Below are 55,315 nucleotides of genomic sequence, written 5' to 3'. Positions count from 1 at the left end.
ACGGGCGAGATCACCCGCGCCATGCAGACCGGCCGGCCCACCTTCCAGTCACCCGGGGCCGAACAGCGGCGCAGCTATCGCGCGCTCGCCCTGCGCAGCGGTCTACCCGAGGGCGAGACCGTGAACTTCAACGCGACCGCGATCACGCTGGAGACAGAGGCCTTGCGCGACTCCACCGCACCGCTCTACGTGCGGGGCGACGAGCCGTTCGTGCGCTGGAGCCACAGCCTCGGCGGCGAGATGAGCATGCCGCTCGACGCGTACCTGCGACATCGCGTCGAGCTGCTCACCCATCCGCCGGAAGGCGCGTGATTCAGTACTCGTTGGCGATGAACAGCTCCTGCGCGGGGAAGCGAGTGAGGATCTCGGTGCCGTACTCGGTCACCACGACCTCCTCCTCGATGCGCGCAGCAGACACGCCATCGGATGCCGGACAGTAGGTTTCCATCGCGAAGACCATGCCTGGCCGGATCTCCACCGGGTCCTTCATCGAGTTGAGCCGCGAGATGATCGGCCGCTCGTGCAGGCCAAGACCGAGGCCGTGCGCGAACTGCAGCCCGAATGCGGCCAGCTCGTTCTCGAAGCCGAACTCCTCCGCCTTCGGAAGCACGGCCGCCACCTGGTCGGACCCGACGCCCGGCTTGATCGCATCGAGCGCCGAGTCCATCCACTCGCGCGCCTGCTTGTAGGCATCGCGCTGCGGCTCGGTCGCCCAGCCGACCCCGAAGGTGCGGTAATAGCAGGTGCGGTAGCCGTTGAACGAATGGATGATGTCGAAGAACGCCTGGTCGCCGGGCCTGATGATGCGGTCGGTGAAGTTGTGCGGATGCGGGTTGCACCGCTCACCCGAGATCGAGTTGATCGCCTCGACCTGGTCGCTTCCGTACTCGTAGAGGCGAGCGTTCGCGAGCGCGACGATCTCGTTCTCCCGCACGCCGGGCTTCAACGCGTCGACGATGTCCTGGTAGACACCGTCCACCATGGCCGCGGCCTGATTGAGCAGCATGATCTCGTCCTGGTTCTTGATGACGCGGGCATCCAGCATCGCCTGCTGGGCGTCCGCGATCTTGAGACCCTGGCGCTCCATCTCGAACAGAAAGGGCGGTTCGATGATGTCGAGACCGACGGGCGAGTGGGCGAGGCCGTGCTCCATGAGCAGCGACTTGATCTCCTTGACCGCATCGACCATGAGGTCGGCACCGCCGGTGGGGTTCACCGCGCCCTTGAAGCCCAGGAAGCCCGCGCGATAGTTCTCCTCGGGAGTCCAGTCGGAGTAGAGCTTGTGGTGTTTCACCGCCGAGCCGAAGTCCCAGAGGATCGGCTCCTGCCCTCGCATGATCAGGGCGTAGCGGATCATCTTGTCGCCGAGCGCTCCGCCGATCCACGTCTGCGTCGCATACCGGATGTTGTAGAAGTCGAAGAGCAGGAACGCCCCGCACTCGCTCGCCTCGAGTGCCGCCTGCGCGCGCCCGAGCCGGTATTCGCGCAGCCTGTCGAAGTTGACGCGGTGCTCGTAGTCCACGGCCATCTGCCCGGGTGCCCCCAGGGGACGCACGTCTGTCGGGCGCTGCGATGGCCTCTCGAAGAGGCGGCTCGGCTTGTAGCCGTGCTCGTGATTGCCGCTCATCAGTCCTCCGGGTCGAGGCCGTCGTCGAACGGCACGTTCTCAGGCTCGAGCTCCATGCCGGAGTGCTTCGCCCAACTCATGATGAGTGAAGCGAAGTCCTGCTGGGTGTTGCCGCCGCCTACCTCGCTCGCCACGATCATCCGGGTGAGGCCCGCGATCGGCATGACCACACCGAGTTCGTGTGCGGCCTCGAGGCCGAGGTCGAGGTCCTTCTGCAGCAGCACCGGCGTGAAGGTCGGCGTGAAGTCGAGGTTCACGAGGGCCGGCGATTTGTACTTCGTGTACGGCGAGCCCATGACGGAGTCGTTGAGGAACGCGAGGAAGTCGCTGCGCTTGACGCCCGACTTCTCGGCCAGCAGCGTGATCTCCACCACCGACTGGATGACGACCCCCAGGAACACGTTGTGCGCGATCTTCACGATGCGGGCCAGTTCGCCGTCGCCGACATAGGTGACGCCGCGGCCCCAGGTCTGCAGCAGCGGCAGTGCGGTTTCGTAGACATCCTGCGGGCCAGACACGGCCACAGTGAGCTTGCCCGCGGCGATGACCTTGGGGTTTCCGGAGACCGGGGTGGCGAGAAAGCCGATGCCGCGTTCTTCAGCCGCCGCGCGCATCCGCTTGCTGGTGTCGGTGTCGACGGTCGAGGAATCCGCGATGATTCCGGGCTGGGCCGAGGTGTGGGTCAGCAGCCCCCCGTCACCGAGCATGACCTCCTCGAGGTCCTTGCCCGTGGAGACCATGCTGAACACGATGTCGCGGCTCGCGAGCTCGACCGGGGAGTCGACGATCGTGGCGCCGAACTCTGCGAGCGGCTCGGCCTTCGCCTTCGTGCGGTTGTAGACGGCGACGTCGTAACCGGCACGCAGCAGCCGCTTGGCGAGCTGGAAGCCCATCCGTCCTGTGCCGATCCAGCCGACGGTGGGAAGTGAGGTGTCTGGCATGCTGTGTCCTTTCGCAAGACGTGCAATCGATTGTAGTCGGCGGCGCACGGAAGGGGTCGTGCGCCGTGATGGTTAGGCTGCGGGAACCGCCGCGATCACTTGGATCTCGAGCCGCAGGCGCGGATCGGTGGCCAGGCGCTTGATCTCAACGGTGGTGCTGGTGGGGATGTGGCCGCCGAACCAGGCGCCCTGCACCCGGTTGACGACATCCTGGTCTTCCTCGATGTTGGTGAAGAAGCGCACCATGCTCACGACGTCTGAACGCTGTGCGCCCGCGGCCGTGAGCGCGTGATCGAGGTTCTCGAACAGGTTCTTCACCTGTCCGTCGATCTCGCGGGGCACGGCATCGAACACGGCCGGCACGTGTGGATGATCGTGATAGACGGGAGCGCCCGTCACGCCGCTGATGAACACCAGCCTCGCGTTCGACACCGAACGGATCACCGGCACGAACGGGCTCACGATCTCGGCGTCGTAGCCCTCGTGATGGATGACCTCCGAGGCGCCGCTCGCGACCGGTCGCGGCGGTGGAATCTGCGCGTTCATTCTGATACTCCATTCGTGAAGGGGGCGCTTGCCCAGGTGACTCGACCGCCCATGATGGTCAGTTCGCTGCGGATGTCTGCGAGCTCGTCGTCCGAGCAGGTCAGCGGGTCGAGCGTGGGCACCGTGAGGTCGGCGTCGAAGCCGGGAAGCAGCGTGCCGCGGTGGTCATCCTCACCCGTGAACCAGGCGGCGTCCGCGCTGTATGCACGCAGCGCCTCCTCGCGGCTCATGAGATGCTGCGGCGCGCGCAGGCCGGTGCCGTCGACGGACCTACCGGTGACGAACCACGCGATCGAGGCCCACGGGGAGTACCAGTTCGCCCGGGTCGCGTCGGTGCCCGCACCGATCGGGATGCCCCTTTGGCGCAGTGCGGCAATGGGCTGGGCGTGCGCGGCCTCGTCGGCACCCCAGTGCTCGACGTAGTCGCCGCCCTTCAGCACGTGCCTGTTCTGCACCAGCACACCGAGGCCTAGGGCGGCCATCCGGTCGAGGTTCGCGTCGCTTGCGGCATCGGCGTGCACGATCGACCAGCGATTGCCCGTCACGCCGGCGGTCTCTGACTGCACCTTCTCCCACGCGTCGAGCACGCGCCCGAGCGTGTCGTCGAGGACGGCGTGCATCGACATCCGCCAGCCGCGGGCCGCGCACATCCGGCTGATCTCGAGCAAGCCATCGGCCGCCTCGTCGGCGACCTGGAAGTCCTCCATGCCCTCGAGGTCGTGGCAGCCCAGGTGCACTACCTCACCCACGCCGGAGACCTTGACGATGCCGTCGCCGAAATCGTGCTGCTGGATGCCGGTGTAGCTCGTGTAGTTCGCGAGCTCAGAGCCGCGCTCCCAGGCCGAGATGAACAGGCGGAACCGCAGCGAAAGCCCGTTCTCGCGCCAGAGGTCGAACAGCGCGTCGTAGTCGGAGGGCTGGAGCAGGAGGCCACCGCCGTCGTTGACGCCGGTGAGACCGTGCGAGGCGAACTCGCGACTCATGGCGGCCGTGCCGAGCTTTGCCTGCTCGTGGTCCACCGTCAGTGCGAGCAGGGTCGGCACGGTGAACGCTCCCATGCCGAAAATCACTCCCGTGGGAGCACCGGCCGCGTCGCGCTCGAGCGAGCCGCGTGCCGGGTTCTCAGCCGCGGCATCCGCCCAACCGCACGCCGCCATGCCTGCGGCATTCAGCACGCCGATGTCGTAGGTCTCCTGGATGTACACCGGATGCTGCGGAGCGGCCTGGGTGAGTTCGGCCGGCGTCGGAATCCGGCCCTCGACGAACTGTCGCCGGTGCCATCCACCGATCACCGGGATCCACTCCCCTGCCGGAATCTCTGCCGCGCGTTCGCGGATCATGCCGAGCGCATCCGCGATCGAGCGGATGCCATCCCAGTGCACCGAGACCAGCCAGCTGACGCCCCCGCGCACGGCGTGGATGTGGGAATCGATGAGTCCCGGAATCACCCTGCGACCGCCGAGGTCTATGACCCGGCGCGCCTGGGGAGCGTATGCGGCGAGCTCCTCATCAGTCCCGACCGCGAGCACCCGACCACCGGCGATCGCGAGACTCTGCGCCTCGCCAGGGCCCTCGCCCTCTGGCGCGAGGGTCGTGATCCGGCCACCGGTCAACAGCAGGTCGACGGGCGCCGCTGCGTGCGGGGCAGTCATGATGTGGCTCCGTTCCGGAATCGTTGAGGCGTGAGACTAGCGAGGTTTAGACGCCGAGGTAGCGCTCGAGGGTCTGCACGTCGCTACGGAGTTCGGCTGGAGTCCCGGTCCACGGGTTCTCCCCGTCATCGATGATCACGACGCGATCCGCCATGTCGAGCGCGAGGTCCACGTTCTGCTCCGCGATGAGAACCGAGAGGCCCGTGCCGCGAAGTCCCTCGATGCGATCCTGGATGACGTCGAGCACCGTGGGAGCCAGGCCTTCACTCGGCTCGTCCATCACAAGCAACGACGGGTTGGTCATCAGAGCTCGGCCGATCGCGAGCATCTGCTGCTCACCGCCGGACAGCGACTTCGCGAGCGACTTCTGCCGCGTGGAGAGTCTGGGGAAGAAGTCGAAGACGCGCTCCGCCGTCCACGCTTCGCCACTCGACGGCTTGCGCTTGCGCACGACGGAGAGGTGCTCGAGCACGGTGAGTGACCCGAAGATGTGGCGCCCCTGTGGCACGATCGCGATGCCGGCACGGTTGATCTGAAAGCTCGTGCGCTTGGTGATGTCCGCGCCGTCGTAGACGATGCTTCCCGCCGTCGTGGTGGGCGGCCGCAGCCCGCAGATGGCACGCACCAGCGTGGTCTTGCCCATGCCGTTGCGCCCGAGCAGCGCGACGGTCTCGTCGGCGGCGACCGTGAGGTTGATTCCCCGCAGGACCTCGGCGCCCGCATAGCCGACGTGCAGTCCGGTCACTTCGAGGCTCACTGTTTGTCCCGCCTTCCCAGGTAGATCTCGCGCACCGTCTCATCGCTGCGCACTTCCTCCGGTGTGCCCGTGATGACGTGCTTGCCGTTCTCCATGCACATGACGCGGTCGGTGAGACCGAGTGCCAGCGACATGTCATGTTCGATGAGGAGGATGGGGAGCGTGCGTGGCAGGTCCTCGATGAGGTGCTTGAGGACGCTGCGCTCGCCCGGCGAGAGGCCCGCGGCCGGCTCGTCGAGGAGAAGGATGTTGGGATCGCCGACGAGAGCCATGGCGATCTCGAGCTGGCGCTGCTCGCCGTGCGAAAGGTCGGTGACGACATCCGCCGCACGATCGTCGAGGCCGACACTGTTGAGGGCGTCCATCGCGCGATCGGTCGCGTCATCCTTGCTGCGCTGAGGCCACCAGAAGACGCGAGCACTGCTCTCGCCACCGCGGGCCGCGACACGCACGTTGTCGAGAACGCTCATATCCCGGAAGAGATTCGAGATCTGGAAGGTGCGTCCAACGCCCATGCGTGCACGCCGTGCCGCACCGACCCTGGTGACATCCCTGCCGAACAACTCGATCGAACCAGACGTGGGCAGCACATCTCCCGCGATCATCTTGAACAGCGTCGTCTTGCCCGCACCGTTCGGTCCGATGACGCCGATCCGCTCGCCCGCGTGGAGAGTGAGCGAGATCGTGTCGACCGCCTGGATGCCGCCGTAGCGCTTGCCGACGCCCTCGATGGTGAGCACGGGGGCTCCGGCCCCGGACCCGTGAGGGTCCGGAGCCGTCGCCGTTGCCGTGATGTTCGTCATCAGCCTTGGAACGCGTTGGTGTACGGCTTGCTCTTGTCCTGCTCGATCATCGCCTTCTCGTCCTTGCCGAGGTACTGCGAGACGCTGTCGTACTCTTCGAGCACGTCGTTGTAGAGCTTGCCATCGGAGTGACGCTTGACCTCGCGCACGTAGACCGGGGCGACCATGTTGTTGCCCTTCTCCCACGAGACCTTGCCGAAGATGCTGTCATCGAACTTGAACTTGGTGATGCTCGACACGAGGTCAGCACCGACAACCAGGCCCTGCTTCTTGAGCACCTGCGAGACGAGGTCTGCCGTCATGTACCCACCGGCGATGTACGCACCGGGAATCGTGCCAGTCGCCTCGGTGTACTTCTTGACGAAGGCCTGAGTCGCCTTGTGCTCGGCACCCTCGGCCCAGTAGCTGACCGACTTGACGCCGACAATCTTGTCGCCGTTGCCCGCCTTGTCGAGCGACACCAGGGTGCCCTGGTCGAGCGCGCAGCAGTTGAGCAGGAGCTTGTCCATGTCGCCGCCCGCGCCCGAGTAGGCGTTGAGGAAGGCCGGACCAGGAGCTCCACCAGCGGTGGCGACATAGATCATGTCGGCATTCAGCGACTGCAGCTGGGAGACGTAGGACGAGAAGTCCGTCGTGCCGTTCGGCGCCCAGAGCTGCTTGACGATCTTGCCGCCCTCAGCCTCGAAGCCCTGCTTGAATCCCGCACAGGATTCCCAGCCGAACGAGTAGTCGGAGCAGAGGGTGACCGCCGTCTTGGCGTTGCCCTTCGTTGCCGCCCACTGGCCGCCGGGGTAGTTCGCCTGCGTGCCACCCATGGAGCTCGTGCGCACGGTGAGGTCGTTCGCGCCGCTGAGCGTCAGGTTGTTCGACGCTGCCACCGGCTCGAGGTTCGGAATACCCTGGCTGAACGTGTAGGCCGCGACCGCGGATGCGGTGTTCGCGATGAGGGGGCCGACGACCACGTCGACGCCGTCCTGCTCGACCAGTTGCTTCGCCTTCGCGAGCGACTGGTTGACGTCGCCGGCGTCGTCTTCGTAGGTGGTCTCTACCGTGATGTCGCCGGCCTTGTTCTTGGCCTGGTCCCAAAAGAACTTCCAGCCGTCTTCCATCTGCTGGCCGGCGATGGCGAAGACACCACTCGTCGGAGAGATGAAGCCGACCTTGAGGGTGCCCGACTTCGCGGTGGTCTCACTCTTCGGCGCTGCTCCGGGAGGAGCACACGCAGCGAGGGTGAGCGCGGTGGCGACGGCTAGTCCGGCAACCGCGAAAGCGCGGGTGCGGACTGACATCTTCCTTGACATCATGCTGTTTCCTTTCATCAGGTGTGACTGACATTCGACGCGGATGCGCCGGCCTCTGGGACGTCTCCGGCCGCGGCACGCTGCGCACGCCGCTTACGGATCCGGTTGGTGAGCTTCCCAATGCTTCCGACGACGCCCTCCCTGGCCAGCAGGATGACGACGATGAAGACGATTCCGAGCAGGGTCTGCCAGCGGTCCACGTAGCTCGACACGGTGAACTTGACCAGGATGACGATGGTCGCGCCGACGAGCGGCCCGAGTAGCGTGCCGACTCCACCGAGGATCACCATGACGATCAGCAGGATGGAGGTCTCGACGTTGACGCTTTCCGGGCTCACCGACTGGGTGTTCCACGCTCCGAGCACTCCGGAGATGCCCGCAACGAAACCGGAGATCATGAAGGCGGCGACCTTGTAGCCCGCCACCGAGTATCCGAGGCTGCGCATCCGGCTTTCGTTGTCGCGCACGCCGCGAAGGCTGGCGCCGAATGGCGAACGCGCGACGACCCAGAGCACGAGCGTCGTGACGATGAGGAGGGCGAGAACGAGGTAGTAGAAGATCCACCAGTTCTCTCGCGCGTTGATCCACTCGGGTCGCTGGAGCAGCAGCCCGTTGTCGCCGCCGGTGACGCTCGACATGCGGAAGGCGAGACCGTAGATGAGCATTCCAATGGCGAGCGTCACCATGAGGAAGTAGATGCCGGAGGTGCGCATCGTGAGGAGGCCGTAGATGAGCGAGACCGCGAGGGTGAGCGCGATGGCGAGCACGATCGACAGCGTCGGGTCCCAGCCCTGGTGGAAGGCCCAGGCCATGCCGTAGCTCGCGGTTCCGGCGATGGCGCCGTGGCCGAGCGATGCGAGTCCGGCTTCTCCGACGAGGAAGCTGACGCTGGCGGCGGCCATGGCCGCGATGAGGATCGTCGTCGTCTGACCGACCTGGAACTTGGTGACTCCCAGGTACGGCAGCGCGACGAGGAAGACGACCACCGCGGCGACGATCAGGTACTGCACGAGGTGCGTGCCGCGACCTCCCCCGCGACCGGAGATCGTGGGAATCAGGCCCGTGGCCGATCGAACGACGGGAGTGGCGCGGGTCAGCGGGTTGCTCATGATTTCTTCCCGAAGAGTCCAGTGGGCTTGATGACGAGAACGAGGGCCATCGGCAGGAAGATCGTGAAGTACGACAGCTCGGGGATCCACACCTTCGCGAAGACGTCGATGAGACCGATGAGCACGGCTCCCACCGCGGCGCCCGACACGCTGCCGAGCCCGCCAACGATGATCACCACGAGCGCCTTCAGCAACACCTCGTTGCCGCCGGAGGGCAGGATGCTCGCGATTCCCGAGTCCAGCACACCGCCGATCGCCGCGAGGGATGCACCGACAATGAACATGCCCGTGAAGACCCAGCGGATGTTGATCCCCATCGCCGAGATCGTCTCGCGGTCGTCGACGCCGGCCCTGACGATCGCTCCGATGCGGGTCTTGTTCTGCACGATGGCCAGCGCAATGCCGATCACGAGCGCGATGGCCATGACAAGCACCTTGTACCAGGGGAACGATGCCGATCCGATGGCGAAGCCGCCGGAGGGCATCGCCCTGCTCGACAGGTTCTCGGGGTTGCCGCCGAAGATCCAGAGGCACACGTCTCCGACGACGAAGGCGATGCCGAGGGTGAGCAGAACCTCGGGAAGCTCCTGGCCGCGCACGGCGCGCAGCAGGCCGAACTCGGTGATCAGGGCGATCACCGCAACCACGACGACCGCCGAGATGAGGGCGAGGAAGAGATTGCCCGTGAGCGCCGAAATGGCGATGCCCACGTAGGCACCGATGATGTAGAAGGCGCCATGGGCCATGTTCACAATGCGCATGAGGCCGAAGACGAGAGTCAAGCCGCTCGCGAGCAGGAAGAACACCGCGGCTTCACTGAGACCGTTCAGTGCCTGCTGCGCGATGAACACGGGATCTAACACGTGGGTTTCAGAGCCTTCCGCGACGTTGTGGATGAGCTGGGGCTATGCGAGTTACAGCCTTGCAATCGATTGTACAAAAGTCAACCTCTGTGCAGTCTGATTGATCACAATATAGCAACGAGTTCAGTGGCGCTCAACGAGGCGGTACCGGCGACGTCCCATCGCACCCGACGCGGCGAAGACCAGCGAGCCCACCGTGGCGAGAACGAAGAGCATCGGAAACGCGTTGCGGTCCACGGCCGCCTGGCCGAGAGCCGCCCCCAGCGAACCGCCGAGCATGAGCGATATTGAGAAGAATGTCAGTCCCATCGGGCGAGCCGGCGTGGCGGCATCCGTGATCCAGGTCTGCAGAGTGGTGTGTGCGAGCGCCCAGGCGACGCCGAGCATCGAGGCGCCGACGAGCACAGAGATCGGGGTGATCCAGGCGGCGAGGATGGCGAAGGCGGCCACGGCGAAGAGTCCGCCCGACAGCATGAGCACCCAGGGCTTCACTCGCGCAACGATGAGCTTCATGCCCTGGCTCACGACGATCACCGCGACTCCGAAGCCTGCCGTGACCAGGCCGGAGACGAAGACTCCCTCGCCGGTGAGCTCGAGCGCCTGCGGCAGAAAGTTGTAGATTCCGATGAGCAGCGTGCCCTCGAGGATGGTAAAGGCGAACAGCCCCAGCATCCACGGACTCCTCCCAATCCTCGCGAGCTGCGGCACTATCCGCTCGTCGCTGTTGTGTTCGGGCTCCGGCAGCCGCGACAGGATGACCGTGAGCACGGCGCCGCCCACGGCGTAGACCACGAAGACAGAGCGCCAGGATGCCCACTCGGCGAAGGCACCGGCGCCGAGGGTGCCGAGCCCCAGCCCCAGGGCCGTCGCGGTCGCGAGGTTCGACATCGCGGCCGGTCGCTTCGATGCGACGAGCGTCTCACCGAGGTAGACGAGCACGGCGGAGAAGGTGGCGGCCCAGGCGCCTCCCGAGATGATGCGCGCGGCGATGAACAGCGGCAGGGTCGGGGCGAATGCGCTGACGATCGCGGCGAGGGTACCGATTGCCGCAGAGCTCCACAGCACGTTCACGCGACCGAGTTTCATCTGGAGCGGACCCCAGAGCAGTTGCAGCACCGCGTAGGCGAGCGCATTCCCCGTGATCGCCCAGCCGGTCAGCGCCGTGGCAGCGTGGAAGTCCGCCGCGATCGTGGGGACCATCGGGAGCACGATGGCGCGGTCGATGGTGGACCAGAACACCGCGAAGGGAAGCACGAGCGTCGGGCGCAGCCAGCGGGGCGCTGACCGCGGAAGCGGCATCCGGCTCACTCGGCGTTGCGCAGCGGAATCGGAGCCGGAAAGTCCTCGCCGGCGAGCTTGTCTTCGAGGTAGTCCCAGTCCCGCGCGAAGCGGTAGGCGTGGCGTGGCGGCATTTGCGGAGCCTGGGTCTCGAGCCAGCGCACCTCGCTGCCGGTGGCCGCGAAGGAGTGAATGCAGCCGACGCCCGCCCAGGCGAAGTCACCAGGGCCGAGCAGGAACTCCTCGCCATCGAAGGTCGCGAGCACCTCGCCGTCGATTACCAGGTACGACTCCTCGAGCGGATGATCGTGCGCACCGGCCTTGCCGTCCGGCTCGTACTGCACCATGAACATCGCGGACAGTGTGGCACCGAGGTCGGAGTCGACCATCATCTTGAGCGAGATTCCGCTGTAGACGAGCAGCGCCGTGCGCATGCTCGCCGAGACCGCGAGCAGCTCTTGCGACTGACGACCGGGGCTGAGCTGCTGCTTGGTCACGTTGCCGAAGGATCGGGTGCGGGGGTCGCGAGTGTCGACGTCGATGGGGTCGACCCGCGGGAGCTCGGGCACCTGAAAGGTATCGCTGGCGTGCCTCGCGCGGGCCGGGGGCGTGATGAGATCCGCGATCAGCGCGGTCTTCTCGCCCGAGCCGCTCCAGCGATGTGGCACACCGATCGGCACCACTCCGTAGTCGCCCGCGACGAGTCGCACCGTTGCTTCGGGTGTGGCCAGCACCGCCTCACCCTCGATGACGTGAAAGCTGTATTCGAAGGAGTGAACGTGGGACGCACTCCGCCCGTGCGGCTCGATGCGCACGATGCCGAAGTCCGAGTGCGCGGAACCGTCCTCCTCGCCGACGCAGCGCCAACGGTCGATTCCGATTGCGCCGGGAATGAGCAGGCCCGGCGGAAGATACGCGGCCTCTGCACCGCGGCGGACGACGAATCGAGACATGGCGCAATCCCTCCTGCAAACGATTGCTACATGCTAGCCGAACTGTTCACTTCTCCTGTACAAATTTTTTGGGCGCTCGGCCGGTCTCAAGCGGGGGCTGACCCCGTCGAGCCGCGCACGATGAGCGACACCGGCACCCGCACGGTCTCGGGCTCCTGCGTCCTGGCGTCGATCGCCTCCAGCAGCATCCGCGCCGCCTCTGTACCCATCTCGAGCATGGGCACGTGCACTGTGGTGAGCGGCGGGTTCGAATCCTGCGCGAATTCGATGTCGTTGAATCCGACCACCGAAACGTCCCCAGGGCAGCTGAGACCGTGCGCACGCAGGCTCCTCAGAACCCCGAGCGCCACGAGGTCGTTGCCGGCCACGACCGCGGTGGGCCGCGGGCCGCGCTCGGTGAGCACACGATCCATCGACTGGCTGCCTGCCTCGACCGAGAGTGCGGCGGCCTCGACCACCGAGCCGGTCACGCCCTTGATTCCCCTGCACGCCGCCAGGAAGGCATCGGCGCGCGTTCCACTCGTGGAGAAATACGCCGGGCCCGCAATGTGCATGATGCGGCGGTGACCGAGGTCGGCGAGATGGGCCACGGCGGCCGCGATGCCCGTGGCGTCGTTGCCGGTGACGAGCGGGTACGGGATGCCGCCGGCATCGCGGTTGAGCATGACGGCGAAGACGCCGGCCTGGTGCGCGTCGGCGAGCGTCGAGCTCTGCAGCGAACCGGAGGCCACCACGAGACCGTCGATGCGGCGGCCGAGCAGCGAGTCGAGGGCTGCCCGCTCGATGGCCTCGGAGTCATCGGTGTTCGCGAGCAGGGCGGTGTAGCCCCGGGGCTGAAGGTAGTTCTCGATGCCTCGGATGATCGGCGGAAAGAACGGGTTGGTGAGGTCGGGGATGATGACCCCGATCGTCATCGAGCTGCTCGTGCGCAGGCCCCTCGCCATCGCGTTCGGAACGTAGCCCAGCTCCTGCGCGATCGCCGTGATGCGCGCGGCCGTCTTCTCATTCACCTGGTGCCGGGTGCGCGCGTTGAGCGCCCGCGAAACCGTGGCCTTGTGCACGCCGACTCGATCGGCCACGTCGTCGATCGTCACGCGGTGCAGGGGGTCGATGACCACGGAGGCTCCTTCTTTCAACTCGACGGTGGCGCTAAGACTACGAGCTATTCTCCTGCTGGACGAATGCTGAGGCTCCGAGTGGACGCCGTCACCGTGAACTTCGCATTGCGGGCAATCTGTCTGGTCGGCCCGACGATGCGTTCGAGCGCTGGGCGATAGCCGAGGTGCGAGTTGAACACCGTCCAGAGCTCGCCACCGGGCGCGAGCACCCTCGCCGCATCCTCGAACAGCCGCGGCGCGATTCCCGAGTGAACGGTCGCCCCGATGTGGAAGGGCGGGTTCAGCAGGATCAGTTCGGCAGAGGCATCCGGCTGGCTGGCGAGGCCGTCGTCACGCACGACGGTCACGCGGTCACCTAGGCCGTTCGCCTCCATCGTGGCCCGAGCGGATGCGACAGCCGCAGCCGACTGGTCGGTCGCGATCACCGAGATGGCGGACCTCGCCTTCGCGAGTGCGGCGGCGAGCAGGCCGGTGCCGCAGCCCAGGTCTATGGCGGATGCGGCATCCGGCTTCGCCTCGCCCAGCACCTCGAGCAGGAGCCGGGTTCCGATATCGACGCGGGTTCCGGCGAAGGCACCGCCGTGTGCGCACACCCAGAGGCCGAACTCCTCATGGAACTCGCGCCGTGGCCACTCCTCGTTCCCTGAGCCTGCCTGCCCGGAGGAGGTCGCTTTGCAACCATCTCGAAGGGCCGAAGGATCGCCGCGGGACCCAGTCACCGTCAACACCCGCGCCTTCTGCCGCGCGAGCCCCGGCCGCACCTCGCCGAAGTGCCGCCCGAGCACCTCGTTCATGGCCAGCGCGAGGTGCTTGATCATGCCACCGGCATAGACGGTTACGTCCGCGGCCGCATGCGTCGCAATGAGGCCGGCGATCTCATCGAGCGCGTCGAGGCTGCGCGGCAAGCGCAGCAGCACGACCTGCGCGCCCCCGAGGAGCGTGGCATCGAGTGGGAGCGAGTCATAGGTTTCAACGCCGAGAGACGCGGCGTTGGCCGCGAGCGCACGTTCCCCCGACAGGGCATCCTGGTGCACGCGAACCCCCTCGACCCCGTGCAGGGCGGCACCGCCGAGGGTCAGGGCTCCGTACTGGTCGCCGATGACGACCACCTCGCCGGGCGCGCTGGCCTCGAGTGCGGCGCCAGCCTCATCCAGAATCAGCCTGTCTGCAGCATCGACGGCGAACAGGTTGTCGGCCTCGGGGTCGGGCCAGCGCCGCAGGGCGTCGAACGAGAACGGTGTCACCCCGTCACGGTACCCGCACCGAGGCCTTGCGCGTTCCCTACTCGGCGAGGGTGAAGTTGCCGACGCGGTACTGCGCGCCCTTGTGCTCATCGGGCAGCTTGTCGCCGCGGCCGTGCAGCTTGTTGCGCAGCGTGCCCTCGGTGTACTCGGTCTGGTACGCGCCGCGCGCCTGCAGCACCGGGATCACGTGCTCGACGATGTCCTCGAAGGTGCCGGGGGTGATGGCGTACGCGAGGTTGAAGCCGTCGACATCCGTCTCCTCGACCCACTCCTGCAGCTGGTCGGCGATCTGCTCCCCGCTGCCGATGATGAACGGGCCGAGACCGCCGATGGCGCCCTGGATGGCGATGTCGCGCACCGTCCACTGCTTGCCGTCGTCGTCGCCCGCCTGCACGTTCGCGACGGCGGACTGGATGGCGTTGCTCTTGACGTTGCCGATCGGCTCGTCGAGGTCATAGGTCGACAGGTCGACGCCCATCCACCCCGACATGAAGACGAGCGCGCCCTCGGGACTCGCGTACTTGAGGTAGTCCTCGTACTTGGCGCGCGCCTTCTCCTCGGTGGAGTCGGCGATGACGGTGAGCAGCGTGTAGATCTTCGCGGAGTAGCGGTCGCGACCTGCGGCCTCGAGGGCATCCCGGATCTTCTTGACCGTTGCCTTGAGCCCGGACTTGGTGGAGTTGGCCACGAAGATCGCCTCGGCGTTGCCCGCCGCGAATTCGATGCCGCGCGGCGACGCCCCGGCCTGGTAGATCACGGGAGAACGCTGCGGCGAGGGCTCGGAGATGTGGATGCCGGGCACGGTGAAGTTCTTGCCCCTGTGCCCGATCTCGTGCACCTTCTTCGGGTCGGTGAAGACGCCGGTCTCACGGTTGCGCTCGACGGCGTCGTCTTCCCAGGACCCCTCCCACAGCTTGTAGAGCACCTCGAGGTACTCGTCGGCGTAGTCGTAGCGGTCGTCGTGCTCCATCTGGTCGTCGTGACCCATGTTGCGCGCCGCCGACGGCAGGTAGCCGGTGACGACGTTCCAGCCGATGCGGCCGTTCGTGAGGTGGTCGAGCGTGGACATGCGACGTGCGAAAGGATACGGATGCTCGTACGCGGTTCCCGCGGTCACGCCGAAGCCGAGGTTCTCGGTGACGTAGGCCATGGCGGGGATCACGAGGAGCGGGTCACCGACGGGAACCTGCGCACCGTGACGGATCGCGGCCTCGTTGTTGCCGCCGTACACGTCGTACGTGCCGAGGACATCCGCGATGAAGATGCCGTCGAACTTGCCGCGCTCGAGCAGCTTGGCGAGCTCGGTCCAGTAGCTGAGGTCCTTGTAACGCCACGCCTGATCGTCTGGGTGTCGCCACATGCCGGCGGACTGGTGGGCGACGCAGTTCATGTCGAAGGCGTTGAAGCGAATCTGTCTGGCCATCTCACAATGGTGCGTCCACCGGGGGCTCCCCGCGCGCGGCAGCGAAATACGACGCAACATTAGGCCCGAGAGGTCAGTTCCGAAAGGTCATACTTCGTCGCATTTCTCGGATGCGCACGCGCCCCTCTCTACTCTGACAGGGTCGCCATTCACAGGAAGGACTTCTCATGACCATCGCAGCCACCGAGATCGACACCCGTCTCGAGACCGAGACCGACCTCGATGCCGAGGTGAACTTTCCCTCGAGCAATGTGCAGTCCATACCGCCGCTCGCCGAGCAATGGAAGTCGCTCGACCTGCGCGAGATCCTCAGCCGCCCCGCGGCGTTCCTGTCTGTCAGCCAGTCGAACTCCCTGTACCGACCCGGCGGCGTTCAGTATGGCGAGCGCCACGACCTGCGCGGCAGCCTGCCCGCAACCGTGAAGTCAGCGAAGGCTGCGCGTGCTGCGGGCAACTTCACCTCGTTCAACTGGATCGGATACACGGTCTTCCGCCAGGACTACCCGCAGAGCGACTTCGACCGCGCGCAGTACAACTCTTGGACGGGGGCGCTCGACGCCACGCCCGAGCAGATCGCCTGGGACAACGAACTCGTCAGCGACCTGCGCGAGCTGGTGCAGCCCGGCGACAACGAGTTCTACGAGACAGCACTCCAGACCGCCTTCACCGGCACGGGGTTGCCGCTCGAGCTCTCTCGCAAGCGAATCGAAGTACTCGTGATCACGGGCATCCACACCGACTGGTGCATCGAGGGCAACGCGCGCGCCGCTCGCGACCACGGCTACCTGCCCATCGTGATCGGAGACGCGACCGGATGCAACAGGCCGGAGCACGAGCCCGCCGCGTTCCAGCGCATCAACCAGTTCTTCGCGCCGGTGATCTCGTCGGAGACCTTCGTCGAACTCCTGAAGCGATAGGGCCGAACCATGGGAAACGTGGGGCTCTTCTTCGTCGGAATCGTGCTCCTGGTCAACGGCCTGGTGATCCTGAACATCGTTCCGGCCCGCAGCGCGGCCATCCTGAACCTCTTCGTCGGAGCGGTGCAGGTGATTTTGCCCACGATCATCCTCAGCCAGGCGGGCGGTGATGCCGCCATCATCAACGCGACCTGGCCGACCTATCTGTTCGGCTTCACCTATCTGTACTACGGCCTGGGCATCCTGCTCGATCTCGAACCGCAGGGCCTCGGCTGGTTCAGCGCCTTCGTCGCAGCCGTCGCACTCTACGAGGCTGCGTCATCGCTCGCCACCGATCCGATCTTCGCGGTGATCTGGCTGAGCTGGGCCGCCATGTGGACCCTGTTCTTCCTGTTGATGGCACTCGACAAGGCGCAGCTCAGCCGGTTCACGGCGTGGTTCCTGATCTGGCTCGGCATCCCCAGCTGCTCGATCAGCGGGCTGTTCCTCTTGAACGGTGCCTGGGCGACAACTCCGGCCGCCGGTGCCGCCGCGCTCGTCGCGCTACTCGTACTCACCGCTGTGAGCATCGCGTTCACTCGGTCGTCCATCGCCCGGCTGCCGCAGTCGACGGATGCCGCAGGCAGGCAGGACCTGGCAGTCTCGGCAGCGGAGTCCCTCCCCCTCGCCTGAGCGTTGAGGATGCACACGAGCGGAACGGATCTCGCTGGGCGAGAATGAAATATGCCTTCGCCGCTGATCAGGGTCAGCTCAGCCGAACTCGACGATCTGCGCGAGCGACTGCGCAACACGCGATGGGCGCCGAGCTGGCCGAGCCACGGCTGGAATGCTGGCACCGACCAGCGCGAACTCCGTCGACTCGCGGACTACTGGCGGTCCGGCTTCGACTGGCGTGCCCAGGAGGATGCGATTAATGCGCTTCCCTCACACGAGGCCGACATCGACGGAACACCGATTCACTATTTCCGATTCGATGGCGAGATCGAGGGAGCGCTGCCCATCGTCCTGACGAACGGCTGGCCCAGCACCTCGCTTGAACTGGTGGCGCTCGCGCAACGACTGGCCGCGCCGTCTCGATTCGGCGGCGAGCCGGCCGACGCGTTCACGGTGATCGTCCCGTCGCTGCCAGGATTCCCGTTCTCACCGCAGCGCCCGAGCCACGACGAACAGACGCATGAGCTCTGGCACCACCTCATGTCGCAGCACCTCGGCCTGGATCGCTACGGTGCGCACGGTGGCGACCTCGGAGCGGGCATCACCTCCCGGCTGGCCCAGGCGCATCCGGAGGCCGTCGTGGGCATCCACCTCCTCGCCGTCGCCGCGCCCGCCAGCTACGACGCCGCGACCCTTAGCGAAGAGGAACGCTCGTACCTCGACTCGGTGAACTCCTGGGTGGATGAGGAGGGCGGATACCAACACGAGCAACAGACCCGGCCGCTCACCCTCGCGCCCGGGTTGACGGACTCCCCCGTGGGCCTACTGAGCTGGATCGTGGAAAAGTACCGCGCCTGGAGCGACAGCGGCGGCGAGCTCTCGACCAGGTTCAGCGATGACTTCCTGCTGACCCAGGCCTCGCTCTACTGGTTCACGAACACCATCGCCTCGTCGTTCCGGCCATACTTCGAGTACCGCGCCGGGATGACCACCAGGGTTGACCGCGTCGACGTACCAACGGCGGTGGCAATCTTCCCGCGCGACCTCACCCGTCCGCCACGAAGCTGGGCCGAGCGCAGCTACGCGGTCACGCGATACACGACCATGCCGCGCGGCGGACACTTCGCACCACACGAAGAACCTGAGCTGCTCGCGACCGACCTCAGGGAGTTCTTCCGCTCGTTACGCTGACCGCACCTCAGACGGTGGCGTGGGCGCGCATCGCGTGCGCCATCCACCACCAGGCGAGCCAGCCGATGACGCAGTTCAGCACGATCGCCATGAGCAGGCTGAGACTGCCGGTGATGCCGATCATCGTCCAGACCGGCGCATGCGCGACGTCGGCGAGGCCGGAGACCACCTGCACGAGGATGCCGGCGATCCAGCCGACGAACGGGTACGCCGCGATCGCAATACCGGTCGCGGCCCAAGTGACGCCCCACGGGTGGTTGACCGAGTGCGATTTCAGCATCCGCCCGCTGACGATGATACCGAGTGCCCACACGGCCATTCCGAAGAGCGAGAGGATCAGCAGCGGGATGACCCACGCGGTCACGTTGACGTTGTCGACGAAGTCGCGCAGCTGGTAGTAGCTCGTCGAACGGGAGCTGGAGGAGCGACCGATTTGGTCGAGCACGAAGGTGAAGAAGGCGGCGAAACCGCCCAGGACGACGGGCACGATGAACAGCAGCCAGCCGAGACCGAGCAGGTTGAATCCCACGATGCCCGCCCAGCGCGCACCGCTCTTCTGCTCCGCGGTGAGCGGCGGGCGCACCGCGCGCGGCTGCCACGCCTGGGGCGGATAGGGGCTCGGGCCAGCCTGCGCATACGGGTTCGGCACTGCCGGCTGGCCCTCGGGCAGGGGCTCGTAGGGGGGTGGCGTCGTCGTCATCGTCTCATTCCTTGAGTCGGGCCGTGCTCGGTCGGGTGACTCATGCCCGAGTAAGCATGAGTTGCGCGTCAGGTCAGTCGGTGCGGCGCCAATTGCGCCCGATCGGACGCCAGACCACGAGCTGGTTGGAGCGCGCCGCCCTGGTGCCCGCCTTCAATGAGATCACATCGCCCGCGGCGCCGGCGGCAAAGACGCGGGTTCCCGGCCGGTGCAGCAGCTCATCGGCGAGCGCGGCCTCGAGCTCTCGCACGCGGTCGCTCAGTTCGGTCACTTGGTTCTCCAACTGCAGAATGCGCCGGATGCCCTCCAGGCTCACTCCCTCGGCGCTCAGCCGCGCAACCTCCCGCAGTTGCATCACGTCGCGCATCGAGTAACGACGTGACTGCCCCGCGGTGCGGGTGGGGCTCACGAGACCGAGACGGTCGTACTGCCTCAGGGTCTGCGGGTGCATGGCCGCCAGCTCTGCCGCGACCGCGATCGCGAACAGCGGCGCATCCGGATTCAGCTCGTCGTTCACTGCGCGCTCGCCCCCGTTCGCTGAGCTTGTCGAAGCGCCGTTGAAGAACGGCCCTCGCACAGGACTTCGACAGGCTCAGCCAACGAATTACGCATTACGCGCGCGCTTTCGCGAGGAGCTCGGCGCGCGGATTCTCCACGGGCATCGCCTTGGCGAAGGCCTCAAGGTGCTTCTGCGCGTCGGCGGTGAGGTGGCTCGGCACGGCCACCTGCACGCTGGCGAGCAGGTCGCCGGTGCCCTTGGTCGTCGTGACGCCGCGTCCCTTGACGCGCAGCACTCGGCCGCTCGGCGTGCCGGGCGCAACCCGGAGCTTCACCGGGTCGCCCCCGAGGGTCGGAACCTCGATCGTCGCCCCGAGCGTCGCTTCCACGAAGGTGACCGGCACATCCACCCTCAGGTTCAGGCCATCACGCTCGAACACCGGATGCTTGCGCACTGTTACGGTGAGCGTCAGGTCGCCGGCGGGGCCACCATCGATGCTCGCCTCACCCTTGCCCTTGAGCCGGATCTTCTGCCCGTCGCTGACGCCGGCGGGAATCTTGACGCTGATCGGCTTGCTGCCCGCGGCCTGCAGCTTGACGGTTTCGCCCTTGATCGCGCTGATGAAGTCAAGCGAGGTCGTCGCGGTGAGATCCCGCCCCTTGCTGGGCCCGCCCGCACCACGGAAGCCGCCGGAGGTCTGACCGAAGTTGCCGCCGCCGAACATGCTGCCGAAGATGTCCTCGAAGCCGGCTCCGCTTGCGGTGCGGGTGGTGCGCTGGTTGCCCTGCCCGAACATCCCGCCGAAGACGTCTTCGAAGCCGCCGGCCTGGCCGCCGCCACCCGCCGTGAAGCGGGGAGCGCCCGCGCCCATGGCGCGCATCTGGTCGTATTCCTTGCGCTGTTCGGGGTCGGACAGCACGGCGTGCGCCTCGCTGATCTCCTTGAACTTCGCCTCGGCCGCAGCATCACCCGGGTTGGAGTCCGGGTGATACTTGCGGGCGAGTTTGCGATAGGTCTTCTTCAGTTCGGCGGGCGTGATGTCTTTCGACACCCCGAGCACCTTGTAGAAGTCCTTGTCGAACCAATCCTGACTGGCCACTGGCGGCTAGTCCTCCGCCGGCACGGAGACCGCGACCTTCGCCGCACGAAGCAGACGCTCGCCGAGCTTGTATCCGGGCTGGATCACGTCTGCGACGACCTGCGTCGTCACATCCGGGTTCGGAAGCTGCATGAGCGCCTCGTGGATGTGGGGATCGAACTCTTCGCCCTTCTCCCCCACCATCGTCAGCCCGAACTTGTCGAGGCCAGCCCGCAGCTTCTGCGCGATGATCGTCATCGGTCCCTCTTCGAGGTCGCCGTGGATCTCGGCGAGCCTGAGGTCGTCGAGCGCGGGGAACAGTGCGCCCACGACCTCCGCGATCACGAGATCACGGTTGGCCTCGCGATCACGCTCGACCCGCTTGCGGTAGTTGACGTACTCCGCCTGCAGGCGCTGCAGATCGGCGAGCCGCTCGGCCGCCAGGTCGCTCTCCACGCCGTTCTTCAGGAACTCGAGGTCGGCATCCGTGAGCGAGGTCTCGATGTCGGGACCCTCGGCCTCGATGATCTCCTCGCCCAGGTTGTCGGCGTCGGTCGGGGACGACTCCCCGGAGCCGGGGGCAGCTGCCCCCGACTTCGGGTCGAAGTCATCCGGCTTCTTCTTGTCTGCCATGGTTACTTCTTGTCTTCTGGCTCGTCGTCCACCACTTCGGCGTCGACGATGTCCTCGTCGTCGTTGCTCGACTCATCGCTCGGGCCGTCGGCCGGCGTCTCGGCAGCCGCCTCACCCGCGCCTTGGTTGGCGTAGATCGCCTCGCCGAGCTTCTGCTGGCTCTCGCTGAGCTTGTCGAAGGCGGTCTTCACCGCATCCGCATCTTCGCCCGCGAGCGCACTCTTCAGGGCGTCGACATCCGCCTGCACGTCGTTCTTCACGTCGTCGGGCAGCTTGTCTTCGTTGTCCTTGATGAGCTTGTCGGTCTGGTAGGCCAGCTGCTCCGCGGTGTTGCGAGTCTCGGCCTCCTCGCGGCGCTTCTTGTCTTCCGCCGCGTGCTCTTCACCCTCGCGCACCATGCGCTCGATGTCTTCCTTCGGCAGCGAGGAGCCACCGGTGATCGTCATCGACTGCTCCTTGCCGGTGCCCTTGTCCTTGGCAGACACGTGCACGATGCCGTTGGCGTCGATGTCGAAGGTGACCTCGACCTGCGGGATGCCGCGGGGCGCCGGCGCGATGCCGGTCAGCTCGAAGGTGCCGAGCGGCTTGTTGTCGCGAGTGAACTCGCGCTCGCCCTGGAAGACCTGAATCGCGACGGAAGGCTGGTTGTCATCCGCCGTGGTGAAGGTCTCACTGCGCTTGGTCGGGATGGCCGTGTTGCGCTCGATGAGCTTGGTCATGATGCCGCCCTTGGTCTCGATACCGAGGGAGAGCGGGGTCACGTCGATGAGCAGAACGTCCTTGCGCTCGCCCTTCAGCACGCCTGCCTGCAGTGCGGCGCCGACCGCGACGACCTCATCCGGGTTCACGCCCTTGTTCGGCTCCTTGCCGCCGGTCAGCTTCTTGACCAGGTCGACGACGGCCGGCATGCGGGTGGAACCACCCACGAGCACGACGTGTGCGACGTCGGAGACCTTGACTCCGGCCTCCTTGATGACGTCGTGGAACGGCTTCTCGGTGCGCTTGAGCAGGTCGGCGGTCAGCTCCTCGAACTTGGCGCGGGTGAGCGTCTCGTCGAGGTTGGCCGGGCCGTTCTCGGTGAGCGAGAGGTACGGCAGCTGGATGCTCGTGCTGGTCGAGGAGGACAGCTCCTTCTTCGCCTGCTCCGCGGCCTCCTTGAGGCGCTGCTTGGCGATCTTGTCCTTCGAGACGTCGACACCGGTGGAGTCCTTGAAGCGCTTGACCAGGTAGTCGACGACGCGGTCATCCCAGTCGTCACCACCGAGGCGGTTGTCACCGGCGGTCGAACGCACCTGAATGGTGGAGAAGTCCTCGTCCTTGCCCACCTCGAGCAGGGAGACGTCGAAGGTACCGCCACCGAGGTCGAAGACCAGGATGAGCTCGTCTTCCTTGCCCTTATCGAGTCCGTAGGCGAGCGCGGCGGCGGTCGGCTCGTTGATGATGCGCAGCACGTTGAGTCCGGCAATCTCACCGGCCTCCTTGGTGGCCTGGCGCTCGGAGTCGTTGAAGTAGGCGGGAACGGTGATGACCGCATCCGTCACGGTGTCGCCGAGGTAGGACTCCGCGTCGCGCTTGAGCTTCGCGAGAATGCGGGCCGAGATCTCCTGCGGCGTGTACTTCTTGCCGTCGACCGAGGTTGTCCAGTCGGTGCCCATGTGGCGCTTGACGGAGGCGATGGTGCGGTCGACGTTGGTGACGGCCTGGCGCTTGGCGGTCTCGCCAACCAGCACATCGCCGTCCTTGGTGAAGGCCACGACGGATGGCGTCGTGCGGAAACCTTCGGCGTTTGCGATTACGGTGGGTTCTCCACCTTCGAGAACGGACACCACGGAGTTCGTGGTTCCGAGGTCGATTCCTACTGCTCGAGCCATGCGCTCTTTCTCCTTATGTTGTTCGGGACTTGGGAAGCCTGTTGCGAGACTTGAGTCTCACCTACTCAAGTTTACGAGGGTGCTCTCGGATGTCAAGTCGATTCAGCAAATCTTGAGCCAACTCGACTCAACCTTGGTTGCGGCCGGAATCAGACTAAGGATGCGCTGGATGACTTCCAGCATTCTGACGATTGGCCCATCGACGTATCGGAGGTCGAACGCTCGGTTTAGAAGTGTTCGCTGTCAGGAGCCCGCTGCCTAAAAGCAGATCACAAAGCACCTCCCCACGCAGCAGGGCGGGTCCGGCGTTGACCTAAAGCACTCTGCTGGACAGAGCAGAGCTGTGTCGCCTGGCTCTGGCGTTAAGCCGCAGTCTCCCACAACATCAGGTATGCATCGAGGTACGCCGCAATAGAGGACTGGCTGGCCCGCATTCCACCCGACCGGGGAAGTACAACCGCGCCCCGGCGGGCGTCGATCACCGCAACGCGATCCCCGGGGTAGGCGCCGCTCAGGAGTTCTGCGAGCACCGCCGCGGAGTCGGGAGTGAGCTGGTGCTTCGCCGTGTGCACATGGACGTACATATCGGAGCCGTCATTCAACGTGAGCACGAACTGCGGGTACACGGAGACGAGGTGTTCACCGTCGTAGTTGTCGTAGTAGCGACGGTTGTGTGCGGTTCGGCCGTCCACCGCCCCAAGGCTCTGTAGAGCGGGTACGAGTCCGTCGGCGACGTCCTCGAAGGATGGTCTCTGCTGAGGCGTCGCGGCGGCGAGAGCCCGCGTAATCTCGTCGCTGTCGAATCCGGAGCGCACGTGCCGACGGATCGCGGCGAACAGCCGGGCGTAGAAGTACGCGAACTGCCGCTGGTCACCTGCGGCGTCGATCTGGCGGTGGTGCTTGCGCACGCATGCGAGACGCCGTGTCGACCGTAGCCCTACAAATTCAGCGAGGTGCGTCGCGGATGGAATGTGACGTTCTCCGGGCTCAGCGCTCATTGCGCACTCCCTTGTGTTCCTTGGGCGAGCCGTCCATGATCCGCCCTGTTGTGGTGTTGCGCTTGAACCATGTGCCGTTTTGTCGGAACTCCGTGCGGGAGCGGACTGCACCTTTACGGTGACCGTTTCCGGTGTTCTTTGCCATCGTCATGCCTCTCGATCGGTGCAGGCCGACTTGGTCCCGCACACAGTAGTCGGGCGAGACGCGTCAAGAGTTAGTTAGGATCGACAATCCACGCAGATACCGTCGATGATCCGTGCCGGCGGAGTGAGCAAGGAGCAGACATCGCAGGAGACGTCGCCTGAACCGTTGCGCTCGTGAGGGCACTTGCCACACTCTGGGCAGTATGGCTTCTTGCAGGTCGGACACGGGTACCCACGCCGCTGAAACGCCTTCCCGCAGCAGGTGCCCTGGAGCAGGGGGCGGGTGTCCCATTCCCGCTCAGGCTGTCGCGCGAGTCCCGGCGCACCCCAAAGATCTTGGGCGGAAAACACCGCCACGAGGCCGCGCTCTGTACCCACGGCGTTGACGAAGTATTCTTCCGTGCTGCCGAACCGACCCTGCCAGCTGACCCGTCGGACGACGTGACCGCCGTCAGGAACATTGCGCAGTTGGTGACCTAGCGGGATCGTCTGACCCGGCCACGGATATATGAATGGCCACCCGCGCTCAGGGTCGGCGTGGATGCTCGAACTCGTCACAGTCATCGTTTCGCGGTCGATGAGCACGACAGCGCCAAAGTGCGGCAGGTGCTGAGCGATGGCTATCGCGCACACAGGTCGACTTGCCGACGATCCATTGTGTAGGTCGATGACGTCGCTGGCGCGTGGTGTACGGCCTTGGAGGAACTCGTCGACCGATGTCGGAGGCAAGAGCATCTGTTGGGCGACTTGGTCGCAGATTGTCTCGAGGATCGCTTCATGGTCGTCTTGATCGTAGATCCAGTTGGAGACGACGTCGTCTTCACTCACGAGGTGATGGCCCACTTCATGAGCGATGGTGAAGTTGTCGCGCTTGCTATGGGGGGTGGGTGCATAGAACAGTAGTTTGTCGTCGAGAAAGGACGCGCCATCGCATGCTCCGCCAGCACCGCGTCGGGCGGCCAGCCCCGAAGAGGAGACTGCCCGAATCCCGAACACTGGTTCGACGGCCTCAACGGGGTTCGCAGCAAACTTCATAACCTCTGCTGCCGCAAGTCGTTTGGTGAGCCGCTTGACCGCTTGAGCGATGTTCACTGCGACCGACCTCCGGCTTCAGGGTTCGACGCGGCGACATGCTCAAGGAGCTCGCGGATCTGTTCGACATTGGGCTTTTCACCACGGTGGACTGTTGCAGCCGCGCGGGACAGCAATTGGGCTTCTGCGATTGACCGGGGAGTGTGTCGGAGGTGCTGCCATTGGTCGACGAGAGCGACGAACCAGTCGCTATTGCGCAACTCAGCGTGCAGGGTGGCAGCTTCGCCAGCCCGCACTTCGGTGAAGTCGTCCAGTGAGGCCCTCATCGCGTGTCCGAGGTCTTGAAGGAGCGCGGGTAGCAGCTCAATTCCAGTTCGTGTTTGCCAACTTGCGATGTCCGCATTTGAGACATGCCATCCGCGACTGGTCAACGTGTCCCGCAGTTGCGAGACGCTGACGTCCGACTTGAGGCGCGCCCGTTTGAATCTCGCAGGATCGATAGCTACTCCTGGCGTGGGTACGACGCCTAGCATCGCCGCAATCGGGTCGGATGCAATGGGTGGTGTGTGGCGGGTGCTCAACCATGCCGCGTCAGCAATTTCCGCAAGTTCAACGAGCTCCGCTCGCTCCTCCGCGGTCGCGCCCAACTCGTCGAGAATACGAGCGCGGCGCGGCGGGTCGGCAAGTAGCAGGTCGAGGGCGTCGGCCTTCTGCTCGTCGTTCATAACGCCCCCTCACTTTCTAAGTGCGCTCTCAACTTATTCAATCCTGAAGTTCGCAGCTGACTTATGCGTGGCGGGGTGACTCCGAGTTCGGTTGCCAACTTGTCACGGCTGGTCCCATCGAACTCCTGCTGAAGTATCACATACCGTTCGTTTTCGGTGAGGAGCGGCATTGCGTCGAGAAGGTCAGGTATGCGTGCGGCGAGATCAACGGCCTCCTCCACCATCTCGATCGCGTGTTCACCCAGCGGGTCGACGGGCTCCGCGCGATTGTCGTCGTCATCGAACGAGCGCCCGCGCTTGTCGAGGTGCTGCTTCCGCCCCCAGTCGATGGCACGGCGCTGCGTTACTCGCACGAGGAACGCTTCCCATTCTCTGATCTCTTCCTTCGGTGGCTTTTCTTGTAGTTCGCGGAACACTTCCTGCACCACGTCACGCTCGCCGTCGGTCAACCCGAATTCGCGACGCAGTACGGCGGCCGCGATGCGGATCATCTTTTCACCGTGTTCGAGGTACAGCACGCCCAAGTTGGGCATGGTCATGCCTTGATCACCTCACGGCAATGCCAATTCCCGCGTGGCTGCATAGCGTGCGCTCCTTATGGAGTAGTCGTGGAAGCGACAGTCATAGTTAGCAATCGAGGGGATTGCCTTGATTCGAACCCTATATCGGGGCGCGAGTAATAGTCACTACAATCACCTCATGCGCGTTGTGGTTGGGGTCACGGACAGTCGGTGGGCTGCCTTCCTGCGGGATACCCCAACATTGTCCGAGGCGAACTTTTGGCAGCCGTCACCGCATGGATTCAAAGCCTTGACCGAGGGTCAGCCATTCCTTTTCAAGACGAAGGCCCCCGGGAAGCACCGGGGCGTCGACATGCCGAGCAACTCGCTCGTTGGCGGCGGCTTCTTTCAGGAGTACTTCGAGCTGCGGGTCAGCGAAGCTTGGCAAATCTGGGCACGCGGCAATGGCGTGGGCTCGGAGGGGGACTTGCTCTCGCGAGTCCAGGAGTATCGCACCGGGCGTTTCGAGCACGATCCAGACCCGTACATTGGCTGTGTCGCACTCCGCAACCTCTTCTTCGCCGCCCGAGGAGATGAACTCCCGCAGCCGCCCAATTGGTCAGCCAATAACGTGACCATCGAGGGATACGACCTCACCGCCGACAACCGCAAGACCGATGCCGACTACGTACTTCAAGCGTTTCAACTTATGCAAAGCAACGCCCGCGTTGATCGCCACTGGGACCAGGATCTGGTCGACACCGATCTCGCTTGGGAAGGGCCGAAGTTCGGTGATCCAGTTCTCGCTCTACCGCGGCTCGGACAAGCAGCATTCCGACTTGCCGTGGACGAGGCCTACGACTACCGGTGCGCGATTACCGGCAGTCGCACCTATCCGAGTCTCGAGGCCGCCCACATTCGTGACTATGCAAGCGAGGGCGGAGCCCACGCAGTGTCGAACGCCTTGCTGCTGCGCTCGGATGTGCACGCGCTCTACGACCGCGGATACCTAGGCATCGACCCCGACCTTCGGTTACACGTGAGTCCCGAACTCAGAATGAACGGATGGAACGGTGTCGAGTTCTACGAGCGGGAGGCAAACGGATTCCGCATCGCTGTTCCTGAGAACAATCGGCATCGACCCGACCGGGACGCCCTGGCGTGGCATTACGAGACAAGGTTTCGCGCTGCCTAAACGGCCACTGTTGCATCACCGCCTAAAGCCATCGATTGTTTACCCCTCACCACTAGCCTGTGTGCATGAGCAACGAGGCACCTGACAACGACGTCACCGCGACCGGCAAGCGCGTCCCGCCCACAACGAACTCGGGCGCAATCGCCACCATGGGCCTCGAGCTGCAGGAGGGGCGCGTGATCCCGCGCAAACAGGTCGTCTCGTGGGCTCTCTGGGACTGGGCTAACCAGCCGTTCAACACGGTCATCCTCACCTTCATCTTCACCGCCCTGTACCTGACCACGGATGTCTTCATCGACCCGTCGATAGCGGCGCTCGGCAAGCATGACCCGGCCTACATTCACGCGATCGCCGACCTCACCAGCGGACTCGGTCTCGCCAACACGATCGCCGGCATCCTCGTGGCGCTCGTCGCCCCGATCCTCGGGCAGCGTTCCGACGGCACCGGCAGGCGCAAGCGCTCGCTCGCGATCAGCACCGGACTCGTCGTACTTTCGATGGCCGCCCTCTTCTTCGTGCAGGGCGCTCCCGCCTACTTCGCGCTCGGTGTCGGTCTCGTCGCCGTCGGCAGCGTCTTCAGCGAGATCGCGGGCGTGCACTACAACGCCATGCTCGTGCAGGTCTCTACTCCCAAGACGGTGGGCAAGATCAGCGGGCTCGGCTGGGGCCTCGGCTACCTGGGCGGCATCCTCGCGCTCGTCATCGTCGTCATCGCCTACGTCTCGGATTGGTTCGGCCTGTCCCAGGAGAACGGCCTGCCCTTCCGCATGGTCGCGCTCGGCTGCGCGGTCTGGACCATCCTCTTCTCGATCCCCATCTTCCGGAATGTGCCTGAGCTGCCCGCCACCGAGCAGGGCGAGCGGGTCAACTTCTTCCAGAGCTACGTGCTGCTCGGGCGCCACGTCGTGCGTCTGTGGAAGACCACCCGCACCACCTTCTGGTTCCTGCTCGCGAGCGCCGTGTTCCGCGACGGCCTCGCCGGGGTCTTCGCCTACGGCGCGGTCATCGCGTCCACCGTGTTCGGCTTCGGGTTCCTGCAGGTCGTCATCTTCGGCATCGCCGCGAACCTCGTCGCAGGCGTCTCCACCATCTTCTCTGGGCGCTTCGACGATCGCTTCGGTCCGAAGTCCGTGATCGTGACCTCGCTCATCGGCCTCGTTATCACCGGGTTCGCGGTGTTCGTGCTTCGCGACCTCGGCGACGCGACCTTCTGGGTGGGAGGCCTGTTGCTGTGCCTCTTCGTCGGTCCGGCCCAGGCGGCCAGCCGCTCCTTCCTCGCCAGAGTCACGCCGGCGGGTCGGGAGGGCGAGATCTTCGGTCTCTACGCCACCACCGGCCGCGCGGCATCGTTCCTGTCGCCGGCGCTCTGGACGATCCTCATCGTCGCCTTCGGTGCGACGGCCTGGGGCATCCTGGGCATCGTTGCCGTGCTGCTCGCCGGCCTCATCATGATGCTGTTCGTGCGGCCGACGGCCAACGCCGGCAACTAACTCCAGACCCAGGGAAAGCATCGGGCGCTGCGCTGACGCCCGCCGGAGATCTTCTGATGTCGGTAGCCCAGGAATAGGCTGACGCGCATGTACACGCTGATGATATTCCTGCACGTGCTGGGCGTCATCGTCTTCGCCGTCGGGCACGGCACGTCGATCGCGGTCGCGTTCCGGCTGCGCAAAGAAAGCGAGCACGCCCGCATTGCCGCCATGCTCGATGTCTCGGCGTGGAGCGCGCACCTCATGTACGCCGGACTCTGGCTCACCATCATCCCGGGTGTCGTGCTGGGGTTCATGGGTGGGCTGTGGGGCAAGTGGTGGCTGTGGGTGTCCATCGTGCTGCTGGTGCTGGTTATCGGCGCGATGTACGGCATCGCCTCGCCCGCGTTCTCACGCCTGCGATTCGCCACCGGCGCGAAGATGTCGGAAGGCTCCCGCAAGAAGGCCGCCGCGCTCGGCACTGCGGGCGTCGTAGAAGGCATCGCCACCTCCTGGCGCCCCACCGCCCTCGCCCTCATCGGGGGCGTCGGTCTCGCGGTCATCCTGTGGCTGATGATCGCGCAACCCAGCTGATCGGTGCGACGCGGTCCAGCGCGGTTCCGCGGCTAGTTCCAGACGCTGGGGGCCTCGGCGCGCGTCGACGGCAGGGCGACATCCTGAGCCCAACGGTCGATCCACCCGGGCAGTTCGAGTTCGCGCACCGCGATGCCGAGCACCTCGGCGAGTTCGGTGAGCCCGACGACACCGCCGGTCTTCTTCAGGAACCGGCCGCGCAGGAAGGCCTGCACGTAGATCTCCCCGTCGACCACGAAGCGCTGCTCGATGTAGACGGCCTTGGCGTCGTAACCGACTATGCGGGTTTCGAGCACGTAGCGCTGCCAGAGCTGCAGCGACTTGCGAAAGGTGATCGTCTCGCTCGCGATGACCGGATAGATACCGGCCGCGCGCATCCGCCCCCAGGCTCCCGTGCGCACGAGCAGTTCGATGCGACCCAGATCCATGAGGGAGAGGTACACGCCGTTGTTGACGTGCTTCTGGGTGTCGAGGTCGTTCGGCAACACGCGCATGCGCTTGGAGCCGACGTCGTGCATGTCGAGCGGTGGCTTGCGGCCCGCGAGAAGGACGGTCAGCAGGGTGCGCAGCAGCATGTTCACCGGCACAGGCTACCCGCGTCGAGTACGCGCGCCCATCTCCCTGTAGAGAGTGCACAACGCCTCGCGCACAATGCGCGTCGCGTGCTGTGCGTGTGTAGTGCGACGAAACCTGCTCGCGCGAGCGGCGGCCACGGAGCATGCTTGAAGCATGTCTCCCTCAGTTGATACCTCCACCACCGCTGCCAAGGCCGAACTGCTCCGCTCGCTGCACGTGCCAGGCGACCCGCTCATCGTGACAAACGTCTGGGATGCCGTGACGGCTCGCACCGTTGCCGCGGCGCCCGGCGTCAAGGCTCTCGCCACCGCGAGCCACGCGGTCTCGTTCGCGCACGGGGTGCCGGACGGCGAGGGACTCAGCCTCGACCAGGCGCTCGCCGCCGCGTCGCTCATCACCCAGGCCGTGGAGATCCCGGTCTCCGTGGACTTCGAAAAGGGCTACGCCCCGGATGTCGCCGCCCTCGAGCACAGCATCGCGCGGCTCATCGCAGCCGGTGCCGCCGGGCTCAACATCGAGGACAGCGTGGGGCCGGCCAAGGCGCCCCTGTTTCCGGTGGATGTTGCCACCGAGCGAATCGCGACAGTTCGCCGCACCGCGACAACCGTCGGAGTGCCGCTCGTGATCAACGCGCGGGTGGACGTGCTCGCGGGAGGTGGCGAATGGGATGACATGGTGACCCGCGCTAACTCCTACCTCGGGGCGGGGGCCGACGTCGTCTTCGTGCTCGGACTCGGCACGGAAGACAAGGTGAAACGAGCGCTGGACGAGATCGACGGAAAAGTGTCCGTGATCTCGAACCCGACATCCGTGCCTCTCAAGCGCCTCGCAGAACTCGGCGTCTCGCGCGTGAGCTTCGGCCCGGGAACCCTCGGTCTCACGCTCGCCCACCTGCAGCGCGCCGCTGCCCAGCTCACCGCTCTTGGCGAGTACCCCGACGAGCTCGGGTTCGCCTACTGACGCTCCGCGGAAAAGCCTCTCGGTGTACCCCAACCGGGGGTAAACTCTGCTCATGGCAGCACCGGACGCAGGCGCGGGGGGCGGTTCGCGGCACACCGCGACGGCGGTTAGGCCGATCGGATTCTGGCTCAAGCTGGTCGATCGGCTCATCGATGAGCAGTTCGAGCGGGCTCTCGCCGACTTCGAAGTGACACGCCACCAGTGGGAACTGCTCAACATTCTGTCCCCCGGTCCGGGCACTCTCACGAGGCTGAACCACGAACTCGAACCATTTCTCGATGCCTCCGCCGGCGCGAACGCGGCAGAGCATCTCGCGGGCTTGATCGACCGCGGCTGGGTGGATGTGGCATTCGAGTACTACGAACTCACCGGTGAGGGCGCGAGCAAGCACGCCGAGCTCCACCGGGTCGTCGCGAAGAACCGCACCGGCGCGCTCGCGGACCTGAGTGAAGAGGACTACGCCACGACGCTGCGCTCGCTCGAACGCGTGGCCAGAACGCTCGGCTGGGAGAGCTGACCGTTCCCCCAGCCTGCGACGCGCGCGCAAGTTAGGCTGGTGAGGCGGCTTTCGTCGCACCGGTGTCGGTTTCGCCCGCACCCTCCCTCTTCCAGTAACGGACAGGCATGAGCAGCAGCACCGAGCGCGTCGTACTCGTCGACCAGCTGGGCAACGACATCGGCACGGCCGATAAGGCCCTCGTGCACACCACGGACACGGCTCTGCACCTGGCGTTCTCCTGCCATGTCTACAACGCGGCCGGCGAGGTGCTCGTCACCCGGCGCGCCCTCAGCAAACTCACCTGGCCGGGCGTGTGGACGAACTCCTTCTGCGGCCATCCGGCCCCCGGGGAGTCCATGACCGATGCGATCGCCCGGCGAGGAAGGTACGAGCTCGGCCTCGAGATCGGCACGCTCGAGCCGATGCTGCCCGACTTCCGTTACCGAGCCGTGGACGCCTCGGGCATCGTCGAGAACGAGGTGTGCCCCGTGTTCAGCACGGTGACGACGGATGCCGTGGCCGCGAACCCCCACGAGGTGGCCGAATGGCGCTGGGTCGCGCCCGAGTCGCTGCGCACCGCCGTCGCCGCTGCACCGTTCGCATTCAGCCCCTGGCTCGTGCTGCAACTGGCCTCAGGTGCCTTCGGTCGCTGAGCTTGTCGAAGCGTCCCTCGCAACCAGGGGTGGCGCGTCAGTCGAGCTGGCTCTCGTCGCGACTGAGTATCGTGCGGTAGAAGTTCTGGAACGACCGCGATGCCGTCGGGCCGCGCTGGTTCTGGTAGCGCGACTTGTACTCCGCCGAGCCGTACGGCTTCTCGGCCGCCGAGGTGAGCCGGAAGAAGCACAGCTGCCCGATCTTCATCCCGGGCCACAGCTTGATCGGCAGGGTGGCGACGTTGCTGAGCTCGAGCGTGACGTGGCCCGAGAAACCGGGGTCGACGAAGCCGGCGGTGGAATGGGTAAGGAGGCCCAGGCGACCCAGGGAACTCTTGCCTTCGAGGCGGGCGGCCACGTCATCCGGAAGCGTCACCGCCTCGTAGGTGGAACCGAGCACGAACTCGCCAGGGTGCAGAATGAACGACTGCTCGGGGTCGGTCTCGACGAGGCGGGTGAGCTCAGGCTGGTCCTCGGCCGGGTCGATGAACGGATACTTGTGGTTGTCGAACAGCCGGAAGAAGCGGTCGAGCCGCACGTCGATGCTCGACGGCTGGATCATCGATGGCTCATAGGGGTCGAGTCCGATGCGCCCTGAGTCGAGTTCCGCCTTGATATCCCGGTCCGATAGCAGCATGACAAGAGACTAGCCGAGCGCGCTTGCTAGTATGGGCCGCGGTCGTCCAGCTCGTCGGATGGCCAATCGCGCGAGTGTAGTTCAATGGTAGAACTCCAGCTTCCCAAGCTGGTAGCGCGGGTTCGATTCCCGTCACTCGCTCCATTCCCTCCGATCTCGGGCGCGATGTGGGTTCTCAACTCAAGTGGCACCCGTCTCATTTCATCGGCACCTAGCGGACTGAATCGCAGGCGTCATATGGGGCGGACAGTTTTAGGATTCGCTCGGCCTGGGACTCCGGCCTAGTGTTCAAGTGCATGGCTCAGGCAGTGCGGTAATCCGTGGATACGCCTGGGCCTCTTCACGCGGTTTAGATCGGTGATTCTTTAAGAGGCTTTCCAGGTGAGTCCGGCAAGCTACTCGGCCGACGTTTGAGCGCCGGGCGTAAACTCCGAGTGCCGAGTAGGCAAGGAAGCCCATGAGCCAATCACCACACCATCGACCTCTGATTCTCACTGTGCTCGCAGCACTAGGCCGCGGCTTGTCGTTTATTCTGCAAATTGGCTTGACGGCAATTGGAGCATCCTCCAAGGGAAACGCGCCTCTGCTGCCATCGCAGCCACCCCCTCAGCGGCCGGACGAGTACCGCGCGTGACCCGTTCCCACTGGCGAGCATCGCTTCACGGTCGGCAATACCCGATCCAAATTCAGAATGCATGCATCCGCATAGGGTTATGAACTCCTGCAGGGGATCGGGGGCGAGGTGCGCGATGCTCGGGACCTGCGAGCACTGCCGATCGATGCACGCTTCGCCCAGGACGGCGCGGCACTCGGCCCGACCGAATGCGACCAGAAGACCGTTCGCATCGGATCGCCGACCTAGCTGAACGCTTCGAGAGATGACCCCACATGCCGGTAAGCGTTTGACCACGATGTGGGCAGCGCACGGTAGTCAGACTGTGCCGCGCACCGACACTCGCCGGGCCTCGGGTTAACGCGCAAACATTGTGTATGGATGATCGCGCAGGCAGGCGACCACCTCGGCATCCGTGGTCTGTTCGAACTTCTCGTACCACTGGCCGACGGCAAAGAACCGCTCAGGGGTCTCCAGCGCAATGAGGCGGTCTGCCTCACCCTCAAAGCGGGCCTTCCAGTCCGGCGGGGCAACGGGAACGGCCACCACCACCTCGCGAGCGCCGAGTTGTCTGGCGACGCGACATGCGGCGATAGCAGTGGACCCTGTGGCGACGCCGTCATCGACGAGGATGGCGCGCTTGCCCGTGAGATCGAGGCGGTGGCCGCCGGATCTGAACTGCTCCGTTCGCCTCGCGAGCTCCGTTCTCTCGCGCGCCTCCACCTCGGCGAGTTCCGCTTCACTCACACCCATCATTCGCACCGCAGCCGGATCGATGATGCGCACCCCATCCTCCCCGATCGCGCCGACCGCGTATTCCGGATGTCGTGCGCTGCCGAGTTTGCGCACCACAATCACGTCCAGTGGCGCTTCGAGCACGCGGGCGACTTCGCGCGCGACCGGCACTCCGCCTCGGGGAAGGCCCAGTACTACGGTGTCGGGCCCGCGCAGGTCGCGAACGGATTCCGCGAGCCGCTTGCCCGCATCCACCCGATCCTTGAACATGATGTACGCCTCCACCTCCAGTATTCCTGCACCAGCGAGCGGATGACCCGCGGACCCCGGCACCGCCGCGATGTGGGCGCGGCCACGTGGACCGCGCCCACATGCACTCGCTACTCGACCGTAGCGAGCTCGAGCGTCGGGTAGTCGAGGTAACCGCGCTCGTCACCGCCGTAGAAGGTTGCTCGGTCCGGCTCATTGAGGGACGCACCGGCCTTCAGCCGCGCGACCAGGTCCGGGTTGGCGAGCACCAGGCTGCCGACCGTGGCGACATCCGCAAGCCCACTTTCGATGTCGTGCACCCGCGCCCCGATGCTGCTGCCCGGGCGGTTGAGTAAGAGCGTGTTCGGCCAGAGCTCGCGCAGTTCGCGCAGCAGCACGTCGTCACCCGCGGCGATGTGCAGGTAGGCGAGGTTCAGCGGCGCGAGCGCCGACACCAGCGCGCCGTAGAGTTCGTGCACGTCGTTCTCGACGATGTCACCGAGGCTGCTTCCGGGAGAGATGCGGATGCCGGTGCGCCCGGCCCCGATCTCGTCGGCAACCGCGGCCGCGACCTCCACACTCAGCCGAATCCGGTTCGCAATGGACCCGCCGTATTCGTCCGTGCGCTGGTTGGCGTTGCTGGAGAGGAACTGCTGCAGCAGGTATCCGTTCGCGGAGTGGATCTCCACGCCGTCCGCGCCGGCGTCGATCGCAGCCCTGGCTGCGAGCCGGAACTCCTGCACGATGCCGCGCACCTCATCCGTCGCCAGCTCGCGCGGCGTGGGGATCTCCTGCATGCCGGATGCTGTGAACATCGGGGTCGCGGGCGTCACGACAGAGGGCGCAACGGCCTGACGCCCGTGCGGAGTGTTCTGCGGATGTGACACCCGCCCCACGTGCATCAGCTGGATGACGATGCGGCCACCGGCCTCGTGCACCGCGTCCGTCACGGAGCGCCAGCCCTCGACGTGACTGTCGTTGTGGATTCCCGGCGTGAGCAGGTAGCCCTGCCCGTCCTCCGACGGCTGGGTTCCCTCGGTGATGATGAGCGCCATGGACGCCCGCTGGGCGTAATACTCGGCGGCCATCTGATTCGGCGTGCCGTCCTCGTGCGCACGCGATCGCGTCATGGGTGCCATCGCGAGGCGATGTGGCAGTTCGAGCTCGCCGGCTTGGATCGGTTGCCACAGTGGTTCGAGAGCGGCTGGGTCGATCGTGGGGTTGGTGCTGGTCATGCGTTTCTCCTTCTAGTAGGGGTGGTGCTCGCGGTCAAGCGGATGCAGGGTGGGTCAGGCAGCTCGCACCAGGTCGGTGACGTAGTCCTCGATCGAGCGCGGCGCCCGCCCGAGGATCGAGCTCAGAACGAGGGCGTTGCCGCCGTGGAATCCATGCCGGTCGTACTCGGCGAACATGGCTTTCAGGCCCGCGGGCAGGCTCGGCGGCAGCGCATCGACCGGCACGTCGGCCGCGGTGATCGGGATGCCGGAGGCTGCGGTGAACAGCTCGGCCAGGCGCACCCGGTCGATCATGCCGCCGGCGGCCAGCTCGAAGGTGCCGTGCGAGAGCCGCTCGTCACCGAAGGCCAGCGCCGCGACCTCGGCCACGTCGCGGTAGTCGACGTACGTCATCCGTGAGGTCTTGGACCACGGCATCGCGAGCGCGCCCGTACTGCGTGCCTGTTGCCAGGCGCCGTCCAGTCCCTGCAGGAACATCGCCGGTTGGAGGACCGTGAAGTCGAGGTCGGAGGCGTAGAGCGCCGCCTCGATCGGCAGCGTGCTCGCGTGATTCTCGAGACCGAGTGACGGATGGTAGACCCCGGAGTAGACGAGCTTGCGCACGCCCGCGCGCCGAGCGGCATCGATAAACGCCAGTCCCAATTCCGTGGCATCCGGGGCGAACGCCGGAGTGATCAGGAAGGCGCCATCGACACCATCGAGTGCGGAGTCGAGGCTCGCAGTGTCGCGGAGGTCTGCCTGCACGGTCTCGGACGCGCCGAGGCCGAGGGGAACCGCGGCCTTGCCGGCGTCGTGAACGACGGCCCGCACCTCATGTCCGGCATGCGCCAGGGCTGGTACCACCAGGTGAGCAACCCAGCCTGTGGCGCCCGTTGCCAATATCTTCATGGTGAACTCTCTTTCGTAGTTACATGTTCGGACAAGTAATTAGTGGAGCGCTTTATTCCCGGACATCGGAGAGTTCTTTGTGAGTTCGTTGTTGCTCGGGCAATTGGGCCTTAAACTGGCCGATGACGATCGAGGAGCATCGGATGACACCACCGGCGAATCGGCCAGACCTGAGCAGTTCAGACACCGGTCCCGCGTCGCGTGTGGTCGTGGAACAGCCCACGACTGCGGCGGGTGGCCCGATCAGCCACGCGATCTTCCGGGTGGCGCGCCTGCACAAGATGCTCGTCGGCTCCCTCCTGCGCGAGACCGGGCTGTACGTGGGCCAGGAGCTCGTGATGATGCACCTCTGGGACCACGGCGAACAGCGCCAGATCGACCTCGTGCGGGTTCTCGGCTCGGATGCGGCAACCATGACGCGCACCATCCAGCGGCTCGAGCGTGCGGGCTTCGTGCGCCGCCGCCGCGACCCCACGGATGCGCGAGCATCACTGATCGAGCCAACTCCGGCGAGCAGGCACCTGCACGCGGAACTCGAGAAGATCTGGCAGGAACTGGAGCGACTCACCGTTGGCTCGCTCGATCCAGCCCAGCAGCAGGCCACGCTCGCCTCTCTGGAGGCGCTGGAGGCCAACCTGATCGTCGCGACAACGGAGAGCTGAAGCCGAGGCAGGCGGGGCCACAGGCGAAACGCTGCCTGAGCGTTCGCGCAGTGTTTTCGGTGCCTCGAAAGCTGCGGCGTAGCGTGAAAGGAGGCACACATCCGTCGCTTGCGAAAGGAAGAAGCCATGCCAGCATCCAAGGAAATGCCGTCAACCCTCGAGCGCTCGCCGAAGCACGCACAGGCCATCTGGTCGAAGGCGCACGATTCCGCCGTCGATGAGTATGGCGAGGGCGAGCGCGCTCACCGCACGGCCTTTGCCGCGCTCAAGCACGAGTATGAGAAGGTCGGCGATCGCTGGGAGAAGAAGGAACACGCCGGCCCGTCTGACTCGAAGTCGGAGGGTGGACACAATTCCGGCGGCGAGACGGAGGGAGGCGTGGACGCCAACGCCTCAAAGGATCACCTGATGGACCTCGCGAAGAGGCTCGACATCCACGGCCGTTCTTCGATGAACAAGGATGAGCTCGTCGACGCGCTCAAGAAGGCGAACGCCAAGGAGACCCGCAAGGCCCGGTGAGCCGCGGCAGCCCGATACGCAGGCCGCGCTCGCGAGGTGCCGCATATTCGTGGAGCACGGCCGTCGCCGGGCCGTGACGGTAACAATCGAGGGTGCGAAGCTCGCCAGAATCCAATATCCTATACGAATAGCGATGCCTTCAATCAGAGGAGTGAGCGGATGACCCGACTATGGAACGAGCCCGCCGCGTTCGCCGATGACATGGTGGCCGGCTTCGTGAGAGCCAACGGCCGCTGGGTGCGCGGCGTCTACGGTGGAGTTTCCCGTTCGACGAAGAGCGCGGAGCCCGAGGCGGCCGTCGTGATCGGCGGCGGTTCGGGTCATTACCCGGCCTTCGGGGGCCTGGTCGGTCCCGGGCTCGCCCACGGCGCAGCGATGGGCAACCTCTTCGCCTCGCCCTCGGCGCACCAGGTGGAGTCGGTCGTGCGCGCGAGCGAGCAGGGCCGCGGCGTGCTGCTGAGCTACGGCAACTACGCCGGCGACGTGATGCATTTCAACGCCGCACAGGATGCGGTGCGCGCCGACGGCATCGACTGCCGCACCGTGCTCGTCACCGACGACATCTTCAGCGCGAAGCCCGAGGAGAAGCACAAGCGCCGTGGAATCGCCGGCGACCTCACCGTCTTCAAGGTCGCGGGTGCGGCCGCCGCCGCGGGACACGACCTCGACGACGTCGAGCGCCTTGCCATTCTGGCGAACGAACGCACCCGCTCCATGGGCGTCGCGTTCACGGGTTGCACCCTCCCCGGCGCAGACCAGCCGCTGTTCACGGTGCCGGAGGGCCGCATGGCAATCGGCCTCGGCATCCACGGCGAACCCGGCATCGACGAAGTCGACATCCCCAGCGCCGACGGGCTCGCCGAACTCTTCGTCGAGCACCTGCTCGCCGAGCACGAGATTCCGGATGGCGTGGCCAGGCAGGGCGCGCGCGTCGTGCCCATCCTCAACGGCCTCGGCTCGGTCAAGAACGAGGAACTCTACGTGGTCTTCACTCGCGTGGCGGACCTCCTGGAAGAGGCGGGCCTGACGCTGGTCGACCCGCAAGTGGGCGAGTTCTGCACGAGCTTCGACATGGCCGGCGCTTCGCTGACCCTCCTCTGGCTCGACGATGAGCTCGAGCAGATGTGGAGCGCGCCAGCCGACACCCCCGGCTTCCGCACGGGAGCGGTCGACGTCTCTGGGCTCGAGCACGTGGCCGATTCCGGACAGCTCGAGGTCGAGCAGGAAGTACCCGAGGCATCCGAGGAGTCCCGGAACGCGGCCTTCAGTATCGCGGCGGCACTGGTCGCCGTGCGCGAGGTCATCGACGAGCACGCCGAAGAGCTCGGGCGCCTCGACTCTATCGCCGGAGACGGTGATCACGGCATCGGAATGCAGCGCGGTGCCACCGCCGCGGCCCGCACGGCAACGGAACTGCGCGACCGCAGCGCCGGAGCCGAAACGCTGCTGCGCAGCGCGGGCAGTTCGTGGTCCGACCACGGTGGCGGCACATCCGGTGCTCTGTGGGGAGCCATGCTGCAGGCCGTGGGCACCGCACTCGGAGACACGCAGGCGGTCACACCGCAGTCGGTCGTCGCGGGTGTGGCCGCCGCGCGCCAGGCCGTCACCGCCTACGGCAAGGCGGAGGTGGGCGACAAGACCATGGTCGACGCTCTCGTGCCCTTCGCCGATACGCTCGCTGCACGGGTGACGGCGGGAGACTCGCTCGCCGATTCCTGGAAGGCCGCCGCCCAGGCAGCCACAACCGCGGCGGAGCAGACCAAGGACCTCATGCCCGCGCTGGGCCGCGCTCGCGCCCATGGCGACAAGGCACTCGGTGTCGCCGATCCGGGTGCCGTCTCCCTGGCTCTCATTGTGGAGCGACTGAGCACACTGCTTTCGACCGACTGACCTTGCGTCGCCGGCTCGCACCAACAGAAACAGGGAAGGATCAACCATGACAAACCAGTGGCGCATCGTGATCGGCTCGGACGACGCGGGCTTCGACTACAAGGAAATCATCAAGAAGGATCTCCTCGCGAGCGACCTCGTCGCCTCGGTCACCGACGTCGGCGTGGATGCCGAGTCGCACACCAACTACCCCACCGTCGCCACCGCCGCCGCCGAGATCGTCGCGCGCGGTGATGCCGACCGTGCCGTGCTGATCTGCGGCACCGGACTCGGCGTGGCGATCGCCGCGAACAAGGTCCCCGGCATCCGGGCGGCCACCGCGCACGACTCATACTCGGTCGAGCGAGCGGTGCTCTCGAACAACGCGCAGGTGCTCTGCATAGGCCAGCGCGTGATCGGCATCGAGCTTGCTCGTCGCAACGTGCGGGAGTGGTTGGGCTACGTCTTCGACGAGTCGAGTGCATCCAACGAGAAGGTGCAGGAGATCTGCGCCTACGAAGGCCTCTGATAGCGGCGAGCACCTCCCGCGCTGCTGATAACATTCGCTTTCCGGGAGGTACGGATGCTTGATACAAGTTCGCTTCACGCGGGGATCGCCCTCGAACGTCGAGGCCTGCGCGACCGCGTGTACGAACTCGTTCTCAGCGCCCTGATGAGCCCCGAGATCGAGCCGGGTTCACGCCTGTCGATCGACACCGTGGCGCGCGATCTCAATGTGTCGCCGACCCCCGTGCGCGAGGCGCTTGTGCTGCTCGAACGCACCGGTCTCGTCACCCGCGAGGCCAATAAGGGGTACCGCGTCGCGCCGCCGATTTCCGACGGTCAGCTCGAGGCACTGTTCGACGCCCGCATCGTGCTCGAGAGCGGCGTGGTCGAACTCGCGGCCGCACACACCGCCACCGTCGTCCCCCTGCTCGAGGATGCCCTCGCCGCTCATCGCGAGATCACCGAGAAGGTCAAGCAGGCGGCATCCGAATCTGACATCTCGGTGGCGCTGCTGCAGACCTATTTCGAGGTCGACTGGAAGTTTCACCACGTGATCTTCGAGAGCGCGCAGAACCCGTTCCTGCTCGACATGTCGGATGCGATCTCAACCCGCGTACACCGGATGCGGCAGACCGTGCAGAGCGGAACCTCCGACGCCGACCAGGCCGTCGTTGAGCACGCAGCCATCCTCGATGCCTTCCGCGAGGGCGATGCACACAGCGCGGTCGCCGCCATGCGCAGTCACATCGAGAAGGTGCGCATCCGCTCCCGCTCCGACTCGCACCTCGACGCACCGCACCACAGCGCGTAGCCCGCTGCGGCGCGGTCGCGGCATGACCCGGAGTCCGCGCCGAGCGGCTCAGCCCTTGACGGCCCCGGCGGTCATTCCCGACACCACGTACTTCTGTGCCATGAGGTAGAAGGCCACGGCGGGCAGCGTGTAGACCACCGACACGGCCATCACCGTCTGCAGCGGTGTGCTCAGCTCGCCGATGAACCCGGCCAGACCGACGGATGCCGGCTGCACGAGCGGATCGGCAGCGAAGGTGACCGCGAAGACGTACTCGTTCCAGCCGCTGAAGAACGAGATGACGGCTGCCGCGGCGAGCGTCGGCGCGATCAGCGGCAGGTTGATACGGGTGAGGATGGTGAACGGGCGGCAGCCGTCAACGCGAGCCGCCTCTTCGAGTTCGCGAGGGATGCCATCGATCGCTCCCTTGAGGATGAACGCGACGATCGGCAGCACGAACGCGGTATCCGCCAGGATCAGCCCAGCGAGCGAGTTGAGTAGGCCGAGCTGGCGGAACAGCGCGAACAGCGGCACGACGAGCAGCGCCTCCGGCAGCATCTGGGTGAGAAACAGCCCCACGCCCGCGAGTGTCTTGCCCCGGAAGCTGAACCGCGAAAGCGCGTAACCGAGCGGGATGCCAAGCACCACAGACAGCAGACAGGTGCCTGCCGCGATGATGAGGCTGTTGAGCAGCCAGCGCGGAACGTTTCCGGAGAACAGCGCCTCGCCATAGACGCCGATGCGGGAGAAGTCGGGGAACGGCTGAACGGTCTTGCCGAACAGGTTCGCGTCGCTCGTGAGCGAGGTCGTGAACATCCAGTAGAGCGGGAAGACGGCCAGCCCGAGGACGATCAACACGAACAGGATTCGAACGGGGGTGCCTACGCTGAATTTTTTCATCGTGCGTTCTCCTGCTCGGCCTTGCGGCTTATGTAGCTGCTTGCGGTGACGACGAGGAGCGAGATCACAACGCCGACCATGCCCACTGCGGCGGCCGTTCCGATGTCGTTCAGCTCGAACGCCTGCGAATACAGGTCGATGACGAGGGTGTTGGTCGAACCGACCGGGCCTCCGCGGGTCATGAGCCAGATCAGCTCGAAGCGCCGGATGGACCAGATGGTCATGAGGAGCGCGAGCAGCCCGATCGAGGGCTTGATCACGGGCCAGGTCACGACACGGAACGACCAGATGACCCCGGCGCCGTCCATCATGGCCGACTCCTGCACATCCTTCGGCACGGACTGCAGCGCCGACAGCAGCACGACCGCGACGAACGGGAAGAGCTGCCAGATGGTGGTGATGAGGATGGCGGGAAGCGCGTAGGTGGTGCTGTTGAGGATCGAGCCGCCCGGAACACCGAGGCCGACGGCGTCGAGCACGCGGTTGACGATGCCGTACTGCGAGTCGACCATCCAGGTGGCGATCAGCGCGACCGCGACCGCGGGCGCGGCCCATGGGATCGCTATGAGGGCGCGAGCGACGCCCCGGCCGCGGAAGTTGCCGTTCATGAGCAGCGCGGCGCCGAGGCCGATGGTGATAGTGCCCACCACGCAGACGACAACGTAGACGAAGGTGATCCAGAGCGTGTGCTGGAACTGCGAGCTCGAGAAGATCTTGACGTAGTTGTCGAGCCCGATCCATTCGTTCGCGGTCGGGTTGAGCAGGGAGGTTCGGGTGAAACCGAGCCACAGCTCCTGAAGGAGCGGGTAGCCCTGGAACAGCAGGAGGTACAGGGCCGCCGGTCCCAGGAAGAAATAGGGAGTCCACTTGCTTCCGAGTGGGCTGCGCTTGCGCCGCGTGGCCGGAGGCCGCGTCGTGCGCGAGGGCTCTTTCAGAGAGGTCGTCATCGATCTAACTTTCTGTCGTGTCGTGCCGAGACCGGAGTGGATGCACAATCACAGGTGCTGAATCGCCGCGGTGCCGATGCGGCGACGGTGGTGCGGCGCCGGAGCCGAACGGCGCCGGTGCGACGATAATTTGCCGCACCAGCACCGTTCAAGCGCCGTCGTTCAGTCGATCAGCCGCCGACTGCTGCGGTGGCTTCCTCCTGCGCCTGGTCCATCGCATCCTTCACGCTCTGCTGGCCCTGAATGGCACTGATCACCTTGGTGATGACGATCTTGCGGATGGCCGGGGTCTTCGCTTCGAAGCCCTTCACGTACTGCGGGTTGCTGTACTCGGTCAGCGCATCGTAGACGGGAGCGTACGGGATCTTCTTCAGCTGCTCAGCGGAGCGCGTGGTCTTCGTCGCGACGCTGGCCGAACCGAGCACCAACTGCAGGCTCTCCTGGTTCTTGGGCTGCAGCATCCACTTGATGAAGGCGTTGGCCCCATCGATGTGCTTGCTGTTCTTGTTGACACCGGTCGGGGTCTGGATGCCGCCGAACGCCTTGTACGGGAACGGGTTGGCCGCCGCGCTCAGGTGCAGGTTGGCGTTCATGGCCTGGATGACGCCGGCGACTCCGCCGTTGTCGACCTCCATGGCGAGCTTGCCGGCGCCGAACATGGTGCGGTACGTCGAGGCCGTCGCACCCTTCGGAATGACGTTCGCGTCGTACACCTCCTTGTAGGCGTTGATTCCGTCAATGACCTTGGGGGAGTTCAGCGTGAGCTTCTTGCCGTTGGACCACTGGCCGCCAAAGCCGTAGACGTAGTTCATGACGTCCTGCCACATGCCGGCCTCTTCGGGCTGCGTCTGGCGCATACCGAAGCCGTAGACGCCATCCTTCGTTGCCGCCTTGGCAGCGGCGAGGAACTCGTCGAAGTTCTTCGGCGGGGTCTTCACGAGGTCGGTGTTGTAGATCAGCGCGTAGTTGGCGATCTCGAACATGACACCGTAACGCTTGCCATCGACGAAGTTCGTCTTGTCCGGCGCCTTGATGAAGTCGTACTTCTTGGTGTCGACGACCTTGTCGAGCGGTTCGAGGAGACCGGCCTGAGCTGCAGCAGCGAAGTCAGAGGCGTCGAAGCGGATGATATCCGGGCCGGTTCCGCCACCCATCTGGGTGAGGATCGTGGCCGCGAAGGTCGGGAACGGAATGGAGGCCGGAACGACCTTCACCTTGTTCTGGCTCTTGTTGAAGGTGTCAAGCCATGCCTCGAGCAGCGGTCCGCGACCGGTCTCGGCGAAGGTTGCCGCCGCGAAGGTGATCGTGGGCACCTTGCCGGAGTCCGAGGAGGCATCCTTGCCGCCCCCTCCTCCGCTGGAACAGCCGACGAGTGCGAGGCTGATTGCGGATGCCACCGCAATCGCCTTGAAGATGTTCTTTGATTTCATGCCGTTCTCACTCCTTTTATTTTCGTGCTCTTACGGGATATCCGGATGGATAGCTGTGGGACGTGATGGATTGATCAGTGGATGGGCGCCGGGCCGAGCTCATCCATGAGCTTCTTGATCGCCACGTAGGCCTTGTTGCGGTAGGCGACGAGTTCGGCGGTGCGTTCGGCCGGCACGTCGAGGTAGCCGGCGCCGGACTTGGTGCCGAACTTTCCCGCATCCACCAATTCCTTGAGCGAGTCCGGGGTGGCGAAGCGCTCGGGCCAGCGGGTCTGCAGCGAGGCGTAGCAGAAGGCGTAGACGTCGAGGCCGGCCATGTCGGCGATGGCGAATGGTCCGAAGACCGGAAGGCGGAAGCCGAACGTGGTGCGCACGATCGTGTCGATGTCCTCGGGAGTCGCGATGCCCTCCTCGACGATCTGGGTCGCCTCGTGGAAGAGCGCGTACTGCAGGCGGTTGAGCACGAAGCCCGTGGAGTCTTTGACCCGCGCGGTCTCCTTGCCTGTACCCGCAACGATCTGCTCGACGGCGGCGATCGCGGCCTCGGCGGTGCCCGCGTGCGGGATCAGCTCGACGCCCGGGATGAACGGGGCCGGGTTGGAGAAGTGCACGCCGAGAAAGCGCTCCGGGTTCGTGACCGCGGTGGCGAGCGACTCGATCAGGATCGTCGAGGTGTTGGAGCCGATGATCGCGTCCGGGCGGGCCGCGGCGCTGATGCGCTCCAGCGTCGCGTGCTTGATCTCGATCTTCTCGGGAACGGCCTCCTCGATGAAGTCCGCGTCGGCCACCGCATCCTCGATCGACGCCGCCGGCGAGACGTTCGCCCGGATGCGCTCGACCGCGTCGGCCGGGAACAGTCCGTCTGCAACGAACTGCTTCGCCTCTTCGATGAGCCGTTCGTAGTTCTTGGTGGCGATCTCGGCCGAGATGTCGGCGATCTGCACCGTGAGGCCAGACAGCGCGAGCACCTGGGCGATGCCCCCGCCCATGTAGCCCGATCCGACGATGGCGACTGTGTGGTTGGTCATGGTGTTCCTTACTTCGCTGCCAGCGGCAGCAGGGTGCGAATGTACTTCTCGTTGGTGGCGCAGACGCTGAGACTGTCTCCGCCGTACTGCTCGGCCAGGATGATGCCGTTGAAGCCGGCCTCGATGGCCATGCGGAAGACGGCGCGGTAGTCGATGAGCCCGGTCTCCATGGTGGAGGGCACCGAGGTGGCCCACGAGCCATCCGCCGACTCGTCCCTCGTGTAGTTCTTCACGTGCCAGTAGTTCGCGTAGGGAAGCGTCTTCGCGTACAACTCGCGCCAGTCTTCGACCGGGCGGTGCAGGCGGATGAGGTTGGCCACGTCGGGGTTGAGTCCCACGTTGTCGAGACCCACGGCTTCGACGAAGCGCACGGCGCTGTCGGCGGTGCCGAGGTAGGTGTCTTCATACAGTTCGAGCGCGAGCGGCAGGCCCACGGATGCCGCGTGCTGGCCGAGCTCACGGATGCGCGACACCGCGGCGTCCCACACCTCCGGGTCATCCGGATCCTTCGGGCCCTGCGCGGTCCAGAACCACAGCGCCTTCTTCTGGGCCTCGTTGAACGGCTGGTGCAGTCCGGTGGAGAAGACCTGCATGCCCCACTCGGCTGCGGCGTCGATGGTGCGGTGCGCGTAGGCGAGGTTCTTCTCCTCGTGGCCCGGCATGATCACGCTCTGGCGCTGCAGGTGCACGGACGGAATGCCGATGCCGTGCGACTTCGCGATCGAGAGGAACTCGTCGCGGCGGGAGGGTTCGAGGTCCGCGGGGCGAACGTGGCTGTCAGCGAGCTCCGCGAGGGTAAAGCCCACGCGCTCGATCTGGGCGAACATGTCGTCCCACACCTCGGCCGGGGCGTCGTGCATGGCGACGCCGTTCTTGTCGACGGGCGGGAATGAGTGGAGACAGGTGGCGATCGGCCAGGTGTCGGCGTTGTATCGGGTCTCCTGCTGTGACATGCTGCTCCATTGCTCCGGTCACCGTCTGGCTGGCGACCTATATCCTATAGGAAAGAGTATTGCGGCAGCACGAATTGCGCAAGGCATGCGGATGCATCGCCTCACGCTGGTGCCGGGGGCGCGACCCCAGCACCCCGAGAAAGAGCGGCTAGCTGACCTTGCGCCGCACCGCGTCGGCGAGCTGGTCGGCGTCGAGTGCGAAGAGATCGCGCGCGCCCGCCGTTGCGGCACCCAGCAGGGCACCGGATGCCGGCAGAAGCTGCTCGGCATAGAAGCGCGCCATGACGAGTTGCGTCTCCGCCTGCTCGGCGTCGTCCACGGTCAGGCCCGCGAGAGCCGAGCGCGCGAGGAGCCAGCCTCCGAGGCACAGTCCCCACATGCGCTGGTAGGGAACCGAGCCGGCGAGCACCGCATTCGGGTCACCCATCCCGGTCTTCAGCATCCAACCCGTGGCCTTCTCGAGCGCGCCGAACTGCCGCTCGAGCTCTGTCCTGATCGAGTCGAACTCGGCACCGGCGGCCTCGAGCTCCGGCAGGATCTCCCGCATCGTGGCGTGGAACTCCATGAAGGACGCGCCCATGCGGATGCCGAGCTTGCGCCCCACGAGGTCCGCCGCCTGGATGCCGTTCGTGCCCTCGTAGATCGCCGTGATGCGCACGTCGCGGTAGTGCTGCGCTACGCCGGTCTCCTCGACGAACCCCATGCCGCCGTGAATCTGCAGCGCGAGCGAGGTGAGCTCGTTGCCGAGATCGGTGCCGAACGACTTGCAGATCGGGGTCAGCAGCCCGACGATCTCGAGCGCTCGCGCACGTGCCGCGGGGTCGGGATCATTGGTGCTGCGGTCGACATACGCGGCGTTCAGCATCATCAGACGGCGCGAAGCCGCCAGGTAGGTCTTCTGAGTCATGAGCATGCGGCGAACGTCCGGGAAGTCGATGATCGCCGAGTCGCTCTCGGCACCGATCGCGCGGCCCTGGATGCGCTCGCGCGCGTAGTCGAGCGACTGCTGGTAGGCACGCTCCGCCACGGCGACACCCTGCATGCCCACCGACAGGCGAGCGCTGTTCATCATGATGAACATGATGCGCATGCCGAAGTTCTCCTCGCCGATGAGGTATCCGGTGGCGTCTTCGTACGACAGCACGCAGGTCGGCGAGCCGTGGATGCCGAGCTTGTGCTCGAGAGACAGCGTCTGCACGCCGTTGCGCTCGCCCAGCGAACCGTCGTCGTTCACGAGGAACTTCGGCACGATGAAGCAGGAGATGCCCTTGGTGCCGGCCGGTGCGCCTGGGGTGCGGGCGAGAACGAGGTGCACGATCTGCTCGGCCATGTCGTGGTCGCCGAAGGTGATGAAGATCTTCTGGCCAGTGATGGCGTAGGTGCCGTCGTCGTTCTTGACCGCGCGCGTGGTCAGCGCGCCGACATCCGACCCCGCCTGCGGCTCGGTGAGGTTCATGGTGCCGCTCCACTCGCCGGTCACCATCTTGGGCAGGTAGCGCTGCTTGAGTTCGTCGCTGCCGTAGTGCAGCAGGGCCTCGATGGCGCCCTGGGTGAGGAGGGGAGCAAGGGCGAAGGCCATGTTCGCCGTGGTCATGAGTTCCTGGATGGCCAGGCCGATGGTGCGCGGGAAGCCGCCGCCGCCGAACTCCTCGGGCAGTGGGACCGCGCCCCAGCCGGCCTCGACGTACTGAGCGTAGGCCTCCTTGAATCCGGTGGGCGTCACGACGGTACCGTCGGGCTGCCTGCGGGCACCTTCGAGGTCACCGGCGCGGTTGGTCGGCGCGACGACCTCGGCCATGAAGTCGCCGCACTCCTCGAGCAGTTCGACCACAGTGTCGAGGTCGGCCTGCTCGAAGCCGGGCATTCCGGCGATCTCCGGATACCCGACGACGTGTTCGAGGGTGAAGGCGAGGTCTGAAACTTGGGGACGATACTGGCTCATGCTCGCCAGCGTAACCCGAGCAGATCGCGCGACAGGGCCGGCCCGGCAACTGCCCAGAATTGTGCCGATTCCGCACAATTCTGGCTCGGATGCGCCGAGAAACCGCGGTGTTTTCCTACAACCGCCGCCAGGATGCGATCAGCGGCTGATCGAGCCCATGAGCGAGGCGACCGGCCGCAGCAGGACCGGTCGAGCGGCCACCCAAGCGGCGATGACCACCACGAGCGAGGCCGCGAAGATTCCGAATCCGACCCAGTTCTCGTTGTCGCTGCCGCCGTACATATGGTTGAGGTTGCGCAGCGCCCCGGTCGCCAGCACGAGTGTCACGTGCACGACAATGAACAGCACGAAGTACAGCATCACGGGGAAGTGGATCGCCCTCGCGAGCGTAATGGGGTAGACCCGGTTGAGCTTCACGGCGTTCCTCGGCCAGGCCCCCGACATCCGCCAGCCGGTGAGGATTGCCAGCGGCGCCGCGATGAACACGGTGACGAAGTAGGCGATCAGCTGCAGCGCGTTGTAGTTGACCCAGCCGTTGTCGACCGGCCAATTCAGCGAGGCGTACTGGATCGCCACGGATACCGCGTTCGGGAAGACGTCCCAGTGCACGGGCACGATGCGGGTCCACTGCCCGGTCGTGAAGATCAACACGTAGAAGAGCGCGCCGTTGATGATCCACAGCCAGCCGAGGCTGAGGTGGAACCAGAGATCGAGGCTGATCTTGAGCGGTGGGTTCTTCGTGCGGATGAGGCCCGTGTTATTGCGCATCCAGCGCGCCGGAGGCCTGCCCGTGGTGCGCACCTTCCATCCCGCCCGAATGATCAGCACGATGAAGAAGAAGTTGAGATAGTGCTGCCAGGCGAGCCAGGCCGGGAAGCCGACGGGAGCGCCCTCCGGGAGCGCCGAGCGCCCCGGGTAGTCGCTCATGAAGGACTGCACCGCGGGAAGGCTGCGGATGCCCTTGGCCGCGAGCACGATGAGGAAGAGCACGACGAGTGCGGCGGGGATGACCCAGACGAGCTTGAACCACCTGCTCGAGGTGATGGACGCGTTTTTCGTTGCCACTAGTGTTTCCGTGCCTCGATCGACTCGATGAGCTGCGGCACGACGGTGAACACGTCGCCAACGATACCGAAGTCCGCGATGTCGAAGATCGGCGCATCCGCGTCCTTATTGATCGCGACGATGGTCTTGGCCGTCTGCATGCCCGCCCGGTGCTGGATGGCGCCGGAGATTCCAAGCGCGATGTAGAGCTGCGGAGCCACCGTGGTGCCGGTCTGGCCGACCTGCAGCGTCTGCGGCACGTAGCCCGCGTCGACCGCGGCGCGGGATGCCCCGACGGCGCCACCGAGAGCGTCAGCCAGTCGCTCGACGAGTTCGAACTTCTCCTTTGAGCCGAGTCCGCGACCGCCGGAGACGACGGTGGATGCGTCGCGAAGCTCCGGGCGGGATGAGGCCACGACCTGGTCGTGAACGGCATCGATCACAGCGGCTGCGGACGCATCGACCTCGATCGACGCGACCGTCACCTCGGCCGTTGCGGCGTCGGCGCGATCCTGGATGGCACCGGAGCGCACCGTGACGATGGGCGTTCCGCCCTCGACAGCGGCCTCGACCGTGTACGCGCCACCGAAGACGGAGTGGGTGGCGACGATTCTGCCGGCTTCCGCTCGCACGTCCACGGCATCGACGAGGAGGCCGCCACCGATGCGCACGGCCAGCCGGGCGGCGACATCACGCCCCTCGACCGAGTGAGCGAGAAGGATCGCCGCGGGATCGAGTGCCGTATGGGCGGCGACGAGAGCCTCGACCTCGGGGGCCACAAGCAGCGAACCGACCTGGTCGCTCTCCGCGACGTAGACCTGGGCCGCGCCCAGTGTGCCGAGTTCCCCGGCGAGCGCGGATCCGGCGCCGGGCTTGGCGGCGACGACCGCCACCGGCGTTCCGAGCTTTGCGGCGGCGGCGATGAGTCCCGCGGCCGTGTTCCTGATTGCTCCCGTGCCCGAGAGTTCGATCAGCGTGAGTACGTTGGACATTGTCCGCTCCTTGTCAGATCAGGTGGCCAGCGGCGAGGAACTCGGCGAGCTCCACTCCGGCGTTGCCCTCGTCAACGATCTTCTTTCCCGCCTCTCGCGCCGGGCGTTCGGTCGTGCTCAGGATCACGGAGCGAGCGCCCGTCTCGGCGACGGCGAGGTCGCCGAGCGACAGCACGGTGATCGGCTTCTTCTTCGCGCCGAGAATGCCCTTGAAGTTCGGGAAGCGCGCCTCCGGTGCGCGCTCGGTGATCGAGATGACGGCGGGGAGGGTGGCGTGAACGTCGAGGCTGCCATTCTCCGTCTCACGAGCGCCGCTGATCGTGGTGCCCGAGACCTCGACCGAATCGATGGCGGTGAGGTGCGGCACTCCCAGTCTCTCGGCGACCATGGCGGGCATGACGCCGCCACGGCCATCCGTCGATTCGTTGCCGGCGATGATCAGGTCGTAACCGCTGTTCGCGGCGGCGGCGGCAAGCACGGCGGAGGTGCGCACGAGGTCGGCCGCCTCGAGGCCATCGTCGAGCACGTGAATGGCGGAGTCTGCACCCAGGGACAGGCCCTTGCGCAGGGACGCGGTGAGGGCATCCGGCCCCATGGCGAGGAGGACCACCTCGGTGTCTTTCTGCGCGTCCTTGAACGTCAGCGCGGTCTCGATCGCCCGCTCGACGATCTCATCGATGATCGGCTCGCTCGCGTCGCGGTCGAGGATTCCAGTGGTTGGATCGAGCTTTCGCTCGTCATAGGTGTCTGGCACCTGCTTCACCAGCACGATGATCTTCATTGATTCTCTCCTCCTCGTGGGCCCCGCGCGGCCCTCTCGTGAAGCGCCGCCACAGACACATTCGATCGATGACTATCCGACAGAACTAAAGATCATCGTATGCGGCGGGCCTGAACGTACCGGCATCAGATGTGGGGTTCTCACTATCAGCGTTTGCGCGTGCTTCGCCCGGTTGGAGGACGGGCACATGCGCGACGCCTTGGTGGGCTGCTCACGGTTGGGTAACGTCATCGCCCGGTTCAGCCCGCACGCACGCGGCACTGCCAGCATGAAGCATGCGAAGACTGTTTACGGCCCTCGTCGCTCTGGTTTGCCTCGGCTCGACGCTCGTCGGCTGCTCTATGTTGCCGCAGGCGTGCACGGCGATCGGGTGGATCAATACGGCGACCGTGACTCTCAAGGGAGCGGTACAGAAGGTTCACACCGTGCAGTTGTGCATCGACGAAACGTGCTCGGTCGCTGCGGGCGAGCTGCAGCAGCAGGACGAGCCGCTGCAACGGGCGACCGCGATACCGGATGCGCAGGGCCCGGCCCCGACATCCGCCCCGATCGCAATTCCACCGATCGAGGTGCGGGTCGACGATCACAACTGGACGTTCCAGGTGGGGATGTCCGCGCCGAAGACGATGACGGTGCGCGCCAACTCCGCGGATGGCACGGTGCTCGCGGAGCGCGAGGTTTCGCGGCGGTGGACGAGGGTGGGTGGCACCGAGCAGTGCGGTGGTCCCGCCGAGGCGGCGCCGGTCACGCTCTCGATTCCCGACTGAGAAGCCGCCGCGCTGGACAGCCGCGCTCATCAGCGCAGGGTCGTCACCGCCGCAGCATCCATGTCATCGAAGGCCTGGTTCTCTCCGGCCATCGCCCAGATGAACGAGTAGGACGCGGTGCCGACTCCCGAGTGCAGCGACCAGCTGGGCGAGATGATCGCCTGGCGGTCGGCAACCACGAGGTGCCGGGTCTCCTGGCGCTCACCGAGCAGGTGGATGACCCGCGCGTCCTCCGGAATGTCGAAATACAGGTAGCACTCGGTGCGACGATCGTGGGTGTGCGCCGGCATCGTGTTCCACATCGATCCGGGATGCAGTTCGGTGACTCCCATGACGATCTGGCATGAGCGCACACCGTCCTCGTGGATGTACTGGTTGAGGGTTCGGCGGTTGGACGTGAGCTGGTCGCCCAGCTCGCGCACGGTGCCCTCCCCGGGAGAGACCAACGCCGACGGATAGCTCGTGTGTGCCGGCGCGGAGAACAGGTAGAACTGCGCGGCACCGTCGGCGTCGGCGAAGACCACCTCTCGGATGCCGCGGCCCAGGTACAGGCACGCTCCCTTCACCAGGGTGTAGATCTCGCCGTCGGCCGTGACCGTTCCCGTGCCGCCGACGTTGATGATTCCGAGCTCGCGGTGCTCGAGGAAGTAGTCGCTGCGAATCTCGGGATAGCCAGGAAGGGACAAGTCCCTGCCCGCGGGAACCGCTCCGCCCAGCACGACCCGGTCGTGATGGGTGTAGACGACCGTGATCTCGCCGGGCACAAAGACCTCCGGCACGAGGTAGTTCGCACGCAGGTCTTCCGTCGTCATACCCCGAATCTGATCCGGATGGGTCGTATACCGCTGTTCCATGTGTTCTCTCCTGATTCCGTGGTGATGAGGTTCTAGCGCGCGAGCCAGCCGCCGTCGACCGGGATGACCGCGCCGGTGACGTAGGCCGCAGCATCCGAGGCGAGGAAGACGAACGCGCCCTGCAGATCGGTTGGGGTGCCCCAGCGTCCGGAGGGGATCCTGGCCAGAATGGCACTCTCACGATCGGCGTCGTCCCGGATGGCGGCCGTGTTGTCTGTGGCCATATAACCGGGTGCGATGGCGTTCACCGTCACTCCGGATGCGGCCCACTCGTTGGCCAGTGCCTTGGTGAGTCCGGCGACCGCGTGTTTGGACGCGGTATAGGCGGGGACGAGCACGCCGCCCTGGAAAGACAACATGGACGCGACATTGATGATGCGGCCGCCGCCCTTGCCGATCATGTGCCGACCCGTCGCCTGGGACAGGTGGAACACGGCATCGAGATTGACGGTGAGCACCTCATTCCACTCGGCGACCGAGTAGTCGACCGCGGGGGCGCGGCGAATCGTGCCAGCGTTGTTGACCAGGATGTCGACGGTGCCGAGCACATCGATCACCTCGGTGACGGCCGCGGCGAGGCTCTCGGCCGTTGCCGTGGAGAGGTCCGCGTGCACGGTGTGCACCCGACGACCAAGGGCCTTGATGCGCGCGGCGGTTTCACCTCCCGCGCTGCGCTCGAGCAGCGCGATATCGGCCCCGGCTTCGGCGAGCGCGAGCGCAGCCCCCTGACCGAGCCCGCGGTTTGAGCCCGTGACAAGTGCCACTTTGCCGTTGAGCCTGAAGGAATCGAGAATCATGGCTGCACTCCGGAGATCGGTGAAACGGTCGGTGAGACGAAGCTGGTGGTCAGTTCGCCGAGCCCGGCGACGCGGATGGTGACGGCGTCGCCATCCGCGAGCGGCCGATGGGCGGCCAGCGCGTCCGCCGTCTTCTGCGGACTCCCCGTGGAGATGATGTCCCCGGGTTCGAGCGTCATTACCTGGCTCAGGTAGTGCACGAGAAGCGGCATGGAGAAGACCATCGTCGACGTGCTCTGCGACACGGTCACGATGCCGTCGCGCACGACCTCGAGCAGCAGGTCATGAGGATCGGGCACCTCATCGAGCGTGACGATGGCGGGGCCGAGAACGCCGAAACCGTCGAAGCACTTGCCCAGTTCCCACTGGCTCGAACGGCCCTGCCAATCGCGGGCGGAGACATCGTTGAACAGGGTGAGCCCGGCGACGCAGTCCATCGCCCGATCGAACGGCACCTGGTGAGCACGTCGACCGATGACGAGCGCGATCTCGCCCTCATAGTCGACGTCGGTACTCGCTCGTGGCAGCGTCACCGAATCCGACGGACCAGCGAGCACGTTCGGAGTCTTGACGAAGACATCCGGGAACTCGGGATCGGCCGTCGTCGGGTCGACGCCGACGGGAACATGCCCGCGATAGTTGTATCCGAGACAGAGGATCTTGCCCGGGCGCACCGGTTCGACGAGAGTCACCTCCGTGACGAGGTGAAGCTGCCCGGATTCTCGTTCGGCGGTCTGAACCCGCACCGCTTCTGCGACGACCCGCAGCATCTCCGCATCGGAGATGATTCTCTCAACGCCGTGCCGACCGGCTGGCATCGTCGAGCTCAGGTCGAGAACACGGTCACCCTCGGGTGACCCGATCAGTGCTCCGGGCCGTGGTCGGCCGTCGTGCGCGAAGCTCACGAGACGCATGCCATCCCCCTCCCTCGTGTCGCTGCGGTCACCAGTACGGCTTCCACCCTCGGCGAGAACTGCGCACGAGCGCTTCCAGGTAGAAGTAGTCGCCCCAGAGGGTGCCCTCGTCGACACCGATGTCTTTGGGCAGATCGTAGACACCGTGCACCAGGAGCGCGTCGGAGTCCTCCGAATGGGCCGGTGCGTAATGAGAGACCAGCGAGGCCAGGATGCGGCGGGCAGAGCCCTCTGCCTGTTCCGCGCGCGCCGCGTCATCCTCCAGGTCCGCCAGCTCGAGCAGGCCGCACACCGCGATCGCGGCCGCAGAGCTGTCGCGGGGCGCCTCGCTGCCGTCCGTGTAGACCAGATCCCAGTACGGCACGCTGTCTGCAGGAAGATGGGCAACGAAATAGGCGGCACAGCGCCGGGCCGCCTCAAGAAGTGACGCATCGCCGGTCGCGCGATAGTTGAGTGCGAAACCGTAAATGCCCCAGGCCTGGCCGCGTGCCCAGCACGAGTTGTCGAAGGCTCCCTGCTCGGTCGCACCCCGCAGGGGAGCACCCGTCTCGGCATCCCAATAGAAGGTATGGAACGTCGAATCATCGGGCCGCAGCATGTGCTCGCGCAACTGCGTGGCGTGTCGGAGCACAGCGGCACTGAATCGTTCATCCCCGGTCTGCTCCGCCGCCCAGCTGAGGAGGGGCATGTTCATCAGGCTGTCGATGATCGTGCGGCCTCGCTGGGACGGGTCGGAGAGGTCGCCCCAGGCCTGGATGA

Annotated in this window: 57 protein-coding genes and 1 tRNA gene (2 of these 58 only partly in view); 17 read left to right on the top strand and 41 right to left on the bottom strand. The window is 65.8% G+C overall.

Annotation, left to right across the window (positions count from 1 at the left end):
* Window positions 1–312: the 3' portion of a hypothetical protein gene (locus tag ABUA37_RS11015; protein ID WP_349899239.1), read on the top strand. It extends 204 nt beyond the left edge of the window; the window shows 312 of its 516 coding nt (coding positions 205–516); its start codon lies beyond the left edge, outside the window; its stop codon occupies window positions 310–312.
* Between the two features lies 1 nt (window position 313).
* On the opposite strand, the gene ABUA37_RS11010 is transcribed toward ABUA37_RS11015, so the two are convergent.
* From ABUA37_RS11010 to ABUA37_RS10945, 14 genes are all read right to left on the bottom strand, one after another.
* Window positions 314–1,627, bottom strand: coding sequence for a M24 family metallopeptidase (locus ABUA37_RS11010; RefSeq protein WP_349899238.1), 1,314 nt, complete (start codon window positions 1,625–1,627; stop codon window positions 314–316).
* Entirely contained in the window at window positions 1,627–2,568 is a 942-nt protein-coding gene (locus ABUA37_RS11005; protein WP_349899237.1) for an NAD(P)-dependent oxidoreductase, read from the bottom strand. Before ABUA37_RS11005 ends, ABUA37_RS11010 begins: the two co-directional genes overlap by 1 nt.
* A gap of 72 nt (window positions 2,569–2,640) precedes the next feature.
* Window positions 2,641–3,114: a RidA family protein gene (locus ABUA37_RS11000; protein ID WP_349899236.1), complete on the bottom strand. Its 474-nt coding sequence runs from the start codon at window positions 3,112–3,114 to the stop codon at window positions 2,641–2,643.
* On the bottom strand, window positions 3,111–4,766 hold the full coding sequence (locus ABUA37_RS10995; protein ID WP_349899235.1) for an amidohydrolase: 1,656 nt from the start codon (window positions 4,764–4,766) through the stop codon (window positions 3,111–3,113). Before ABUA37_RS10995 ends, ABUA37_RS11000 begins: the two co-directional genes overlap by 4 nt.
* Before the next feature lie 46 nt (window positions 4,767–4,812).
* Window positions 4,813–5,523 (bottom strand): ABC transporter ATP-binding protein, encoded by a 711-nt coding sequence (locus ABUA37_RS10990; protein WP_349899234.1) that lies wholly within the window; start codon window positions 5,521–5,523, stop codon window positions 4,813–4,815.
* On the bottom strand, window positions 5,520–6,326 hold the full coding sequence (locus ABUA37_RS10985) for an ABC transporter ATP-binding protein (protein ID WP_349899233.1): 807 nt from the start codon (window positions 6,324–6,326) through the stop codon (window positions 5,520–5,522). The genes ABUA37_RS10990 and ABUA37_RS10985 overlap by 4 nt, the downstream gene beginning before the upstream one ends.
* The gene (locus ABUA37_RS10980) at window positions 6,326–7,615 is read right to left on the bottom strand and encodes an ABC transporter substrate-binding protein (protein ID WP_349899232.1); all 1,290 of its coding nucleotides are present in this window, start codon (window positions 7,613–7,615) and stop codon (window positions 6,326–6,328) included. Before ABUA37_RS10980 ends, ABUA37_RS10985 begins: the two co-directional genes overlap by 1 nt.
* A 29-nt stretch (window positions 7,616–7,644) precedes the next feature.
* Window positions 7,645–8,736 carry a branched-chain amino acid ABC transporter permease gene (locus ABUA37_RS10975; RefSeq protein ID WP_349899231.1) on the bottom strand — a complete coding sequence of 364 codons (1,092 nt, stop codon included), beginning with the start codon at window positions 8,734–8,736 and terminating at the stop codon, window positions 7,645–7,647.
* The gene (locus ABUA37_RS10970; protein WP_349899230.1) at window positions 8,733–9,599 is read right to left on the bottom strand and encodes a branched-chain amino acid ABC transporter permease; all 867 of its coding nucleotides are present in this window, start codon (window positions 9,597–9,599) and stop codon (window positions 8,733–8,735) included. The genes ABUA37_RS10975 and ABUA37_RS10970 overlap by 4 nt, the downstream gene beginning before the upstream one ends.
* A gap of 123 nt (window positions 9,600–9,722) precedes the next feature.
* A complete protein-coding gene (locus ABUA37_RS10965; RefSeq protein ID WP_349899229.1) occupies window positions 9,723–10,898 on the bottom strand; it encodes an MFS transporter in 1,176 nt (391 codons plus the stop codon).
* Window positions 10,899–10,903: 5 nt separating this feature from the next.
* On the bottom strand, window positions 10,904–11,830 hold the full coding sequence (locus ABUA37_RS10960) for a cupin domain-containing protein (RefSeq protein ID WP_349899228.1): 927 nt from the start codon (window positions 11,828–11,830) through the stop codon (window positions 10,904–10,906).
* Between the two features lie 86 nt (window positions 11,831–11,916).
* Entirely contained in the window at window positions 11,917–12,948 is a 1,032-nt protein-coding gene (locus ABUA37_RS10955) for a LacI family DNA-binding transcriptional regulator (protein ID WP_349899227.1), read from the bottom strand.
* A gap of 44 nt (window positions 12,949–12,992) precedes the next feature.
* A complete protein-coding gene (locus ABUA37_RS10950) occupies window positions 12,993–14,192 on the bottom strand; it encodes a class I SAM-dependent methyltransferase (RefSeq protein ID WP_349899226.1) in 1,200 nt (399 codons plus the stop codon).
* A 37-nt stretch (window positions 14,193–14,229) separates the two neighbouring features.
* Window positions 14,230–15,615 (bottom strand): LLM class flavin-dependent oxidoreductase, encoded by a 1,386-nt coding sequence (locus tag ABUA37_RS10945; RefSeq protein WP_349899225.1) that lies wholly within the window; start codon window positions 15,613–15,615, stop codon window positions 14,230–14,232.
* A gap of 167 nt (window positions 15,616–15,782) precedes the next feature.
* Here ABUA37_RS10945 and ABUA37_RS10940 point away from each other — a divergent pair, with 167 nt between their 5' ends.
* The 3 genes from ABUA37_RS10940 to ABUA37_RS10930 are packed head-to-tail and all read left to right on the top strand — an operon-like array spanning window position 15,783 to window position 18,377.
* Window positions 15,783–16,532 carry a cysteine hydrolase gene (locus ABUA37_RS10940; protein ID WP_349899224.1) on the top strand — a complete coding sequence of 250 codons (750 nt, stop codon included), beginning with the start codon at window positions 15,783–15,785 and terminating at the stop codon, window positions 16,530–16,532.
* 18 nt (window positions 16,533–16,550) lie between these two features.
* Complete coding sequence (locus ABUA37_RS10935) at window positions 16,551–17,204, top strand: AmiS/UreI family transporter (RefSeq protein ID WP_349899223.1); 654 nt, start codon at window positions 16,551–16,553, stop codon at window positions 17,202–17,204.
* 51 nt (window positions 17,205–17,255) lie between these two features.
* The gene (locus tag ABUA37_RS10930; protein ID WP_349899222.1) at window positions 17,256–18,377 is read left to right on the top strand and encodes an epoxide hydrolase family protein; all 1,122 of its coding nucleotides are present in this window, start codon (window positions 17,256–17,258) and stop codon (window positions 18,375–18,377) included.
* Window positions 18,378–18,384: 7 nt separating this feature from the next.
* On the opposite strand, the gene ABUA37_RS10925 is transcribed toward ABUA37_RS10930, so the two are convergent.
* The 9 genes from ABUA37_RS10925 to ABUA37_RS10885 all read right to left on the bottom strand — a co-directional run bounded on the left by ABUA37_RS10925 (window position 18,385) and on the right by ABUA37_RS10885 (window position 26,596).
* The gene (locus ABUA37_RS10925; protein ID WP_349899221.1) at window positions 18,385–19,077 is read right to left on the bottom strand and encodes a hypothetical protein; all 693 of its coding nucleotides are present in this window, start codon (window positions 19,075–19,077) and stop codon (window positions 18,385–18,387) included.
* Between the two features lie 73 nt (window positions 19,078–19,150).
* Window positions 19,151–19,594: a heat shock protein transcriptional repressor HspR gene (locus ABUA37_RS10920; RefSeq protein ID WP_407075371.1), complete on the bottom strand. Its 444-nt coding sequence runs from the start codon at window positions 19,592–19,594 to the stop codon at window positions 19,151–19,153.
* Between the two features lie 94 nt (window positions 19,595–19,688).
* Complete coding sequence (locus ABUA37_RS10915) at window positions 19,689–20,675, bottom strand: DnaJ C-terminal domain-containing protein (protein WP_349899220.1); 987 nt, start codon at window positions 20,673–20,675, stop codon at window positions 19,689–19,691.
* A 6-nt stretch (window positions 20,676–20,681) separates the two neighbouring features.
* Window positions 20,682–21,287 carry a nucleotide exchange factor GrpE gene (locus tag ABUA37_RS10910; RefSeq protein ID WP_349899219.1) on the bottom strand — a complete coding sequence of 202 codons (606 nt, stop codon included), beginning with the start codon at window positions 21,285–21,287 and terminating at the stop codon, window positions 20,682–20,684.
* A 2-nt stretch (window positions 21,288–21,289) separates the two neighbouring features.
* Entirely contained in the window at window positions 21,290–23,158 is a 1,869-nt protein-coding gene (dnaK, locus tag ABUA37_RS10905; RefSeq protein ID WP_349899218.1) for a molecular chaperone DnaK, read from the bottom strand.
* A gap of 362 nt (window positions 23,159–23,520) precedes the next feature.
* Window positions 23,521–24,066, bottom strand: a complete 546-nt coding sequence (locus ABUA37_RS10900) for a hypothetical protein (protein WP_349899217.1) — start codon at window positions 24,064–24,066, stop codon at window positions 23,521–23,523.
* A gap of 309 nt (window positions 24,067–24,375) precedes the next feature.
* Entirely contained in the window at window positions 24,376–25,392 is a 1,017-nt protein-coding gene (locus ABUA37_RS10895) for an ImmA/IrrE family metallo-endopeptidase (RefSeq protein ID WP_349899216.1), read from the bottom strand.
* Window positions 25,389–26,057, bottom strand: a complete 669-nt coding sequence (locus ABUA37_RS10890; protein ID WP_349899215.1) for a hypothetical protein — start codon at window positions 26,055–26,057, stop codon at window positions 25,389–25,391. Before ABUA37_RS10890 ends, ABUA37_RS10895 begins: the two co-directional genes overlap by 4 nt.
* A complete protein-coding gene (locus ABUA37_RS10885) occupies window positions 26,054–26,596 on the bottom strand; it encodes a sigma-70 family RNA polymerase sigma factor (protein ID WP_349899214.1) in 543 nt (180 codons plus the stop codon). The genes ABUA37_RS10890 and ABUA37_RS10885 overlap by 4 nt, the downstream gene beginning before the upstream one ends.
* A gap of 160 nt (window positions 26,597–26,756) precedes the next feature.
* Between ABUA37_RS10885 and ABUA37_RS10880 the strand changes: the two genes are divergently transcribed.
* From ABUA37_RS10880 to ABUA37_RS10870, 3 genes are all read left to right on the top strand, one after another.
* Window positions 26,757–27,752 (top strand): HNH endonuclease, encoded by a 996-nt coding sequence (locus ABUA37_RS10880; protein WP_349899213.1) that lies wholly within the window; start codon window positions 26,757–26,759, stop codon window positions 27,750–27,752.
* A gap of 65 nt (window positions 27,753–27,817) precedes the next feature.
* Window positions 27,818–29,242 (top strand): MFS transporter, encoded by a 1,425-nt coding sequence (locus ABUA37_RS10875; RefSeq protein WP_349899212.1) that lies wholly within the window; start codon window positions 27,818–27,820, stop codon window positions 29,240–29,242.
* Window positions 29,243–29,329: 87 nt separating this feature from the next.
* Window positions 29,330–29,815, top strand: coding sequence for a hypothetical protein (locus tag ABUA37_RS10870; protein WP_349899211.1), 486 nt, complete (start codon window positions 29,330–29,332; stop codon window positions 29,813–29,815).
* A gap of 32 nt (window positions 29,816–29,847) precedes the next feature.
* On the opposite strand, the gene ABUA37_RS10865 is transcribed toward ABUA37_RS10870, so the two are convergent.
* The gene (locus tag ABUA37_RS10865) at window positions 29,848–30,390 is read right to left on the bottom strand and encodes an acyl-CoA thioesterase (protein WP_349899323.1); all 543 of its coding nucleotides are present in this window, start codon (window positions 30,388–30,390) and stop codon (window positions 29,848–29,850) included.
* 154 nt (window positions 30,391–30,544) lie between these two features.
* Here ABUA37_RS10865 and ABUA37_RS10860 point away from each other — a divergent pair, with 154 nt between their 5' ends.
* From ABUA37_RS10860 to idi, 3 genes are all read left to right on the top strand, one after another.
* Complete coding sequence (locus tag ABUA37_RS10860) at window positions 30,545–31,351, top strand: isocitrate lyase/PEP mutase family protein (protein ID WP_349899210.1); 807 nt, start codon at window positions 30,545–30,547, stop codon at window positions 31,349–31,351.
* 52 nt (window positions 31,352–31,403) lie between these two features.
* Window positions 31,404–31,868, top strand: a complete 465-nt coding sequence (locus ABUA37_RS10855; protein ID WP_349899209.1) for a MarR family winged helix-turn-helix transcriptional regulator — start codon at window positions 31,404–31,406, stop codon at window positions 31,866–31,868.
* A 107-nt stretch (window positions 31,869–31,975) separates the two neighbouring features.
* On the top strand, window positions 31,976–32,503 hold the full coding sequence (idi, locus tag ABUA37_RS10850; RefSeq protein ID WP_349899208.1) for an isopentenyl-diphosphate Delta-isomerase: 528 nt from the start codon (window positions 31,976–31,978) through the stop codon (window positions 32,501–32,503).
* A 37-nt stretch (window positions 32,504–32,540) separates the two neighbouring features.
* On the opposite strand, the gene dcd is transcribed toward idi, so the two are convergent.
* Window positions 32,541–33,140, bottom strand: a complete 600-nt coding sequence (dcd, locus tag ABUA37_RS10845) for a dCTP deaminase (RefSeq protein ID WP_349899207.1) — start codon at window positions 33,138–33,140, stop codon at window positions 32,541–32,543.
* A 70-nt stretch (window positions 33,141–33,210) separates the two neighbouring features.
* Between dcd and ABUA37_RS10840 the strand changes: the two genes are divergently transcribed.
* A tRNA-Gly gene (locus ABUA37_RS10840) sits at window positions 33,211–33,284 on the top strand.
* 826 nt (window positions 33,285–34,110) lie between these two features.
* Here ABUA37_RS10840 and ABUA37_RS10835 read toward each other — a convergent pair.
* The 3 genes from ABUA37_RS10835 to ABUA37_RS10825 form a co-directional block, all read right to left on the bottom strand.
* The gene (locus tag ABUA37_RS10835; protein ID WP_349899206.1) at window positions 34,111–34,773 is read right to left on the bottom strand and encodes a phosphoribosyltransferase; all 663 of its coding nucleotides are present in this window, start codon (window positions 34,771–34,773) and stop codon (window positions 34,111–34,113) included.
* Between the two features lie 95 nt (window positions 34,774–34,868).
* Window positions 34,869–35,972, bottom strand: coding sequence for an alkene reductase (locus tag ABUA37_RS10830; protein ID WP_349899205.1), 1,104 nt, complete (start codon window positions 35,970–35,972; stop codon window positions 34,869–34,871).
* A gap of 54 nt (window positions 35,973–36,026) precedes the next feature.
* Window positions 36,027–36,860 carry an NmrA family NAD(P)-binding protein gene (locus ABUA37_RS10825; protein WP_349899204.1) on the bottom strand — a complete coding sequence of 278 codons (834 nt, stop codon included), beginning with the start codon at window positions 36,858–36,860 and terminating at the stop codon, window positions 36,027–36,029.
* A gap of 143 nt (window positions 36,861–37,003) precedes the next feature.
* Here ABUA37_RS10825 and ABUA37_RS10820 point away from each other — a divergent pair, with 143 nt between their 5' ends.
* From ABUA37_RS10820 to ABUA37_RS10800, 5 genes are all read left to right on the top strand, one after another.
* Window positions 37,004–37,522, top strand: coding sequence for a MarR family winged helix-turn-helix transcriptional regulator (locus ABUA37_RS10820; RefSeq protein WP_349899203.1), 519 nt, complete (start codon window positions 37,004–37,006; stop codon window positions 37,520–37,522).
* A gap of 126 nt (window positions 37,523–37,648) precedes the next feature.
* Window positions 37,649–38,041, top strand: coding sequence for a ChaB family protein (locus tag ABUA37_RS10815; protein WP_349899202.1), 393 nt, complete (start codon window positions 37,649–37,651; stop codon window positions 38,039–38,041).
* A 159-nt stretch (window positions 38,042–38,200) separates the two neighbouring features.
* A complete protein-coding gene (locus ABUA37_RS10810) occupies window positions 38,201–39,931 on the top strand; it encodes a dihydroxyacetone kinase family protein (RefSeq protein WP_349899201.1) in 1,731 nt (576 codons plus the stop codon).
* Window positions 39,932–39,977: 46 nt separating this feature from the next.
* Window positions 39,978–40,439: a ribose-5-phosphate isomerase gene (locus ABUA37_RS10805; RefSeq protein ID WP_349899200.1), complete on the top strand. Its 462-nt coding sequence runs from the start codon at window positions 39,978–39,980 to the stop codon at window positions 40,437–40,439.
* A 54-nt stretch (window positions 40,440–40,493) separates the two neighbouring features.
* The gene (locus ABUA37_RS10800) at window positions 40,494–41,228 is read left to right on the top strand and encodes a GntR family transcriptional regulator (RefSeq protein WP_349899199.1); all 735 of its coding nucleotides are present in this window, start codon (window positions 40,494–40,496) and stop codon (window positions 41,226–41,228) included.
* 48 nt (window positions 41,229–41,276) lie between these two features.
* On the opposite strand, the gene ABUA37_RS10795 is transcribed toward ABUA37_RS10800, so the two are convergent.
* The 9 genes from ABUA37_RS10795 to ABUA37_RS10755 all read right to left on the bottom strand — a co-directional run bounded on the left by ABUA37_RS10795 (window position 41,277) and on the right by ABUA37_RS10755 (window position 51,224).
* Complete coding sequence (locus tag ABUA37_RS10795) at window positions 41,277–42,065, bottom strand: carbohydrate ABC transporter permease (protein ID WP_349899198.1); 789 nt, start codon at window positions 42,063–42,065, stop codon at window positions 41,277–41,279.
* A gap of 38 nt (window positions 42,066–42,103) precedes the next feature.
* Window positions 42,104–43,054, bottom strand: a complete 951-nt coding sequence (locus ABUA37_RS10790; RefSeq protein WP_349899197.1) for a carbohydrate ABC transporter permease — start codon at window positions 43,052–43,054, stop codon at window positions 42,104–42,106.
* Window positions 43,055–43,224: 170 nt separating this feature from the next.
* Window positions 43,225–44,484, bottom strand: a complete 1,260-nt coding sequence (locus ABUA37_RS10785) for an ABC transporter substrate-binding protein (RefSeq protein WP_349899196.1) — start codon at window positions 44,482–44,484, stop codon at window positions 43,225–43,227.
* 74 nt (window positions 44,485–44,558) lie between these two features.
* Window positions 44,559–45,512 (bottom strand): 3-hydroxyacyl-CoA dehydrogenase family protein, encoded by a 954-nt coding sequence (locus tag ABUA37_RS10780; protein ID WP_349899195.1) that lies wholly within the window; start codon window positions 45,510–45,512, stop codon window positions 44,559–44,561.
* An 8-nt stretch (window positions 45,513–45,520) separates the two neighbouring features.
* A complete protein-coding gene (locus tag ABUA37_RS10775) occupies window positions 45,521–46,465 on the bottom strand; it encodes a sugar phosphate isomerase/epimerase family protein (protein WP_349899194.1) in 945 nt (314 codons plus the stop codon).
* Between the two features lie 148 nt (window positions 46,466–46,613).
* Window positions 46,614–48,407: an acyl-CoA dehydrogenase gene (locus ABUA37_RS10770; protein ID WP_349899193.1), complete on the bottom strand. Its 1,794-nt coding sequence runs from the start codon at window positions 48,405–48,407 to the stop codon at window positions 46,614–46,616.
* Between the two features lie 138 nt (window positions 48,408–48,545).
* Complete coding sequence (locus ABUA37_RS10765) at window positions 48,546–49,472, bottom strand: cytochrome b/b6 domain-containing protein (RefSeq protein ID WP_349899192.1); 927 nt, start codon at window positions 49,470–49,472, stop codon at window positions 48,546–48,548.
* Window positions 49,472–50,443: an electron transfer flavoprotein subunit alpha/FixB family protein gene (locus tag ABUA37_RS10760; protein WP_349899191.1), complete on the bottom strand. Its 972-nt coding sequence runs from the start codon at window positions 50,441–50,443 to the stop codon at window positions 49,472–49,474. The genes ABUA37_RS10765 and ABUA37_RS10760 overlap by 1 nt, the downstream gene beginning before the upstream one ends.
* A gap of 13 nt (window positions 50,444–50,456) precedes the next feature.
* On the bottom strand, window positions 50,457–51,224 hold the full coding sequence (locus tag ABUA37_RS10755; RefSeq protein WP_349899190.1) for an electron transfer flavoprotein subunit beta/FixA family protein: 768 nt from the start codon (window positions 51,222–51,224) through the stop codon (window positions 50,457–50,459).
* A gap of 341 nt (window positions 51,225–51,565) precedes the next feature.
* On the opposite strand from ABUA37_RS10755, the gene ABUA37_RS10750 reads away from it, so the two are divergent.
* Window positions 51,566–51,991 carry a hypothetical protein gene (locus tag ABUA37_RS10750; RefSeq protein WP_349899189.1) on the top strand — a complete coding sequence of 142 codons (426 nt, stop codon included), beginning with the start codon at window positions 51,566–51,568 and terminating at the stop codon, window positions 51,989–51,991.
* Between the two features lie 29 nt (window positions 51,992–52,020).
* Here the strand turns inward: ABUA37_RS10750 and kduI are convergent, their stop codons facing one another.
* The 4 genes in view from kduI to ABUA37_RS10730 are tightly spaced (at most 32 nt apart) and all read right to left on the bottom strand, a layout consistent with a single transcriptional unit that may run on beyond the window.
* The gene (gene kduI / locus ABUA37_RS10745; protein ID WP_349899188.1) at window positions 52,021–52,845 is read right to left on the bottom strand and encodes a 5-dehydro-4-deoxy-D-glucuronate isomerase; all 825 of its coding nucleotides are present in this window, start codon (window positions 52,843–52,845) and stop codon (window positions 52,021–52,023) included.
* Between the two features lie 32 nt (window positions 52,846–52,877).
* Window positions 52,878–53,642: a 2-dehydro-3-deoxy-D-gluconate 5-dehydrogenase KduD gene (kduD, locus tag ABUA37_RS10740; RefSeq protein ID WP_349899187.1), complete on the bottom strand. Its 765-nt coding sequence runs from the start codon at window positions 53,640–53,642 to the stop codon at window positions 52,878–52,880.
* Entirely contained in the window at window positions 53,639–54,556 is a 918-nt protein-coding gene (locus tag ABUA37_RS10735; RefSeq protein ID WP_349899186.1) for a fumarylacetoacetate hydrolase family protein, read from the bottom strand. The genes kduD and ABUA37_RS10735 overlap by 4 nt, the downstream gene beginning before the upstream one ends.
* A 28-nt stretch (window positions 54,557–54,584) precedes the next feature.
* Window positions 54,585–55,315: the 3' portion of a glycoside hydrolase family 88 protein gene (locus ABUA37_RS10730; RefSeq protein WP_349899185.1), read on the bottom strand. Its footprint extends 454 nt past the window's final position; 731 of the gene's 1,185 nt are visible here — the last part of the coding sequence; the start codon falls outside the window, past its right edge; the stop codon is at window positions 54,585–54,587.

Source organism: Parafrigoribacterium soli, assembly GCF_040227235.1.
In the GTDB taxonomy this organism is placed as follows: Bacteria; Actinomycetota; Actinomycetes; order Actinomycetales; family Microbacteriaceae; genus Parafrigoribacterium_A; species Parafrigoribacterium_A soli.
This window is presented reverse-complemented; position numbering and strand designations above follow the sequence as displayed.

Bases quoted from the DNA above. Each gene is read 5' to 3' on its own strand.
- ABUA37_RS11010 (WP_349899238.1), bottom strand. From the start codon at position 1,627: ATGAGCGGCAATCACGAGCACGGCTACAAGCCGAGCCGCCTCTTCGAG.
- ABUA37_RS11005 (WP_349899237.1), bottom strand. From the start codon at position 2,568: ATGCCAGACACCTCACTTCCCACCGTCGGCTGGATCGGCACAGGACGG.
- ABUA37_RS11000 (WP_349899236.1), bottom strand. From the start codon at position 3,114: ATGAACGCGCAGATTCCACCGCCGCGACCGGTCGCGAGCGGCGCCTCG.
- ABUA37_RS10995 (WP_349899235.1), bottom strand. From the start codon at position 4,766: ATGACTGCCCCGCACGCAGCGGCGCCCGTCGACCTGCTGTTGACCGGT.
- ABUA37_RS10985 (WP_349899233.1), bottom strand. From the start codon at position 6,326: ATGACGAACATCACGGCAACGGCGACGGCTCCGGACCCTCACGGGTCC.
- ABUA37_RS10980 (WP_349899232.1), bottom strand. From the start codon at position 7,615: ATGTCAGTCCGCACCCGCGCTTTCGCGGTTGCCGGACTAGCCGTCGCC.
- ABUA37_RS10975 (WP_349899231.1), bottom strand. From the start codon at position 8,736: ATGAGCAACCCGCTGACCCGCGCCACTCCCGTCGTTCGATCGGCCACG.
- ABUA37_RS10965 (WP_349899229.1), bottom strand. From the start codon at position 10,898: ATGCCGCTTCCGCGGTCAGCGCCCCGCTGGCTGCGCCCGACGCTCGTG.
- ABUA37_RS10960 (WP_349899228.1), bottom strand. From the start codon at position 11,830: ATGTCTCGATTCGTCGTCCGCCGCGGTGCAGAGGCCGCGTATCTTCCG.
- ABUA37_RS10945 (WP_349899225.1), bottom strand. From the start codon at position 15,615: ATGGCCAGACAGATTCGCTTCAACGCCTTCGACATGAACTGCGTCGCC.
- ABUA37_RS10940 (WP_349899224.1), top strand. From the start codon at position 15,783: ATGACCATCGCAGCCACCGAGATCGACACCCGTCTCGAGACCGAGACC.
- ABUA37_RS10930 (WP_349899222.1), top strand. From the start codon at position 17,256: ATGCCTTCGCCGCTGATCAGGGTCAGCTCAGCCGAACTCGACGATCTG.
- ABUA37_RS10925 (WP_349899221.1), bottom strand. From the start codon at position 19,077: ATGACGACGACGCCACCCCCCTACGAGCCCCTGCCCGAGGGCCAGCCG.
- ABUA37_RS10910 (WP_349899219.1), bottom strand. From the start codon at position 21,287: ATGGCAGACAAGAAGAAGCCGGATGACTTCGACCCGAAGTCGGGGGCA.
- dnaK (WP_349899218.1), bottom strand. From the start codon at position 23,158: ATGGCTCGAGCAGTAGGAATCGACCTCGGAACCACGAACTCCGTGGTG.
- ABUA37_RS10890 (WP_349899215.1), bottom strand. From the start codon at position 26,057: ATGAACGACGAGCAGAAGGCCGACGCCCTCGACCTGCTACTTGCCGAC.
- ABUA37_RS10885 (WP_349899214.1), bottom strand. From the start codon at position 26,596: ATGACCATGCCCAACTTGGGCGTGCTGTACCTCGAACACGGTGAAAAG.
- ABUA37_RS10880 (WP_349899213.1), top strand. From the start codon at position 26,757: ATGCGCGTTGTGGTTGGGGTCACGGACAGTCGGTGGGCTGCCTTCCTG.
- ABUA37_RS10875 (WP_349899212.1), top strand. From the start codon at position 27,818: ATGAGCAACGAGGCACCTGACAACGACGTCACCGCGACCGGCAAGCGC.
- ABUA37_RS10870 (WP_349899211.1), top strand. From the start codon at position 29,330: ATGTACACGCTGATGATATTCCTGCACGTGCTGGGCGTCATCGTCTTC.
- ABUA37_RS10865 (WP_349899323.1), bottom strand. From the start codon at position 30,390: ATGCTGCTGCGCACCCTGCTGACCGTCCTTCTCGCGGGCCGCAAGCCA.
- ABUA37_RS10860 (WP_349899210.1), top strand. From the start codon at position 30,545: ATGTCTCCCTCAGTTGATACCTCCACCACCGCTGCCAAGGCCGAACTG.
- ABUA37_RS10855 (WP_349899209.1), top strand. From the start codon at position 31,404: ATGGCAGCACCGGACGCAGGCGCGGGGGGCGGTTCGCGGCACACCGCG.
- idi (WP_349899208.1), top strand. From the start codon at position 31,976: ATGAGCAGCAGCACCGAGCGCGTCGTACTCGTCGACCAGCTGGGCAAC.
- dcd (WP_349899207.1), bottom strand. From the start codon at position 33,140: ATGCTGCTATCGGACCGGGATATCAAGGCGGAACTCGACTCAGGGCGC.
- ABUA37_RS10830 (WP_349899205.1), bottom strand. From the start codon at position 35,972: ATGACCAGCACCAACCCCACGATCGACCCAGCCGCTCTCGAACCACTG.
- ABUA37_RS10825 (WP_349899204.1), bottom strand. From the start codon at position 36,860: ATGAAGATATTGGCAACGGGCGCCACAGGCTGGGTTGCTCACCTGGTG.
- ABUA37_RS10820 (WP_349899203.1), top strand. From the start codon at position 37,004: ATGACACCACCGGCGAATCGGCCAGACCTGAGCAGTTCAGACACCGGT.
- ABUA37_RS10815 (WP_349899202.1), top strand. From the start codon at position 37,649: ATGCCAGCATCCAAGGAAATGCCGTCAACCCTCGAGCGCTCGCCGAAG.
- ABUA37_RS10810 (WP_349899201.1), top strand. From the start codon at position 38,201: ATGACCCGACTATGGAACGAGCCCGCCGCGTTCGCCGATGACATGGTG.
- ABUA37_RS10805 (WP_349899200.1), top strand. From the start codon at position 39,978: ATGACAAACCAGTGGCGCATCGTGATCGGCTCGGACGACGCGGGCTTC.
- ABUA37_RS10800 (WP_349899199.1), top strand. From the start codon at position 40,494: ATGCTTGATACAAGTTCGCTTCACGCGGGGATCGCCCTCGAACGTCGA.
- ABUA37_RS10790 (WP_349899197.1), bottom strand. From the start codon at position 43,054: ATGACGACCTCTCTGAAAGAGCCCTCGCGCACGACGCGGCCTCCGGCC.
- ABUA37_RS10785 (WP_349899196.1), bottom strand. From the start codon at position 44,484: ATGAAATCAAAGAACATCTTCAAGGCGATTGCGGTGGCATCCGCAATC.
- ABUA37_RS10780 (WP_349899195.1), bottom strand. From the start codon at position 45,512: ATGACCAACCACACAGTCGCCATCGTCGGATCGGGCTACATGGGCGGG.
- ABUA37_RS10775 (WP_349899194.1), bottom strand. From the start codon at position 46,465: ATGTCACAGCAGGAGACCCGATACAACGCCGACACCTGGCCGATCGCC.
- ABUA37_RS10770 (WP_349899193.1), bottom strand. From the start codon at position 48,407: ATGAGCCAGTATCGTCCCCAAGTTTCAGACCTCGCCTTCACCCTCGAA.
- ABUA37_RS10760 (WP_349899191.1), bottom strand. From the start codon at position 50,443: ATGTCCAACGTACTCACGCTGATCGAACTCTCGGGCACGGGAGCAATC.
- ABUA37_RS10755 (WP_349899190.1), bottom strand. From the start codon at position 51,224: ATGAAGATCATCGTGCTGGTGAAGCAGGTGCCAGACACCTATGACGAG.
- ABUA37_RS10750 (WP_349899189.1), top strand. From the start codon at position 51,566: ATGTTGCCGCAGGCGTGCACGGCGATCGGGTGGATCAATACGGCGACC.
- kduI (WP_349899188.1), bottom strand. From the start codon at position 52,845: ATGGAACAGCGGTATACGACCCATCCGGATCAGATTCGGGGTATGACG.
- kduD (WP_349899187.1), bottom strand. From the start codon at position 53,642: ATGATTCTCGATTCCTTCAGGCTCAACGGCAAAGTGGCACTTGTCACG.
- ABUA37_RS10735 (WP_349899186.1), bottom strand. From the start codon at position 54,556: ATGCGTCTCGTGAGCTTCGCGCACGACGGCCGACCACGGCCCGGAGCA.